General features: G+C 69.3%; 50 protein-coding genes, 3 tRNA genes and 1 pseudogene (1 of these 54 only partly in view). 27 read left to right on the top strand and 27 right to left on the bottom strand.

Going from position 1 to position 48,243, the window contains the following annotated elements:
- Positions 1-64 precede the first annotated feature (64 nt).
- The 10 genes from AB0P29_RS09070 to rpmH all read right to left on the bottom strand — a co-directional run bounded on the left by AB0P29_RS09070 (position 65) and on the right by rpmH (position 6,688).
- Entirely contained in the window at positions 65-1,093 is a 1,029-nt protein-coding gene (locus AB0P29_RS09070; RefSeq protein ID WP_363379450.1) for a hypothetical protein, read from the bottom strand.
- Between the two features lie 23 nt (positions 1,094-1,116).
- Positions 1,117-1,452 (bottom strand): tryptophan synthase subunit alpha, encoded by a 336-nt coding sequence (locus AB0P29_RS09065; protein WP_311286660.1) that lies wholly within the window; start codon positions 1,450-1,452, stop codon positions 1,117-1,119.
- Between the two features lie 39 nt (positions 1,453-1,491).
- Positions 1,492-2,478, bottom strand: a complete 987-nt coding sequence (locus AB0P29_RS09060; protein WP_253035468.1) for a ParB/RepB/Spo0J family partition protein — start codon at positions 2,476-2,478, stop codon at positions 1,492-1,494.
- Positions 2,478-3,407, bottom strand: coding sequence for a ParA family protein (locus AB0P29_RS09055; protein ID WP_363379449.1), 930 nt, complete (start codon positions 3,405-3,407; stop codon positions 2,478-2,480). The genes AB0P29_RS09060 and AB0P29_RS09055 overlap by 1 nt, the downstream gene beginning before the upstream one ends.
- A gap of 180 nt (positions 3,408-3,587) precedes the next feature.
- Positions 3,588-4,232 carry a 16S rRNA (guanine(527)-N(7))-methyltransferase RsmG gene (gene rsmG, locus AB0P29_RS09050; protein WP_363379448.1) on the bottom strand — a complete coding sequence of 215 codons (645 nt, stop codon included), beginning with the start codon at positions 4,230-4,232 and terminating at the stop codon, positions 3,588-3,590.
- A complete protein-coding gene (locus tag AB0P29_RS09045) occupies positions 4,225-4,728 on the bottom strand; it encodes a R3H domain-containing nucleic acid-binding protein (RefSeq protein ID WP_064002805.1) in 504 nt (167 codons plus the stop codon). Before AB0P29_RS09045 ends, rsmG begins: the two co-directional genes overlap by 8 nt.
- Before the next feature lie 20 nt (positions 4,729-4,748).
- Positions 4,749-5,843 (bottom strand): membrane protein insertase YidC, encoded by a 1,095-nt coding sequence (gene yidC, locus AB0P29_RS09040; RefSeq protein ID WP_363379456.1) that lies wholly within the window; start codon positions 5,841-5,843, stop codon positions 4,749-4,751.
- 6 nt (positions 5,844-5,849) lie between these two features.
- Entirely contained in the window at positions 5,850-6,161 is a 312-nt protein-coding gene (gene yidD / locus AB0P29_RS09035; protein WP_064002916.1) for a membrane protein insertion efficiency factor YidD, read from the bottom strand.
- A 41-nt stretch (positions 6,162-6,202) separates the two neighbouring features.
- A complete protein-coding gene (gene rnpA, locus AB0P29_RS09030) occupies positions 6,203-6,541 on the bottom strand; it encodes a ribonuclease P protein component (RefSeq protein ID WP_217528887.1) in 339 nt (112 codons plus the stop codon).
- A 9-nt stretch (positions 6,542-6,550) separates the two neighbouring features.
- Entirely contained in the window at positions 6,551-6,688 is a 138-nt protein-coding gene (gene rpmH / locus AB0P29_RS09025) for a 50S ribosomal protein L34 (RefSeq protein WP_064002918.1), read from the bottom strand.
- Between the two features lie 303 nt (positions 6,689-6,991).
- Here rpmH and dnaA point away from each other — a divergent pair, with 303 nt between their 5' ends.
- The 7 genes from dnaA (at position 6,992) to AB0P29_RS08990 (ending at position 16,872) form a co-directional block, all read left to right on the top strand.
- Positions 6,992-8,416 carry a chromosomal replication initiator protein DnaA gene (gene dnaA / locus AB0P29_RS09020; protein WP_217528890.1) on the top strand — a complete coding sequence of 475 codons (1,425 nt, stop codon included), beginning with the start codon at positions 6,992-6,994 and terminating at the stop codon, positions 8,414-8,416.
- 430 nt (positions 8,417-8,846) lie between these two features.
- Positions 8,847-9,989 (top strand): DNA polymerase III subunit beta, encoded by a 1,143-nt coding sequence (gene dnaN / locus AB0P29_RS09015; protein WP_363379447.1) that lies wholly within the window; start codon positions 8,847-8,849, stop codon positions 9,987-9,989.
- Between the two features lie 55 nt (positions 9,990-10,044).
- Positions 10,045-11,211 carry a DNA replication/repair protein RecF gene (gene recF / locus AB0P29_RS09010; protein ID WP_363379446.1) on the top strand — a complete coding sequence of 389 codons (1,167 nt, stop codon included), beginning with the start codon at positions 10,045-10,047 and terminating at the stop codon, positions 11,209-11,211.
- Positions 11,198-11,692 (top strand): DciA family protein, encoded by a 495-nt coding sequence (locus AB0P29_RS09005; RefSeq protein WP_363379445.1) that lies wholly within the window; start codon positions 11,198-11,200, stop codon positions 11,690-11,692. Before recF ends, AB0P29_RS09005 begins: the two co-directional genes overlap by 14 nt.
- A 123-nt stretch (positions 11,693-11,815) precedes the next feature.
- The gene (gyrB, locus tag AB0P29_RS09000; RefSeq protein ID WP_363379444.1) at positions 11,816-13,858 is read left to right on the top strand and encodes a DNA topoisomerase (ATP-hydrolyzing) subunit B; all 2,043 of its coding nucleotides are present in this window, start codon (positions 11,816-11,818) and stop codon (positions 13,856-13,858) included.
- Positions 13,859-13,909: 51 nt separating this feature from the next.
- Positions 13,910-16,468, top strand: a complete 2,559-nt coding sequence (gene gyrA / locus AB0P29_RS08995) for a DNA gyrase subunit A (RefSeq protein WP_253035462.1) — start codon at positions 13,910-13,912, stop codon at positions 16,466-16,468.
- A complete protein-coding gene (locus tag AB0P29_RS08990) occupies positions 16,465-16,872 on the top strand; it encodes a DUF3566 domain-containing protein (protein ID WP_064002812.1) in 408 nt (135 codons plus the stop codon). Before gyrA ends, AB0P29_RS08990 begins: the two co-directional genes overlap by 4 nt.
- 21 nt (positions 16,873-16,893) lie before the next feature.
- Here AB0P29_RS08990 and AB0P29_RS08985 read toward each other — a convergent pair whose 3' ends face one another.
- Positions 16,894-17,619, bottom strand: a complete 726-nt coding sequence (locus tag AB0P29_RS08985; RefSeq protein ID WP_064002813.1) for a VIT family protein — start codon at positions 17,617-17,619, stop codon at positions 16,894-16,896.
- Between the two features lie 114 nt (positions 17,620-17,733).
- Here AB0P29_RS08985 and AB0P29_RS08980 point away from each other — a divergent pair.
- The 4 genes and pseudogenes from AB0P29_RS08980 to AB0P29_RS08965 all read left to right on the top strand — a co-directional run bounded on the left by AB0P29_RS08980 (position 17,734) and on the right by AB0P29_RS08965 (position 18,920).
- Positions 17,734-17,807, top strand: a tRNA-Ile gene (locus AB0P29_RS08980).
- Between the two features lie 14 nt (positions 17,808-17,821).
- Positions 17,822-17,894, top strand: a tRNA-Ala gene (locus tag AB0P29_RS08975).
- Between the two features lie 140 nt (positions 17,895-18,034).
- Positions 18,035-18,259, top strand: a pseudogene (locus tag AB0P29_RS08970) (dimethyl sulfone monooxygenase SfnG); the annotation flags it as partial.
- Between the two features lie 235 nt (positions 18,260-18,494).
- Positions 18,495-18,920, top strand: coding sequence for an NUDIX hydrolase (locus AB0P29_RS08965; protein ID WP_253035460.1), 426 nt, complete (start codon positions 18,495-18,497; stop codon positions 18,918-18,920).
- Here AB0P29_RS08965 and AB0P29_RS08960 read toward each other — a convergent pair.
- On the bottom strand, positions 18,911-19,408 hold the full coding sequence (locus AB0P29_RS08960) for a YbaK/EbsC family protein (protein ID WP_253035459.1): 498 nt from the start codon (positions 19,406-19,408) through the stop codon (positions 18,911-18,913). The genes AB0P29_RS08965 and AB0P29_RS08960 overlap by 10 nt on opposite strands.
- Positions 19,401-19,970: a DNA helicase gene (locus AB0P29_RS08955; protein ID WP_253035458.1), complete on the bottom strand. Its 570-nt coding sequence runs from the start codon at positions 19,968-19,970 to the stop codon at positions 19,401-19,403. Before AB0P29_RS08955 ends, AB0P29_RS08960 begins: the two co-directional genes overlap by 8 nt.
- 100 nt (positions 19,971-20,070) lie before the next feature.
- On the opposite strand from AB0P29_RS08955, the gene AB0P29_RS08950 reads away from it, so the two are divergent.
- The gene (locus AB0P29_RS08950; protein ID WP_311286641.1) at positions 20,071-20,628 is read left to right on the top strand and encodes a peptidylprolyl isomerase; all 558 of its coding nucleotides are present in this window, start codon (positions 20,071-20,073) and stop codon (positions 20,626-20,628) included.
- Positions 20,629-20,635: 7 nt separating this feature from the next.
- Positions 20,636-21,511 carry a rhomboid family intramembrane serine protease gene (locus AB0P29_RS08945; RefSeq protein ID WP_363379443.1) on the top strand — a complete coding sequence of 292 codons (876 nt, stop codon included), beginning with the start codon at positions 20,636-20,638 and terminating at the stop codon, positions 21,509-21,511.
- 78 nt (positions 21,512-21,589) lie between these two features.
- On the opposite strand, the gene AB0P29_RS08940 is transcribed toward AB0P29_RS08945, so the two are convergent.
- Complete coding sequence (locus AB0P29_RS08940) at positions 21,590-21,826, bottom strand: cell division protein CrgA (protein WP_253035455.1); 237 nt, start codon at positions 21,824-21,826, stop codon at positions 21,590-21,592.
- 55 nt (positions 21,827-21,881) lie between these two features.
- Between AB0P29_RS08940 and AB0P29_RS08935 the strand changes: the two genes are divergently transcribed.
- From AB0P29_RS08935 to AB0P29_RS08925, 3 genes are read left to right on the top strand one after another with little or no spacing between them, the layout of a single operon-like run.
- Positions 21,882-22,679 (top strand): class E sortase, encoded by a 798-nt coding sequence (locus AB0P29_RS08935; protein ID WP_253035454.1) that lies wholly within the window; start codon positions 21,882-21,884, stop codon positions 22,677-22,679.
- Positions 22,679-22,846: a hypothetical protein gene (locus tag AB0P29_RS08930; RefSeq protein ID WP_363379442.1), complete on the top strand. Its 168-nt coding sequence runs from the start codon at positions 22,679-22,681 to the stop codon at positions 22,844-22,846. Before AB0P29_RS08935 ends, AB0P29_RS08930 begins: the two co-directional genes overlap by 1 nt.
- Positions 22,843-23,481, top strand: coding sequence for a gamma-glutamyl-gamma-aminobutyrate hydrolase family protein (locus tag AB0P29_RS08925; RefSeq protein ID WP_363379441.1), 639 nt, complete (start codon positions 22,843-22,845; stop codon positions 23,479-23,481). Before AB0P29_RS08930 ends, AB0P29_RS08925 begins: the two co-directional genes overlap by 4 nt.
- Before the next feature lie 9 nt (positions 23,482-23,490).
- On the opposite strand, the gene pknB is transcribed toward AB0P29_RS08925, so the two are convergent.
- The 7 genes from pknB to AB0P29_RS08890 form a co-directional block, all read right to left on the bottom strand.
- Positions 23,491-25,188, bottom strand: coding sequence for a Stk1 family PASTA domain-containing Ser/Thr kinase (pknB, locus tag AB0P29_RS08920; RefSeq protein WP_363379440.1), 1,698 nt, complete (start codon positions 25,186-25,188; stop codon positions 23,491-23,493).
- Between the two features lie 88 nt (positions 25,189-25,276).
- Entirely contained in the window at positions 25,277-27,097 is a 1,821-nt protein-coding gene (locus tag AB0P29_RS08915; RefSeq protein ID WP_363379439.1) for a protein kinase, read from the bottom strand.
- A complete protein-coding gene (locus AB0P29_RS08910; RefSeq protein ID WP_064002824.1) occupies positions 27,094-28,548 on the bottom strand; it encodes a penicillin-binding transpeptidase domain-containing protein in 1,455 nt (484 codons plus the stop codon). Before AB0P29_RS08910 ends, AB0P29_RS08915 begins: the two co-directional genes overlap by 4 nt.
- On the bottom strand, positions 28,545-29,921 hold the full coding sequence (locus AB0P29_RS08905; RefSeq protein WP_363379438.1) for an FtsW/RodA/SpoVE family cell cycle protein: 1,377 nt from the start codon (positions 29,919-29,921) through the stop codon (positions 28,545-28,547). The genes AB0P29_RS08910 and AB0P29_RS08905 overlap by 4 nt, the downstream gene beginning before the upstream one ends.
- Positions 29,918-31,147, bottom strand: a complete 1,230-nt coding sequence (locus AB0P29_RS08900; RefSeq protein ID WP_217528931.1) for a PP2C family serine/threonine-protein phosphatase — start codon at positions 31,145-31,147, stop codon at positions 29,918-29,920. The genes AB0P29_RS08905 and AB0P29_RS08900 overlap by 4 nt, the downstream gene beginning before the upstream one ends.
- A gap of 12 nt (positions 31,148-31,159) precedes the next feature.
- The gene (locus tag AB0P29_RS08895) at positions 31,160-31,696 is read right to left on the bottom strand and encodes an FHA domain-containing protein (RefSeq protein ID WP_253035718.1); all 537 of its coding nucleotides are present in this window, start codon (positions 31,694-31,696) and stop codon (positions 31,160-31,162) included.
- Complete coding sequence (locus tag AB0P29_RS08890; RefSeq protein WP_363379437.1) at positions 31,693-32,427, bottom strand: DUF3662 and FHA domain-containing protein; 735 nt, start codon at positions 32,425-32,427, stop codon at positions 31,693-31,695. The genes AB0P29_RS08895 and AB0P29_RS08890 overlap by 4 nt, the downstream gene beginning before the upstream one ends.
- Positions 32,428-32,570: 143 nt before the next feature.
- On the opposite strand from AB0P29_RS08890, the gene AB0P29_RS08885 reads away from it, so the two are divergent.
- Positions 32,571-32,654 (top strand) — tRNA-Leu (locus tag AB0P29_RS08885).
- Positions 32,655-32,745: 91 nt separating this feature from the next.
- Positions 32,746-33,777, top strand: a complete 1,032-nt coding sequence (locus tag AB0P29_RS08880; protein ID WP_363379436.1) for an FUSC family protein — start codon at positions 32,746-32,748, stop codon at positions 33,775-33,777.
- 7 nt (positions 33,778-33,784) lie between these two features.
- Here AB0P29_RS08880 and AB0P29_RS08875 read toward each other — a convergent pair whose 3' ends face one another.
- The 3 genes from AB0P29_RS08875 to AB0P29_RS08865 all read right to left on the bottom strand — a co-directional run bounded on the left by AB0P29_RS08875 (position 33,785) and on the right by AB0P29_RS08865 (position 36,169).
- Positions 33,785-34,180 (bottom strand): VOC family protein, encoded by a 396-nt coding sequence (locus tag AB0P29_RS08875; RefSeq protein ID WP_363379435.1) that lies wholly within the window; start codon positions 34,178-34,180, stop codon positions 33,785-33,787.
- 73 nt (positions 34,181-34,253) lie between these two features.
- Positions 34,254-34,520 (bottom strand): metal-sensitive transcriptional regulator, encoded by a 267-nt coding sequence (locus AB0P29_RS08870; RefSeq protein ID WP_253035715.1) that lies wholly within the window; start codon positions 34,518-34,520, stop codon positions 34,254-34,256.
- A 2-nt stretch (positions 34,521-34,522) separates the two neighbouring features.
- Positions 34,523-36,169, bottom strand: a complete 1,647-nt coding sequence (locus tag AB0P29_RS08865; protein WP_363379434.1) for an FAD-dependent oxidoreductase — start codon at positions 36,167-36,169, stop codon at positions 34,523-34,525.
- A gap of 175 nt (positions 36,170-36,344) precedes the next feature.
- Between AB0P29_RS08865 and AB0P29_RS08860 the strand changes: the two genes are divergently transcribed.
- Positions 36,345-36,551 carry a cold-shock protein gene (locus tag AB0P29_RS08860; RefSeq protein ID WP_253035713.1) on the top strand — a complete coding sequence of 69 codons (207 nt, stop codon included), beginning with the start codon at positions 36,345-36,347 and terminating at the stop codon, positions 36,549-36,551.
- A gap of 4 nt (positions 36,552-36,555) precedes the next feature.
- On the opposite strand, the gene AB0P29_RS08855 is transcribed toward AB0P29_RS08860, so the two are convergent.
- Entirely contained in the window at positions 36,556-37,233 is a 678-nt protein-coding gene (locus tag AB0P29_RS08855; protein WP_363379433.1) for an HAD hydrolase-like protein, read from the bottom strand.
- 299 nt (positions 37,234-37,532) lie between these two features.
- On the opposite strand from AB0P29_RS08855, the gene nucS reads away from it, so the two are divergent.
- Positions 37,533-38,219 (top strand): endonuclease NucS, encoded by a 687-nt coding sequence (gene nucS, locus AB0P29_RS08850; protein WP_363379432.1) that lies wholly within the window; start codon positions 37,533-37,535, stop codon positions 38,217-38,219.
- A 6-nt stretch (positions 38,220-38,225) separates the two neighbouring features.
- Here nucS and AB0P29_RS08845 read toward each other — a convergent pair whose 3' ends face one another.
- On the bottom strand, positions 38,226-39,440 hold the full coding sequence (locus AB0P29_RS08845; protein ID WP_253035708.1) for an MFS transporter: 1,215 nt from the start codon (positions 39,438-39,440) through the stop codon (positions 38,226-38,228).
- A gap of 65 nt (positions 39,441-39,505) precedes the next feature.
- Here AB0P29_RS08845 and AB0P29_RS08840 point away from each other — a divergent pair, with 65 nt between their 5' ends.
- The 7 genes from AB0P29_RS08840 to mnhG all read left to right on the top strand — a co-directional run bounded on the left by AB0P29_RS08840 (position 39,506) and on the right by mnhG (position 46,842).
- On the top strand, positions 39,506-40,546 hold the full coding sequence (locus AB0P29_RS08840; RefSeq protein WP_217528949.1) for a LacI family DNA-binding transcriptional regulator: 1,041 nt from the start codon (positions 39,506-39,508) through the stop codon (positions 40,544-40,546).
- 83 nt (positions 40,547-40,629) lie between these two features.
- Positions 40,630-43,545, top strand: a complete 2,916-nt coding sequence (locus AB0P29_RS08835) for a Na+/H+ antiporter subunit A (RefSeq protein WP_363379431.1) — start codon at positions 40,630-40,632, stop codon at positions 43,543-43,545.
- Positions 43,542-44,063, top strand: a complete 522-nt coding sequence (locus tag AB0P29_RS08830; protein WP_064002838.1) for a Na(+)/H(+) antiporter subunit C — start codon at positions 43,542-43,544, stop codon at positions 44,061-44,063. Before AB0P29_RS08835 ends, AB0P29_RS08830 begins: the two co-directional genes overlap by 4 nt.
- Positions 44,060-45,631, top strand: a complete 1,572-nt coding sequence (locus AB0P29_RS08825; protein ID WP_064002839.1) for a Na+/H+ antiporter subunit D — start codon at positions 44,060-44,062, stop codon at positions 45,629-45,631. Before AB0P29_RS08830 ends, AB0P29_RS08825 begins: the two co-directional genes overlap by 4 nt.
- Complete coding sequence (locus AB0P29_RS08820; protein ID WP_217528953.1) at positions 45,621-46,220, top strand: Na+/H+ antiporter subunit E; 600 nt, start codon at positions 45,621-45,623, stop codon at positions 46,218-46,220. The genes AB0P29_RS08825 and AB0P29_RS08820 overlap by 11 nt, the downstream gene beginning before the upstream one ends.
- Positions 46,217-46,489: a monovalent cation/H+ antiporter complex subunit F gene (locus AB0P29_RS08815; protein ID WP_217528955.1), complete on the top strand. Its 273-nt coding sequence runs from the start codon at positions 46,217-46,219 to the stop codon at positions 46,487-46,489. Before AB0P29_RS08820 ends, AB0P29_RS08815 begins: the two co-directional genes overlap by 4 nt.
- Positions 46,486-46,842 (top strand): monovalent cation/H(+) antiporter subunit G, encoded by a 357-nt coding sequence (mnhG, locus tag AB0P29_RS08810; protein ID WP_217528957.1) that lies wholly within the window; start codon positions 46,486-46,488, stop codon positions 46,840-46,842. Before AB0P29_RS08815 ends, mnhG begins: the two co-directional genes overlap by 4 nt.
- A gap of 3 nt (positions 46,843-46,845) precedes the next feature.
- On the opposite strand, the gene AB0P29_RS08805 is transcribed toward mnhG, so the two are convergent.
- A protein-coding gene (locus AB0P29_RS08805; protein WP_363379430.1) for a YhgE/Pip domain-containing protein crosses the window boundary here: on the bottom strand, positions 46,846-48,243 show its 3' portion. Its footprint extends 498 nt past the window's final position; only the last 1,398 of its 1,896 coding nucleotides appear in the window; the start codon falls outside the window, past its right edge — the gene reads right to left on this strand; the stop codon is at positions 46,846-46,848.

Here is a 48,243-nt window from a genome sequence, read left to right as displayed (position 1 = left end):
GGCGCCAAGCCGAAGTTCGCCCTCGAGCAGGACCTCGCCGACTACATCGGCTGAGCACCCCACGTCACGAAGGACCCGCGCGACCCCGGTCGCCGCGTCCTTCGTCGTTTCCGCGCCGCCGCAACAACCGCGACCACCACGACGGACGGGACGCGAGTTCCCACGCGCGTCGACCCTCATCGGTGCGTTCGTTCCGACGCGCACCCGGCAGATCCGCGACGTCGCCACGGTCCCGGACGAGGTCCTCGACGACCGCCGGCAGACGCAGGGCCCGGGTGAGGTGACCGGGGAGGTCGTCATCGTTGTCGCATCGGCGAAGGTGCTCGAACGCCGCCCGCGTCACCCGCAGCTCGTCGAGCACGGGCCGGTCATCGGCGAGTTCCGACATCCGCTCGACGGCGGCCGTGCGCAGCATCCGCTGCACCTCCCCCGTCCACCCCTCCTCCGGCAGCACCGGCACCCACCGTGCCGGCCACGACAGCGTGAGATCCGGGATGCAGCGCCCCCGCATCCGCTCCTTCTCCGGCAGCGCCCCGAGTCCGGCGGCGCTGAACACCTCCACCGTGAGGCCCGTCCGCGTGCGGGTGAGCGCGACCACGGGGCGCTGCGCCGGCGGCCAGGAGTCCCGGACGTGCCCGTGCGCCACGACGATGGCCGCTCCGTCGACCTCGGCGACGGTGACGGATGCCTCGAGCTGCTGGGCGAGCGAGGTGAGACCGGTAACACGCTCGCCTAGCAGCACGTAGACCCGGAGCGGGAGGTCACGCATCGGTGACGTCGACGGCGGCGGGTCCGCGGCATCCCCTCCGCGCCCGACGAGGACGAGACCGTCGGATTCGAGCAGCACGTCGGCCGACCATTCCGCCGCGAGGGCGTCCAGCACCGGCTCCGGGGCGGTGCTCGTGACCGTGCCGTCGGACGCGATGACCAGCTGGCCGTCGGGCGTGAGGGCCACGCGTGCGATCACGGTGCCGTCCTCGTCGCCGACGACGGCGGGGATCATCCGTTCTCGGAGCCCGGCGCGCACCGCGTCGATGGTGAGGACTGTTCGCGACGGGGCGATGTCGAACGTGGCGATCGTCAGCTCGTCCATCGGCGACGTTTCACGTGGAACGGTCAGGAGGCTCGGACCGAGACGTTCCACGTCCGGTGCGGCTCGCTGCCGAGCAGGCGCCAGACCGCCGCGCTCAGCGCGGGGTAGTCCAGGGCGATCTGTCGCAGCACACGGTAGTTCCGCGCCTGAGTCGGACGCTGTCCGCCGTCGGCCGCGATGCTCTCCGCCCGCAGGGTGAGCACGACCAGCTCGTCGACCGAGGGGAGATCCTCCATGAAGGCCCAGGGGTCCTCACCGTCGCGCAGTCGCTCCTCGACCAGCACCGACAACTCGTCGGACGCCTCCGCGCGCAGCACCTCGAGGCTCGCGCGTCGGGGGAGGTTGGGGCGATCGCTCACCCGTCCAGCCTACGCTCGCCTCCCGACGTCCGGCCCCGATCAGGAGCCGCCGAACTCCGTCTCGCCGAGCTCACCGAGGATGCGGTTGAGATCCTGGATCGTCGCGAAATCTATGCTGATCTGGCCTTTCCTTGCCGTCAGCGAGATCTTGACCTTGGTGTTGAGCCGGTCTCCCAGCCGCTCCGCGACGTCGTCGAGGTGCGCACGGCGCGTGCCGGCCTTGGGGAGCGGACGCACCCGATTGCCGATCGTCTTGGCGGCTGCCTCCGCGGCGCGCACGGAGAGATCCTCGTTCACGATCTTGTCGGCCAGGCGCTGCATGTGGTCGGCGTCGTCGACCGAGAGGATGGCGCGGGCGTGGCCGGCGCTGAGCACGCCGGCCGCGACGCGCTGCTGCACGGGCACGGGGAGCTTGAGCAGCCGGATCGTGTTGCTGATCTGCGGACGCGATCGTCCGATGCGCGTCGCCAGCTCCTCCTGGGTGATCCCGAAGTCCTCGAGGAGCTGCTGGTAGGCGGACGCCTCTTCGAGCGGGTTCAGCTGCGAACGGTGGAGGTTCTCGAGCAGCGCGTCGCGCAGCAGGTGCTCGTCCTCGGTCTCCCGCAGGACCGCCGGGATCGCGGTCAGGCCGGCTTCGCGGGCAGCGCGAGTGCGGCGCTCGCCCATGATGAGCTCGTACGCGCCGTCCTCGTTGCGCCGCACGACGACCGGCTGCAGCACACCGAACTCGCGGACGCTGTGCACGAGCTCGGCGAGGTCGTCCGCGTCGAAGTTCGTGCGCGGCTGGCGCGGGTTGGGGACGATCTCGTTCGGGTCGACCTCGATCAGACGCGTTCCGGGAACGGCGACGAGCTCGTCCTCCCCCGCCGGAGTCTCCGCGGGTGCGGCATCCTGGTTCGATCCGTCGGCGTCGGCTGCGGGCAGCGACGCTCCGGGGAAGAACACGTCGACGGGACGTGCCTCCGACGAGTCCTGCGTCGGGATGAGGGCTCCGATGCCCCGGCCCAGTCCGGTTCGCTTGGCCATCAGTGGGCTCCTTCTTCTGAGTTCTGTGCGAGACCGCGCCGCGCGATCTCGACCGCCGCCTCGCGGTAGGCCACGGCGCCCGCGGACTGTCCGTCGTAGGCGATGACCGTCTGCCCGAAGCTCGGCGCCTCGGAGACACGGACCGACCGCGGGATGACGGTGGTCAGCACCCGGTCGGGGAAGTGCGTGCGCACCTCGTCGGCGACCTGCTGTGCGAGTCGGGTCCGCCCGTCGTACATCGTCAGCAGGATGGTCGACAGGTGCAGGGCGGGATTGAGGTGCTTCTGGATCATCGAGACGCTCCCCAGCAGCTGGCTCAGTCCCTCGAGCGCGTAGTACTCGCACTGGATCGGGATGAGGACCTCGGTCGCTGCCGTGAAGGCGTTGATCGTGAGGAGTCCGAGCGAGGGCGGGCAGTCGATGAACACGTAATCGACGTGGTTGTCCGCCAGGTAGGTCTCCAGGGCCGTCCGCAGACGGTGCTCCCGCGCGACCTGTGAGACGAGCTCGATCTCCGCGCCGGCGAGATGGATGGTCGACGGCGCACAGAGCAGATTCGGCGACTCCGGGCTCGTCTGGATCACGTCCGCGAGCGGCTCCTCATCGATGAGGACGTCGTAGATGCTCGCGACGTCGGCGCTGTGCGGGATGCCGAGCGCCGTCGACGAGTTCCCCTGCGGGTCGAGATCGATGACGAGCACGCGCGCACCGACGGAGGCGAGCCCCGCCGCCAGGTTGACGGTCGTCGTGGTCTTCCCCACGCCGCCCTTCTGGTTCGACACCGTGAAGACGCGGGTGGAGCCGTCGAACTCGACCTTCACCTCGGCGAGGACCTTCCTGCGCGACGTCAGATCCGCCAATTCGCGGGCGATCGGACTGTCGTCGAAAGAGAAGGGTGCGGGAGAGGTGGTGTTCTCCGAATCCGGCACCTGTTACTCCTGTCGTGTCGAGGACGTTCCCACTGTAGTCGAGGCCTCCGTCAGCCTCCGGCGCCGATCGTCGTTTCACGTGAAACAGAGCTCTCGCGCTCCCCGCGTTTCACGTGAAACACACATCGCTGGCGATCGTCAGCGCGCTCGATGTTCCACGTGAAACATCGCCGCTTGGTGTCAGCGCACGGTGGCGCGGATGACGCGCGTCGGCTCGGCGACGACACCGTCGCCGACCGGTTCGACCCGGACATCCGACAACCGGAACTTCCGGATCGCCTTCTCCGCAGCGGAGATCTCGTTCGCTGCGTTGGCACCCTTGAGCAGGACCAGCTCCCCGCCGTCCCGCACCAACGGCGCCGTGATCGGGATGAGGGTGCGGAACGCGCTCACGGCGCGGGCGGTCACCGCATCCAACACAGGACCCTCGGTCCAGTCCTCACCGCGTGCGCGGACGATCTCGACGTTGTCGAGCCCGAGCTCGTCCGTCTGCTCCGTCAGCCACGCGATGCGGCGCTCCATCGGCTCGATGAGCACCCAGCGGACGTCAGGACGTGCGATGGCGAGCACGAGTCCCGGCAGGCCGGCGCCGGACCCGATGTCACCGACGCGGGATCCGGCCGTGAACAGCGGCGCAGCGACCGCACTGTTGAGAATGTGTCGGGTCCAGATGCGGGGGAGTTCGAGTGGTCCGATGAGACCGCGCTCCTCGCCCTGGGCGATCAGCGCGTCGGTGAAGCGACGTGCGAGATCGATCCGATCGCCGAAGACGGATGCCGCGGCATCCGGTTCGCGCTCGGGTGTTTCACGTGAAACGTCAGCCACGGCGCAGAACGGTGTGGCGATCGGCGCCTTCGCCGTAGGACTCCGATACCAGGCCGTGCTCCGCGGCGATGTCATGCACGAGCTTGCGCTCGTAGCTGGACATCGGCGGCAGGGATGCCTGCGAGGCACCGTCGTCGAGACGCTCCAGCGCGCGCTCCACGAGCTTCTGCAGCTGCGCGCGTCGCGCGTCGCGGGATCCGCCCACATCCAGGATGAGGCGCGAGAACCGACCGGTCTTGGTCTGCACCGCGATGCGGGTCAACTCCTGCAGCGCCTGCACTGTCTCAGGGTCGGACAGGAGCGAGAGCGCATCCGGCTGCTCGTTCTCGACGGACACGTAAGCGCGGCCGGCGCGCACGTCGAGCGTCAGGTCGCCGTCGATGTCCGCGATGTCGAGGATGCCCTCGACGAAGTCGGCGGCGATGTCGCCTTCCTGCTCGAGCTCGTCGACGGTGGGCACAGCGCGAGCGCCGGGGGTCTGGTCAGTGGTCGTCATGGTCGATCCTTCGGTCCTCGTCAGGACCTGCCGTCCTGCTTGCCTTTCTGAGCCTGCTTCTTCGCGCGCTGCTTGCTCACCGGCTGCTGGCGCTTGGGAGCCTGCGCCTTCGCGCGCTCGGCCTCCTCGAACAGGCGCTGCTGCTCGGCCTCGTACTTGGCGAGGGGGATGACCTTGCCGCTCGCGTCGAGAGCCTTGCCCTTCTTCGCGAGACGCTCTTCGCGCGCCTTGGCCGCCTCCGACCCGGGGGTCGGGAGGTTCCGGATGACGACGAACTGCTGGACCATGGTCCAGATGTTCGAGGTGAACCAGTACATGACGACGCCGAGCGGGAAGAACACACCCGAGAAGATGAAGGCCAGCGGCAGGACGTACAGCATGATCCGCTGCATCTGGTAGGCCTGGCCGGTCTTGGCCTCGGGGGAGAGGTTCTTCGAGATGATCTGCAGCTGCGTGAAGAACTGCGACAGGATCATCAGGATCACGAGGATCACCAGGATCACGACGGTCGCCGTCTGATTGGTGTTGATCGCGTCGATCATGTTGACGTGCAGCGGTGCGACACCGAACAGCTCGGCGTTGTAGAACTCGCGCGTCAGGGTCGCGTTCAGCAGGCCGGTACCACCCACACCCCACTCCGCGTGACGCTTCACCTCGCTGAGCGTGTAGAACATGCCGAGGAGGATCGGCATCTGCACCAGCAGTGGCAGACAGCTCGACAGCGGCGTCGTACCGTGCTTCTTGTACATCGCCATGGTCTCGCGACTCATGGCCTCGCGCGACAGCTGGTCGCGCTTGCCCTTGTACCGCTCCTGGATCTTGCGCATCTCGGGCGCGAGTTCCATCATCTTGCGCTGGCTCTTGATCTGCCGCACGAACAGCGGGATGAGCGCGGCACGCACGACGATCACGAGCCCGATGATGGACAAAACCCAGGTCAGGCCGGCATCCGGTGCCAGTCCGATCGACGTGAAGATCCAGTGCCAGAAGACGAGGATCGCCTCGACGACGAACTTGAACGGCCACAGGATGATGCTGAAGAAGTCAGGATCACCGGGTTCGGGTGTCGTCGGGTTCGGGAGCGGCGGGAGGGTCGCCGAGGCGAAGAGATCCATCACGGATCAATCCTTTCTGAGGGGCACGACGAAGCCGTGCGAAGTCAGGTCGTGCCGGAAGTGCGTGTGAGCGGGGACGTCGTCGATGCCGCCCGCGGCCCACGGGTGGCATCTCGCGAGACGGGCCGCCGCGAGCGCCGAACCCTTGAGGACCCCGTGCTGCTGCACGGCGCCCAGCGCATAGGCCGAACACGAGGGATAGTACTTGCACACGTCGCCGTACAGCTGGGAGACGGTCGCCCGGTAGCCGTGCAGCAGGGCGATCACCGCGTTGCGGGGGAGCAGCGTGATCGTCGCCGGCAGGGTCGCGGCATCCATCACCGCCGTTCCGCGGGTGTACGAGGGAAGAGGCGCCGAGCTCATGCGGCCGCCTTCCGTTCGAGGCAGCGGATGACCTCCGTGCGCAGGGTCGCGAAATCGACGGATGCCGCAGCGGGCAACGCGCGGATGACCACATCGGCCCCGGGCCGGACCTCCGGGAGGGCCTCTGCGCAGATCGCCTTGAGCCGACGACGCACCGTGTTGCGCACGACAGCGCCCCCCACCTGCTTGCTCACGATGAAGCCGAAGCGTGGGGGGCGCTGTTCAGACGTGCTGACCACGTGGGTCACGGTGTGTGCCGCCGGACAGCGGGAACCTCCGCGGACGACGGAACGGTAGTCCGCCCCGCGGGTGATGCGGTTCCCGCGCGCCAGCACCGCGTGGTGTCAGGCCGAGAGCTCGGTGCGCCCCTTGGAGCGGCGAGCCGAGAGGATGGCGCGGCCGGCGCGGGTGCGCATACGGGCGCGGAAGCCGTGCTTCTTGGCGCGGCGGCGGTTGTTGGGCTGGAACGTGCGCTTGCTCATGAAGATCACTCCGGATGGGCGGGGTCACCCGAACGCTCGAGACCGGGGACACAGGTACATGGGGGACTCGCGCCGAGAGGCACAAGTCAACCGACCTAGGATACGTCGAGATCCCTGAGATCCCAAACCGGGACGCCGACCGGCCATTATCCACCGACGCCCGAACGCTGCTGGCGACGACACGCGGGCCGGTTCTACAGTGGGTTTTGCCTTGCGCGGCGCCGATGACTAGCGTGATCCGGATACTTATCCACAGGTTGTGCACAGTACCGTGCACACCATTGTCCACACCCGGGGAGGGTCATGTCCGAGCACGAACTTCCAGATGTCCCCGTCTGGAGCGCCGTGCTCGACGTGCTGGCGAACGACGACCGCGTCACGCCGCAGCTGCACGGCTTCGTGAACCTCGCCGTCGCCCAGGGGGTGATGAGCGGGACGCTCTACCTCGACGTCCCCAACGACCTCACCGCCGGCCAGTTCAACAAGCGCCTGCGCGGACCCATCATGGAGGCCCTCGCGCAGGTCGACGCCGAGCCGTCGGCGAGCACCTTCCGCGTGGTCGTGAACCCCGAGCTCGGTGACACCCACCTCACCGCGCCGGTCCCGGTCCAGTCGGCCCTCGCGCCGACCCCGTCGGCACCGACCCGGCCGAACGCCGAGGACTACAGCGAGCAGGCGGCACCGGCATCCCGCAACGACACCCGCCTCAACCCGAAGTACACGTTCGACAACTTCGTCATCGGCCAGTCCAACCGTTTCGCGCACGCGGCGGCGGTCGCCGTCGCCGAGGCGCCGGCCAAGGCGTACAACCCGCTGTTCATCTACGGGGACTCGGGGCTGGGGAAGACCCACCTCCTGCACGCGATCGGCGATTACGCGATCAACCTCTACACCGGCATCAAGGTCCGGTACGTCTCGAGTGAGGAATTCACGAACGACTTCATCAACTCGATCGTGAACAACCGCGCGTCGGCGTTTCAGGCCCGGTACCGCGACGTCGACATCCTCCTCATCGACGACATCCAGTTCCTGCAGGGTCGCGCCGAGACGCAGGAGGCGTTCTTCCACACCTTCAACCAGCTGCACGACCACGACAAGCAGGTCGTGATCACGAGCGATGTGCCGCCGCGTCACCTCACCGGGTTCGAGGACCGGATGCGGAGCCGCTTCGAGTGGGGTCTCATCACGGACGTGCAGGCGCCCGACCTCGAGACGCGCATCGCGATCCTGCGCAAGAAGGCGCAGTCCGAGCGCCTGCAGGTGCCCGACGACGTGCTGGAGTACATCGCCACCAAGGTGTCGAGCAACATCCGCGAACTCGAGGGCGCCCTCATCCGGGTGTCCGCGTTCGCGAGCCTGAACCGCTCGAACCTCGACATCTCGCTCGCGCAGACGGTGCTCCGCGACATCGTCGACCAGGACGATGCGAACGTCATCTCGCCGACCGACATCATCTCGGCCACGGCCCAGTACTTCCGCCTCACGGTCGACGACCTGTACGGCTCGAGCCGCTCGCAGTCCGTCGCCACGGCTCGGCAGATCGCCATGTATCTGTGCCGCGAGCGCACGAGCCTGTCGCTGCCGAAGATCGGTCAGCTGTTCGGCAACCGCGACCACACGACGGTGATGTACGCGTACAAGAAGATCAGCGAGCTCATGAAGGAGCGTCGCTCGATCTACAACCAGGTGTCCGAGATCACCTCTCAGCTCGGCCGTTCCTCGCGCTGACGGCCCCACACGCCCGGGTGTGCGGCCGTACTTGACACGTCCGCGGCCGGACCACCAAAATGCCGTTTCCACAGTGTGGAAAGCCTGTGGATAACTGTGCGTCACGGGCCGTCGGATGTGAACGAACGGCGACAGCCTGTGGATGAACGGATGACACGCAACGATTCGTCGTCGCCGGACTCACGCGTCTTTCCGCAGTCCGTGCACAAGTTACACGGATGTGGTTCCGGCTCGACGACAGGGACCCACCGACTTATCCACAGTTTCCACAGCTGTTAACAAGAAGACAGAGAACTATCTAATGGAAGCCCGATCCGATCACACCCACGGGGTGCGGGCCGGTCGCGGCGAGCTCGGCAGAGCGGCTTCCGGAGCGTCCTGTCGTGGGCACTAGCATGAGAGGGCCCATCTCGCCGTCAAGGGAGCATCAGTGAAGTTCCACGTCAACCGCGATGTATTCAGCGAAGCCGTGTCGTTCGTCGTGAAACTGCTCCCGCAGCGGAACCCGCAGCCGATCCTCGCCGGTGTCCTCATCGAAGCCGGCGACGACGGTCTGTCGCTCGCCGCGTTCGACTACGAGGCATCCGCCCGTACCCGCATCGAGGCGACAGTCGACGAGCCGGGCACGATCCTCGTCCACGGCCGACTGCTGTCCGAGATCGCGAGCCGCCTGCCGAACGCACCGATCCAGATCACGCAGGATGCCGACGGTGAGATCCTCCTGACGTGCGGTTCGGCGCGGTTCACCCTCGCGGCGATGCCCGTCGCCGAGTACCCCGCGATCCCCGAGGTCTCGGGCGACTCCGGCCTCGTCCCGGGCGACGACTTCTCGACCGCGATCGCGCAGGTCGCGTTCGCGGCCTCCCGCGATGACGTCACCCCGGTCCTGACGGGTGTGCAGCTCGAGGTGACCGGTAACGAGCTCAGCCTCGTCGCCACCGACCGCTACCGCGTCGCGCTGCGCGAGATCAACTTCGACAGCGGTGCCGTCGCCCGCGAAGAGGCGACGACCGCGCTCGTCCCCGCGCGCACGCTGACCGAGGTCGGGAAGACCTTCGCGCACTCCGGCGACATCCAGATCTCGTTCTCCGGCTCGGGCGACCGCGAGATCATCGCGTTCACGGCGGGCAACAAGACCGTCACCTCCCTGCTCATCAAGGGCAACTTCCCCCCGGTCCGGCGGCTTTTCCCCGCGCAGACCGAGCACTATGCGGTCGTCAACACGGCAGAGCTCGCCGAGGCCGTCCGTCGCGTCTCGCTCGTGCTCGACCGGTCGGCGCCGCTGCGTTTCTCGTTCTCGGACGAGGGTGTGTCGATGGATGCCGCGGGCACCGAGCAGGCCCGCGCCACCGAGTCGGTCGACGCGACGCTCGCCGGCGACGAGGTGACCCTCGGACTCAACCCGCAGTACCTGCTCGAGGCGCTCGGCGCCGTGAAGAGCGAGTTCACGCGCATCACGTTCACCTCGAGCGAGAACGCCAACAAGCTGAGCCCGGTCCTCATCACGCCGCAGACCTCGGGCACGCCCGAGAGCTTCAAGTACCTGCTGCAGCCGAACCTCCTGCTGCGCTGACCCCCGGCGTCCGTCCACATCGAGGCGTGTCGGAGCCTCGAGGGAGGGTGATCTGGTGATCGTGGAGCACCTGAGTCTCGTCGACTTCCGCAACTACGCGGCGGCCGACGTGAGTCTGGCCGCCGGTCCGAACGTGTTCGTCGGCCGCAACGGCCAGGGCAAGACCAATCTCGCCGAGGCGATCGGCTATTTCGCGACTCTGGGTTCGCACCGGGTGTCGCAGGATGCGCCGATGGTCCGGTACGGGGCGGATGCCGCCTTCGTGCGCGCCCGGCTCGGGTACGGCGAACGCCGCATCCAACTCGAGGCGCAGCTGAACCGGTCCGGCTCGAACAAGGCGCGCGTCAACGGGTCGCCGGTGCGCACCTCGGAGCTTCCGCGCTACGCGCAGGTCGTGCTCTTCGCCCCCGAGGACCTGCAGATCGTGCGCGGCGACCCGTCCGCGCGACGCCGGTTCGCCGATCAGCTCCTCGTGCAGCGCGCGCCGCGCATGTCGGGCGTGCTCGGCGACTACGACCGCGTGCTCAAGCAGCGCACGGCGCTGCTGAAGTCGGCGCGGGCGCGGGGGCTGAAGGCCGAGCAGCTCACGACGCTCGACGTCTGGGACGACAAACTCATCTCGCTCGGCACCGAGATCATCCTGGCGCGCCTGCGCCTGGCCGAGGATCTCGCACAGCCGATGCGCGACGCGTACGAGGCCATCGCCGGCGCCGACCACGATCCGCAGCTCGAATGGGTGCTCACGGTCGAGGGGTCCGACCCGGAGGACGACGCCGCACCCGTCGCGAAGACGGGTTCCGCCGTCGGGGCCGACGCGGTCGCGGCATCCTTCCGCGCCGGACTGGCGGCGAAGCGGTCCCAGGAGCTCGAGCGCGGGGTGACCCTCGTGGGACCGCACCGCGACGACCTCCTCCTGCGCCTGCGCGGACTCCCCGTGAAGGGGTACGCCTCGCACGGCGAGTCCTGGTCGACGGCGCTGTCGCTGCGGTTGTCGTCGGCGCAGCTGCTGCGCGACCAGTTGCGCCTCGGCGACCCGATCGTCATCCTCGACGACGTCTTCGCCGAGCTCGACGCCGATCGTCGCGCCCGTCTGGCGGGCGTCGTCGCCGATTTCGAGCAGGTCATCGTCACGGCGGCGGTCGAGGGCGACGTCCCGGCGTCGCTCCGGGTCCGGACCGTCCGTGTCGAGGCGGGCACGATCGTGACGGATGCCGATGTCTGACACCACCGGCATCCCCGAAACGGTCGCGACCTACCTTCGGCTGCGCGGACTCGAGCCGTCGGCCGCGAAGAAGCGCCGCCGCAAGCGGCGCAACGACGACGACGAGAACCAGCCGTTCACGCCGGGTCGCGATCCCAAGAGCGTCGGCGACCTGCTGGCCGACCTCACCCGGCAGTCGGGATGGGACGCGCAGCTCGCGAAGGAGGACCTCGTGCTCCAGTGGGCCGAGGTCGCCGGCGAGGAGACCGCGCGTCACGCGGATCCGGTCGCCCTGAGCGACGGCGTGCTCACCGTCCAGTGCGATTCGACGGCGTGGGCGAAGAACCTCCACCTCATGCGCGCGACGATCGTCACCGAGCTCATCCGGCGGTTCCCGGAGGCCGGCGTCGAGTCCGTGCGTTTCGTGGGGCCGGACGTCCCCTCCTGGAAATGGGGCCCCAGAGCCGTTCCAGGGCGGGGTCCACGCGATACCTACGGCTGACCGACGTCCCGGAGGCTTCGGAAAGGTTTCGTGCCGCCACAGCGGCGTTCAGCCGCGTAGCGAGAGCGTGAGGCACTAGACTGGGATCAAGCCCAGACGATGGATGTGGAGCGCGCGAAACCGATGACGTCAGATACCCCCGACAACACTCCCGAGGATCTCGACCCGCCCGCCGCACCCCGGATCCCCGCGGAGTACGGGGCAGACGAGATCCAGGTCCTCGAGGGCCTCGAGGCCGTCCGCAAGCGCCCCGGCATGTACATCGGTTCGACCGGTGAGCGCGGTCTGCACCACCTGGTCTACGAGATCGTCGACAACTCCGTCGACGAGGCCCTCGCCGGTTACTGCGACACGATCCACGTCACGATCCTGGCCGACGGCGGCCTGCGCGTCGTCGACAACGGCCGCGGCATCCCGGTCGACCCGCACTCCTCCGACCCCCGCAAGTCGACGGTCGAGGTCGTCCTGACCGTCCTCCACGCGGGCGGCAAGTTCGGCGGCGGCGGGTACGCGGTCTCGGGTGGTCTGCACGGTGTCGGATCGTCCGTCGTGAACGCGCTGTCGACCCGGTTCGAGGTCGAGATCGCGCGTCAGGGGCACATCTGGCGTCAGACGTTCTCGGGTGGCGGCAAGCCCGAGGGCCCGCTCGCCAAGGGCGAGGAGAGCGACAAGACCGGCACGACCATCACGTTCTGGCCCGACGCGGCGATCTTCGAGACCACCGACTTCGACTACAACACCCTCCGCACGCGCTTCCAGCAGACGGCGTTCCTCAACAAGGGTCTCCGCATCACCCTGACCGACGAGCGCCCCGAGGCCCTCGACGTCGTGGATCTGCCCGAGGGCGGTTCCGAGACCACGCAGCGCCACGACGACTTCCTGTACGAGCGCGGCCTGGTCGACTACGTCGAGTACCTCAACAAGGTCCGCAAGGCCGAGGTCATCAACGAGGAGATCATCGAGATCGAGTCGGAGGACACGGTCCGTCACATCTCGCTCGAGCTCGCGATGCAGTGGACCTCGGGCTACACCGAGAACGTCTTCACCTTCGCGAACACGATCAACACGCACGAGGGCGGCACGCACGAAGAGGGTTTCCGTGCGGCGATGACGATGTACATCAACCGCTACGCCAAGGAGAAGGGCCTCCTCAAGGACAAGGACGAGAACCTCGCCGGCGAGGACATCCGTGAGGGCCTGACCGCCGTCATCTCGGTGAAGCTCTCCGAACCGCAGTTCGAGGGCCAGACGAAGACCAAGCTCGGCAACACCGAGGCGAAGGCCTTCGTGCAGAAGGTCGTCGGCGACCAGCTCATGGACTGGCTCGACCGCAACCCGCAGCAGGCGAAGCTCATCATCACGAAGGCCATCGAAGCGGCGACCGCGCGCATGGCGGCGCGCAAGGCGCGCGAGACGGCGCGTCGCAAGAGCGTCTTCGAGTCGGCATCCATGCCCGAGAAACTCAAGGACTGCACGAGCAAGGACCCGTCGATCAGCGAGATCTTCCTCGTCGAGGGCGACTCGGCCGGCGGCTCGGCCGTGTCCGGCCGCGACCCCGAGCGTCAGGCGATCCTGTCGCTGCGCGGCAAGATCCTCAACGTCGAGAAGGCGCGGCTCGACCGTGCCCTGGGCAACGCCGAGATCCAGGCGATGATCCAGGCGTTCGGCGCCGGCATCGGGCCGGACTTCGACATCGAGAAAGCCCGGTACCACAAGGTCGTCCTGATGGCGGATGCCGACGTCGACGGCCAGCACATCACGACCCTCCTGCTCACCCTGCTGTTCCGCTACATGCGCGGGCTCGTCGAGGCGGGCTACGTCTACCTCGCGCAGCCGCCGCTGTACCGGCTCAAGTGGTCCAACGCGCCGCACGAGTACGTCTACAGCGATGCCGAGCGCGACGCGCTGCTGCGCGAAGGGGCCGCGGCGGGGCGCCGCATCCCGAAGGACAACGGCGTGCAGCGCTACAAGGGTCTCGGCGAGATGAACGCCAAGGAGCTGTGGGAGACGACGATGGACCCCGAGACGCGCACGCTGCGTCAGGTGACCATCGACGACGCGGCCGCGGCCGATGAGATCTTCTCCGTGCTGATGGGCGAGGACGTCGAGGCGCGGCGCGGGTTCATCCAGCGCAACGCCAAGGACGTGCGGTTCCTGGACATCTGAGTCCACCGCATCCGCCCCGGCACTCCGACGACGAACGAAGACTGAGAGAACATGGCTGACGAAGAGCGTCCCGACCCGAACGCCGGCTACCAGCACGGCAACATCGACCAGGTCGACCTCCAGGTCGAGATGCAGCGGAGCTACCTCGACTACGCGATGAGCGTCATCGTGGGTCGCGCGCTGCCGCGCGTCGAAGACGGCCTCAAGCCCGTGCACCGCCGCGTCATCTACGGCATGTACGACGGCGGGTACCGTCCCGACAAGAGCTACTCGAAGTGCGCCCGCGTCGTCGGCGAGGTCATGGGTCAGTACCACCCGCACGGTGACAGCGCGATCTACGACGCACTCGTCCGTCTCGTGCAGCCGTGGTCGTTGCGCTACCCGCTGGCCGACGGTCAGGGGAACTTCGGCTCCCCCGGCAACATGGGCGCCGCGGCCCCCCGGTACACCGAGACCAAGATGGCTCAGCTCGCCCTCGAGATGGTGCGCGACATCGACGAGGACACCGTCGACTTCGAGGACAACTACGACGGCCGCACCCGCGAGCCCGTCGTCCTGCCCTCGCGCTTCCCGAACCTCCTGGTCAACGGCTCGGTCGGTATCGCCGTCGGCATGGCCACCAACATCCCGCCGCACAACCTCCGCGAGGTGGCCGACGGCGTCATGTGGGCCCTGCAGAACCCGGATGCCTCCCGCGAAGAGCTCCTCGATGCGCTGATCGAGCGCATCCCGGGGCCCGACTTCCCCACCGGCGCGCAGATCCTCGGCACGAAGGGCATCCGTGAGGCGTACCGCACGGGTCGCGGCTCGATCACGATGCGCGCCGTCGTGAACGTCGAGGAGATCCAGAACCGCACCTGCCTGGTCATCACCGAACTCCCGTACCAGGTCAACCCCGACAACGTCGCCGCCAAGATCACCTCGCTCGTGCGCGAGGGCAAGCTCAGCGGCATCGCCGACATCCGCGACGAAACGAGCGACCGCACCGGTCAGCGACTCGTCGTCGTCCTGAAGCGCGATGCCGTCGCGAAGGTCGTCCTCAACAACCTGTACAAGCACACGCAGCTGCAGGAGAACTTCGGCGCGAACATGCTCGCCATCGTCGACGGTGTGCCGCGCACGCTGCCGATCGACGGGTTCATCAGCTACTGGCTCGCGCACCAGTTCGAGGTCATCGTCCGCCGCACCCGGTACCGGCTGCGCGAGGCCGAGAAGCGCATGCACATCCTGCGCGGCTACCTCAAGGCGCTCGACGCGCTCGACGAGGTCATCGCCCTCATCCGCCGCTCCCCCACGGTCGACGAGGCGCGCGAAGGGCTGAAGTCGCTCCTCGACGTCGACGACGCGCAGGCCGACGCGATCCTGACGATGCAGCTGCGCCGCCTGGCCGCCCTCGAGCGCCAGAAGATCGTCGACGAGGCCACCGAGCTCGAGCTCAAGATCGCGGACCTGAACGACATCCTCGTCTCGCGCGACCGCCAGAGCGGGATCATCGCCGAGGAGCTCGGCGAGATCGTCGCGAAGTTCGGCGACGAGCGTCGCACGCACATCCTGCACGGCTACGACGGCGACATGTCGATGGAGGACCTGATCCCCGAAGAGGAGATCGTCGTCACCGTCACGCGCAACGGCTACGTCAAGCGCACACGCAGCGACAACTACCGCTCGCAGCACCGCGGCGGCAAGGGTGTGAAGGGTGCGCAGCTGCGCGCCGACGATGTGGTCGAGCACTTCTTCGTCTCGACGACGCACCACTGGCTCCTGTTCTTCACGACCAAGGGGCGCGTCTACCGCGCGAAGGGCTATGAGCTCCCCGAGGGCGGACGGGATGCGAAGGGTCAGCACGTCGCGAACCTGCTCGCCCTGCAGCCCGGCGAGGACGTCGCGCAGATCCTCGACATCCGCGACTACGCCGCGGCCGAGTACCTCGTCCTCGCGACGCGCGACGGCAAGATCAAGAAGACGGCGCTCACCGAGTACGACACGAACCGGCAGGGCGGCATCATCGCGATCCGCCTGCGCGGTCAGGACGAGGAGGACGGCGACGAGCTCGTCAGCGCGATGCTCGTCGACTCGACCGACGACCTCTTGCTCGTCTCGCGCCTGGGCATGTCGCTGCGTTTCACGGCGAACGACGAATCGCTGCGTCCGATGGGCCGTTCGACCGAGGGTGTGAAGGGCATGTCCTTCCGCGACGGCGACAGCCTGCTCTCGGCATCCGTCGTCCGAGACGAGGGATTCGTCTTCGTCGTCACCCAGGGCGGGTACGCCAAGCGCACCTCGGTAGACCAGTACCGCGTGCAGGGCCGCGGTGGTCTCGGCATCAAGGTCGCCAAGCTGCACGACGACCGCGGCGAGCTCGCGGGCGGTCTGATCGTCAGCGCGGACGACGAGGTCCTCGTGGTTCTTGCCAGCGGCAAGGTGGTACGCTCGGCCGTTGCTGAGGTGCCTGCGAAGGGTCGCGACACGATGGGTGTCGTCTTCGCTCGCCCCGATGACGACGACCGGATCCTCGCGATCGCCCGCAACGGCGAGCGGGGTCTGGCTGAGAGTGCGGGGGCCGAGGAGGCCGCCGCAGCTCCCGAGACCACCGAAGAGAGTGACGCATGAGCTCCGTAGCCGACAAGCTGGCCAAGAAGTCCTCGAGCCGGACGACCGCGAAGCAGGTCCGCCTCCGTCTCGTCTACGTCGACTTCTGGTCGGCCGTGAAGCTGTCCTTCCTGGCGGCCGTCGCCCTCGCGATCGTCACGGTCGTCTCGACGCTGCTCGTCTACCTCGTGATCAGCTCGACCGGTCTCGTCGGCCAGGTCGACGCCCTGCTGGGTGCGGTCAACGGCGAGAACACCTTCACGCTCGCCTCGATCCTCAACCTGCCCCAGGTGATGGCGTTCGCCGCGGTCGTCGCGATCCTGAACCTCATCGTCGTGACCGTGCTGGGTGCGGTCCTCGCGGGAATCTACAACCTCATGGTCAAAGTCACCGGCGGCCTGCTCGTCGGCTTCACCTCGAACTGAGTCGGATGCTGCGGCATCCGCTCACGCGACGGATGTCCCCAGCAGCAGACCCAGCGCCCAGGTGACGGCGAGGGCGAGCGCCCCACCGACGACGAGACGCACGACGGCCCGCCGCTTGCCGGCGCCGCCGAGGGTCGCCGAGATCGTACCGGTCAGACCCAGCGCGATGAGGACGGCGACGAACGTCGTCGGCACCCGCCATTCCGCCGGTGGCAGCAGGATCGCCAGGAACGGCAGCAGCGCGCCGAGCGTGAAGGCGATCGCCGACGACACCGCAGCCTGCCACGGGCTGGTCAGCTCGTCGGGGTCGATGCCGAGCTCGATGTCGAGGTGCGCGCGCAGGGCGTCGTGCGCGGTCAGCTCCTCGGCGACCTTCCGCGCGGTCTCCGCACTCAGCCCCTTCGCCTCGTAGAGTTCGGCGAGCTCGCCGAGTTCCTCGTCGGGCATCTCGGCGAGCTCCCGCGTCTCCTTCTCGATGAGCGCGCGCTCGGTGTCGCGCTGGCTGCTCACCGAGACGTACTCGCCGAGCGCCATCGAGATCGCCCCACCCACGAGAGCGGCGGACGATGCCGTGAGGATCGGTCCGAGGTCGCTCGTCGCACCGGCGACGCCGACCGCGACGGCGGCGACGCTGACGATGCCGTCGTTCGCGCCGAGGACACCGGCGCGCAGCCAGTTCAAGCGCTGGCCGAGGCCGGCGCCCTGCGGTTCGCGGTGGCCGGGCTCACGGGGGATGGTCGTGCTCATGAGGCCAGTGAATCAGATCGAACGGATGCCGCGGGCCGCCGCCCCCGCGGATTCGTCAAACGTCGCCCTCTTCGGGTAAAGTCTTGGAGGTTGCAGGCGTGAGCCGGCAACGACGGGGCTATAGCTCAGGCGGTTAGAGCGCTTCACTGATAATGAAGAGGTCCCAGGTTCAAGTCCTGGTAGCCCCACCGTCACCGCACCGGGGGCCTTAGCTCAGTTGGTAGAGCGCCTGCTTTGCAAGCAGGATGTCAGGAGTTCGAATCTCCTAGGCTCCACATTCCAGAAACGCCGGTTCCCCACGGGGTCCGGCGTCTCGCGCATCCCCGGTCGTCACATCCCGTCACGCCGCGACACGGATCGTCGTCTTCTTTGACACCCCTGCGGCCATGGCGGAGATTCGTTCGAACAGTCCTCGGACCTCGTCCAGTACAACGACGGGTTCCGCACGCAGCTCATCGGCACACCCGAGCAGGTCGCCCGACGCATCGTCGAGTACCGCCGGCGCGGGGTCGACCTCCTCCTCCTCGGCTTCCTGCACTTCCAGGAGGAGCTCGAGCAGTTCGGCGAGAAGGTCATCCCTCTGGTGCGCGAACTCGAGGCTCAGACGGGGGTTGCGCAGCGTCACCACGCCGAGGTGTGAGGAATCTTGCGCTGATCTTGAGGTGATGTTGCGCTTCGCTTGCGCCGCACCCGACACCATGAATGGTGTCGCCGTTGGAGACGACCACCCGAAGCTCGGATCCATCGTGAGCAGCAACTCCGCTGGGGGACGCGGAGTTTCTGGGGGCTCTGCGCGACAGGGCCTGGGGTGCGTGGTTGGGGAGCTCGCACCCCAGGCAGTCCCCCCGCGTCGAGGGGGCGCGTAGGGTGAACGCGTGGACATCCGCGTCGCCGCGTACGCCGTCATCACCGACGGGGACCGCATCCTGCTCGCTCACTGGAACAGCCCCACGAGACCCGCGTGGACCATGCCCGGCGGGGGCATCGATCCCGGTGAGGATCCGAAGGATGCCGCGGTGCGCGAGGTCTTCGAGGAGACGGGGTTCCACGTGGAACTCGACGGCATCCTCGGCACCGACTCGCAGGTGATCGCCGCCAAGGACCGGCTGCACGGCGACGGGCCCATCCAGGCGCTCCGCATCCTCTACCGCGCGCACATCGTCGGCGGCGACCTCCGCAATGAGAAGGACGGATCGACCGACGAGGCGGCGTGGTTCCCGCTCAGCGACGTCCCGGCGCTGACCCGGGTCGGTCTCGTGGACACCGCCCTGCGGATGGCGGGGCTGCTGCCTCAGGCCTGACGCTCGCCCATCGCCTGCGAGATGTCGGCGACCGTCGCGCCGTAAGCACGGATGAGGTCGTCGGCGTCGACGAAGAGGCTGAAGCCGTGGGCGCCGGCTCCCATCGCGATCCGTCGACCCGTGATGGTCTCGTCCGCGTAGACGGGCCAGTCCGTCGTGCTGCCGATCGGTGTGATCGTGCCGCGCTCGAACCCCGTCGCCGCGAGCGCGAGCTCCGGTTCGGGCAGCCGCAGTTTGTTCACACCGACCACGGCCCGCAGCTTCGGCCACGAGATGGCGCGATGGCCCGGGATGAGGGCGAACAGGTAGGTGTCGTCGCTGCGCTTGACGACGAGGGTCTTCACGATGTCGGATGCCGCGAGACCCAGCAGCCGTGCGGCTTCCTCGAGACTCCCCGCGGCCGGCCGGGCGACGAACTCCACCGACAAAGACCGGGAGCGCGCCGCTTCAGCGACGCGCTCCGACGGTACGGGCGTGGATTCAGGCATCCGGTGCACGCAGCGGGTCGTCCGCCACCCACAGCTCGTCGTCGGCACGCAGCGTCTGCCACGCGGCGTAGAGCACACCGGCGGCCGCGGCGATGCCGAGGATGAGGGCGAGGACGCCGCCGGCGCTCGGGCCGCTCTTCTTCTCGGGGACGCTGAGCTTCTTCGTCGCCTTCTTGCCGGCCTTCTTCGCCTTCTTGCGGAAGTCGTCGGCGTCGAAGCCGCCGAGCCCCTTGCCCTTCGCCAGACGGAGACGCTTGTCGTTGGCGACGTCCCACACCGACAGGGCGGTACCGACGACGGCTCCCGCGGCGGGGACGAGGGCGCCGTTGAGCACCTTGCGTCCGGTCTCGACACCGCGGTCGACGTAGGGAGCGGCGTACCGCTCGTAGGAGTGCTTGGCGGCGGGCACCACGTGGTCGTGGTTGTACTTGCCGAGCTGGCGACCCGCCTCGCGGGCGACCTCACCGGCCTGGCCGACCAGCACCTGCTGGGACTCCCAGAGGTTCGCAGCCTGCTTCTGCAGCTTGCGGAGTTCCTTCTTGGTCTTGCGGTTGAGGCTCACGGGGCCCTCCCTTTTCGGGGTTCATCCGGGGACGTAGTGGGTCCATACTGCCAGACGCATTCAGGCTGTGAGGGGGGTTGCAAGTGAGAGGATGATGGGTATGCCGATTCACTCCGCTGTCGCAACCCTGCACACCACCCACGGCGACATCGTCGTCAACCTGTTCGGCGACCAGGCGCCGCGCACCGTCAAGAACTTCATCGGCCTCGCCGACGGATCCCAGGCGTGGACGCACCCCGCCACCGGCAAGCCGGGCGAGGGTCCCCTCTACACCGACGTCATCTTCCACCGCATCATCCCGGGCTTCATGATCCAGGGCGGCGACCCGCTCGGTCAGGGCGTCGGCGGACCGGGCTACAACTTCGACGACGAGATCAGCCCCGAGCTGACCTTCAGCAAGCCCTACCTCCTCGCCATGGCGAACGCGGGCCTGCGCCGCAACGCCATCACGGGCAAGGCCGAGGGCACCAACGGGTCGCAGTTCTTCATCACGACCGACCCGACCCCGTGGCTCAACGGCAAGCACACGATCTTCGGCGAGGTCGCCGATGACGCCTCCCGCAAGGTGGTCGACGCCATCAGCGCCGTCCCGACCGGTGCGCAGGACCGTCCGCTCGAGCCCGTCGTCATCTCCTCGATCGACATCGCCGAGGCCTGATCCCTTCGTGACCTCGGCCGACCCCCGGACCGATCCGGACAACTTCTGCTACCGGCATCCCGACCGTCAGAGCTTCGTGCTCTGCCAGCGATGCCTCCGCACCATCTGCCCCGAGTGCCAGACCCCGCTTCCGGTGGGGGTCATCTGCCCGGAGTGCCTGGCGGAGCAGCAGAAGGGCGCGCGGTCGGCCGAGGTGAGGCGGATGCCGGGGCGGTTCGCACGCAAGATGCGCAGCGACCGCCCCATCGTCACCTACGCCATCATGATCGTCACGGTCGCGGTCTACCTGGTGCAGCTGATCCCCGTCGTCGGCGGCGCGGTCACGGGTGCACTCGCCTTCGCCCCGCCGTATGTCGTGCCGGGCACCGGTGCGCCCTTCGAGCCGTGGCGGATGGTGACGGTGGCCCTCGTGCACTCGACACCGCTGCCGTTCCACGTCGCCCTCAACATGCTCGCGCTGTGGGCGCTCGGACGCAGCCTCGAGCCCCTGCTCGGCAAAGCCCGCTTCCTCGCCCTCTATGTTCTGAGTGCGATCGGCGGGTCGGTCCTCGTGGCGCTCATCGCGCCGGGCTCGGCGGTCGTCGGCGCGTCCGGTGCCGTGTGGGGACTGCTGACGGCGATGCTCATCATCGGCCGCCACGTCGGTGCGAACATCCTGCCGATCGCGATCCTGCTCGGGATCAACCTGGTGTTCTCGTTCGTTGGCGCCGGGGTCTCGTGGCAGTCCCACATCGGTGGTGGCCTCGTCGGCCTGCTGGTCGGCTTCGTCTTCGCGCGGACACGCGCGCAGAACCGTCAAAGCCTGCAGGCGCTGCTGCTCGTCGCCGTCGGGCTCGGCCTCGTCGCCGTCGCCGTGACCGTGCCGGGTCTGCTCTACCTCTGAGTTATCCACAGGTTCATCCACAGATGGGGATGAATCACACCGGTGTAATTCCCGCCGGGGCAGAGGGATGCCGCAGGCTCAGCGCCAGCGCGTTGTCATGAGGAACCCGATGAACGCGATGCCGAAGCCGATCGCGAGGTTCCACGGTCCGATCTCGGGGATCGGGAAGGCCTGGCCGCTCAGGTAGAAGACGATGATCCAGATCAGACCGATGAGCATCAGCCCGAGCATGATCGGCTTGAACCAGACGGGGTTGGGGGCGGCTTCGCCCTCGGTCTGGACGAGTCGGTCGTCGTCCTTGTCTCCACGTGCCATGGGGGGAAGTCTACCTGCCAGCCCGGATTCAGCCTTCGCTGGCTAAACTCCGATCGTGACCGACTCCTCGCCCACGGAGCACCCCACCCGACGTTCCCGTCGCCCGCGTCCTCGTCGTCGCGCCACGGTTGCGAGCGTCCTCGGCGAGATCCTCCTCACGTTCGGCGTGCTGACGCTGCTCTACGTCTCCTGGCACACCTGGATCGGTGACGCCATCGTGCAGAGCGAGCAGCACGCGGCGGCGCAGGCGCTCGCCGACGAATGGGCGAACGAGGCGCAGGAGGAGCCGGCACCGTCCGAGACACCCGCGCCCGACGCGACGGCCGAGCCCGGGTCCCCGGCGGCGATTCCCGTCCTCGGCGACCAGTCGCACGGTGACGTGTTCGGGATCATGAAGGTGCCGCGGTTCGGGGCGAACTGGCAGTTCAAGATCGCCTCCGGCATCACGCGGCCCGACATCCTCGATCGCGGGGAGATCGGGCACTACCCCGACACCGCGATGCCCGGCGCGGTCGGGAACACCGCGTACGCCGCGCATCGCTGGACCTCCGGGGCCCCCTTCGACCCCATCGACCGCTTGGTCATCGGCGACGCGATCGTCATTCAGACGAAGGCGGGCTGGTACACCTACCGGTTCCGCTCGCTCGAGTACGTGCAGGAGACGCAGGTGCAGGTGCTGCTCCCCGTCCCCAATCAGCCGGACGTCGAGGCCAACGGCCGATACCTGACGCTCACCAGCTGCGCGCCGAAACTGAACTCCCTGGAGCGCATCATCGCCTACGCCGTGTTCGACGAGTTCACCCCGACCGCCGACGGACCGCCGGCGTCGCTGACCGGCGGGGTGGGCGCCTGATGTACGCGGCTCTCTGGCGTGTGCTGCCCGGTCCGTGGTGGGTGCGGGTGCTGATCCTGATCGTGCTGGCCGCGATCATCCTGTACCTGCTCTTCTACTACGCGTTTCCATGGGTCTTCCAAACGCTGTGGCCGAGCGAGGAGTCCACCGTCGGCGGCGGCGGGTGACCACCGGCATCCGTGTCCTCGTCGTCGACAACCACGACAGTTTCGTCCACACCCTGATCGGGTACCTCGCCGAGTTGGGTGCCGACGTCGAGATGGTCGAATCGGATGCCGCGGATGCGTTCTCTCGCGTGGACGCGGCAGACGGCGTCGTGATCTCTCCCGGCCCCGGCACGCCGGAGGATGCGGGTGCGTCGATTCAGATCGTCCGGCGGTGCGCCGCCACGGCCACCCCCCTGCTCGGCGTGTGCCTCGGGCATCAGGCGATCGCGGTCGCGTTCGGCGGGGTCGTCTCGCACGCTGCCGACCTCATGCACGGACGCACCTCGCCCGTGCACCACGACGGCACCGGGGTGTTCGCGAGACTGCCGTCGCCGTTCACGGCCACGCGCTACCACTCGCTCGCCGTCGAGCGCGACCGCGTTCCGGCCGACCTGCGCGTCACGGCATGGACGGAGTCCGGCACCGTCATGGCGCTCGCGCACCGTTCGCTGCCGCTGGTCGGGGTGCAGTTCCACCCGGAGAGCGTGCTGACCGAGGGCGGTTACCTGCTGCTGGGCACGTGGCTGGAGGGCATCGGAGTGACGGATGCCGCGGCGCGAGGCGCCGGGCTCTCGCCGCACCGGAGCGTGGTGTGATCGACCGGGTCAGCCGCTGCAGGTCGTGAGGACGATCTCCGACCCCACGGGAACCTCGCCGATCGCCGACTGCACCTTCACCATGCGCGGGTCGGTGGCCGTGCAGGAGGGATCCTCCTGCACGACGGGCTCGAGGCCGTACTCGTCCGAGCTGAGGATCTCGGCGGCCTTGTCGACCGTGTAGTTCAGCGCGAAGTCCTCGACGGTGACGGTGCCGGTGGCGACGACGAGGTCGACGGCAGTGTCGAGGGGGACCTCTTCGCCAGCGGTCACGGGCGCGCCGTCCACGGATCCGCTGATCACGACATCGGCCGCCAGGGCGGGGTCGTTGCGTCGCGTGATCGAACCGAGCGTGAGGCCCTCCTGCTCGAGGGCGGTCGTCACCTCGTCGACCGTCAGATTGGCGAGGGTGGGGATGGCGGCCATCTCGACACCCTCCGAGACGTACACGGTGACCTGGTCTCCCGGTGCGACGGTGGTGCCGGCCGCGGGGTCGGTGCGCACCACGGCGCCCTCGGGGACGTCGGCGCTCGTCTCGCCGACCTGCAGCGGCTCGAGCTGGTCCTTGCCGAGGACCTCCTGCGCGCGGTCCCAGGTCATCGTCACGACGTCGGGGACGGTGAGCGCGTTCGGGGTGACGGTCCCCTCCTCCGGGCGGATCGTGTTCACCCAGATGAAGACCGACACGAGCAGCACGGCGAGCATCGCGATGCCGGCCCACACCCACGCGACGGGTGGCCCGGCCTGCGTGCGGCGCATCGTGTCGTCGCTCGTCAGTTGGCGCAGCGACCGCGCCGTCTCGGCCGCCTGCTTCGGGTCGGGTCCGTACAGCTCGTTGCTGAGGTGCTCGACGCGTCGCTTGCTCGGCGCCTTGCGGCCGGTCGCGGCGGCGAGGGCGTCGCGGAAGGCGACGGCGGTCTGCGGCCGCTGGAACGGGTCCTTCGCGAGCGCGCGCAGCACGAGGGCGTCGAGCGACCGCGGCACGGTCTCGACCACCTCGGACGGCGGGACGGGCGCCTCGGACACGTGCTGATAGGCGACCGCGATCGGGTTCTCGCCGCGGAACGGCGGCTGCCCCGTCAGCAGTTCGTAGAGGACGATGCCGGCCGAGTAGATGTCGGCGCGGGCGTCCACAGGGTCGCCCTTGGCCATCTCGGGCGAGAAGTACGACGCGGTTCCGATGATCGCGGTGGTCTCGGCGACCGTCGACGACGAGTCCGACACGGCACGCGCGATGCCGAAGTCCATGACCTTCACCTGACCGGCATCCGTCACCATCACGTTGCCGGGCTTGATGTCGCGGTGGACGACGCCGGCCCGATGGGAGTACTCGAGGGCTTCGAGGATGCCGTCGGTGTAGCGCAGGGCGTCCTCGATCGGGACGAGACCCTCGCTGATGATGTCCTTCAGCAGGCGCCCCGAGACGAGCTCCATGACGATGTACGGTTCGGGATGCGGCTGCCCCGCGGCATCCGTCCTCGTCTCCTCGCCGGCGTCGAAGACACGGACGATCGCAGGGTGCGACATGCGCGACGCGGACTGCGCCTCGAGGCGGAACCGGGTGCGGAACGCCCCGTCGGCGGCGAGATCGGGCTCGAGGATCTTGATGGCGACGTCGCGCCCGAGGGTGAGGTCCTGCCCGCGATACACCGAAGCCATGCCGCCTCGGCCGATGAGATCATCGACGCGGTAGCGGCCCGAAAGCACGCGTTGCTGAACGGACACATCACTCCCCGGAATGGAACCCGGACAGCCTATCCGACCCCGCTCGAAAGCCCGCTGAAAGCGGTCGTGGTCAGCCGTCGCCCTCGCCGTCGGCCGGCGGGGTCTCCTCGGGCGCGGGCACGATCGACGCGGACGCCTCGGGGGAGCTCCCCGACTCGCGCTCGGTGCTCTCGCCCGTGCACGTGACGGTGTAGGTCACCGAGAGGGCCTGGCTGTTCCTGTCCACGACGATCTCCTCGGGCCGATCGTCGATGCTGAAGCTGGCCGTGGTTTCGCCGTTGATCTCGAAGATGCCGCCCGAGAGCGTCATCGTGTAGCTCGACGCCGTGGGAGCGCCCGCGGGGCAGGTGTAGCTGTCCCACATGACCTGGACCGTCGATCCGGCGGTGACGGTGCCGTCGCCGTTGCCACCCTCGATGCGGGGGGCAGCGGGCACTCCGAGCGCCGCGGCGTCGGCGTAGTACAGCAGCGTGATCTCGCGGTCGAAGCGCACGTTGCCGGTCGGGTCGACGCTGTAGACCTGACCGGCCTCCGCGTCGGTGTCCGCCTCGGCACCGCGCTCGCAGACGACGTTGTCGAAACCGTTGTCGTTGAGGATCGCGGTGGCTTCCTCGCACGTCTTCCCCTCGAGCCCCAGGGTCGCGGGGTTCGCGGTCGTCGGCTCGGTCTCGGTGGGGGTCGGTGCGGGTGAGGAGGGCGGAACGCTCGCGCTCGACGGGGGGTTCGAGGGCGTGTTGCTCGGAGCCGCGGTGTTGCCCTGCGGCATGAACAGCGTGATCAAGAAGCCGACGAGGACGATCGTCAGCAGCACGATGAGCGCGACCAGGGGCCAGGTCCACGGGCTGCGCTTCTTCTTGCGCTGCGTCCCCGCGGGCGAGGCCTGGTCGGTCGACAGCGCGGCCGTGCCCGTGCCGACGGCAGCAGCCGCACCGGCCCCGGCCGCAGCGGCGGCGCCGGCGGGCAGGAGCCGGGTCGTGGCATCCGATCCCGTGGTCGGGGTCAGCAGCTGGGTGAACGCGTCTGCGTCGGCGGCGCCGCCGATCGCGGGGACGATGGCCGCGGCACCGGCGACGTCCCCACGACGCAGCGCGCCGGCGGCACGCGCGACGGCGGAGGTCGAGGCGGGACGGTCCTCGGGCTTCTTCGCGATCATGCTCATCACGAAGCGCTGCACGGGCTCGGCGACCGTGTCGGGCAGCGGCGGCGGGGTGTCGTTGATCTGCGCCATCGCGATGGCCACCTGCGACTCACCCGTGAACGGACGACGACCCGCGAGCAGCTCGTAGGCGACGATGCCGAGCGAGTAGATGTCGGTGGAGGGGGATGCCGCGTGCCCCGACGCCTGCTCGGGCGAGAGGTACTGGACGGTTCCCATGACCTGGCCGGTCGCGGTCAGCGGCACCTGGTCGGCGATGCGGGCGATGCCGAAGTCGGTAATCTTGACGCGGCCGTCGGGGGTGATCAGCAGGTTGCCAGGCTTGATGTCGCGGTGGACGAGCCCCGCGGCGTGGGCCGCTTGCAGCGCCGACGCGGTCTGCGCCACGATGTCGAGCGTCTTGTCGGTCGAGAGGGCGCCCTCGCGCTCGAGGATCGTCGACAGCGCCTCGCCGGGGACGAGCTCCATGACGAGGAAGGCGGAGCCGTTCTCCTCGCCGTAGTCGAAGACGCTGGCGATGCCCTCGTGGTTCACGAGCGCGGCGTGACGGGCCTCGGCGCGGAAGCGCTCGAGGAAGCCCGGGTCGCCCATGTACTCGTCTTTGAGGATCTTGATGGCGACCGTGCGGCCGATGACGTGGTCGGTGGCCTCCCAGACCTCGCCCATGCCGCCGATCGCGATCCGCGAGTCCAGTTCGTACCGTCCGCCGAAGCTCACACCCTGCGTCGGTCTCATTCGCTCAGCACCGCCTCAATCACTTTCTTCGCGATCGGGGCCGCGATCCCGTTGCTCGTGCCGTTCTGGCCGAGCCCACCACCGTTCTCCACCATCACCGTGACGACCACTTCCGGGTCCTCTGCGGGCGCGAAACCGGTGAACCAGAGCGTGTACGGGTCCCCCGGATTGTGCTCCGCCGTTCCGGTCTTCCCGGCGACGTCGACGCCGTCTATTCTCGCACCCGACGCCGCACCGTTTTGGACATTGCCGATCATCAGGGTCGTCATCGTCTCGGCCACCTCGGGGGTCAGCGCTTCGCCGAACTGCGTGTTCGCGGGCTCGTCCTGCACCGTCAGATCGGCCGCGACGACGCGGTCGACCATCCGCGGGTTCATGACGACGCCGTCGTTCGCGATGCCGGCGGCGACCATCGCCATCTGCAGCGGGGTGGCGCGCACGTCGGTCTGACCGATGCCGCTGAGCGCGGTCTGCGGCTCGTCGAAGCCCTCGGGGTAGCTCGACGCGGCGACGTCGAGGGGGATCTCGAAGGCCGAGTTGAAGCCGAACTTCTGCGCCTGCTCGCGGATGGCGTCGGTGCCGAGCTCGAGCGCGAGCTCGGCCATGGGGATGTTGCAGCTGAGCCGCAGCGCGGTCTCGAGCGTCGTCTTCTCCCCCGGTCCGCACGTGCCGCGGTCGAAGTTGTGTAGGACGTTGTTGGTTCCCGGGAGCGTGAAGGTCGCCGGGTTGTCGAACTCGGAGTCGGGGGTGTACTTCCCCGAGGCGAGGGCGGCCGACGCGACGACGAGCTTGAAGGTCGATCCGGGGGGCTCCGTCTCGCGGGTCACCCGGTTGGTGAGCGGTCGCAGCGGATCCGCCTGCAGCTCCTGATCGGCGGCGTTGACCGCCGAGCTGTTGTGCGAGGCGAGCTTGTTGGTGTCGAAGCTGGGGCTGGTGGCCATCGCGAGGATGCGGCCCGTGTCGGGCTCCATCGCGACGACCGCGCCCTCGAGTCCGTCCAGCGCGTCGTACGCCACCTTCTGCACCGCGGGGTCGAGCGAGAGGAGCACGTTCGACCCGCGCGGCGGCTGGCCGCTCACGATCTGGTCGAGACGGGTCAGGAACTGCTGGCTGCCGGTGCCGGCGAGGGCCGCGTTCATCGCGTACTCGAGCCCGGTCGAGGAGCGCAAGACGGGGTTGATGAACCCGGTCACGGGCGCCCACATCTCGGCATCCGGGTATGTGCGGATCCAGCTGTAGACGTCGTCGCTCGGCTCGGACGACGCGATCGCCGTACTGCCGGCGAAGATCGTGCCGCGCTGCACCGCGTACGAGTCGTACAGCGTGCGCCGGTTGTCGGGGTTCTCGTTCAGCTGACCGGCGAGGGCCACCTGGATCACGCTCGTCGCCGCGAACAGGCTGAGGAACATGAGGAGCACGACGACGCTCAGTCGACGGAGTTGCTTGGTCATCCGATCACCACCCGGGGCCTGGAGCGGACGGCATCCGAGATCCTCAACAGGATCGCGATGATGAGGAAGTTCGCGATGAGGGAGGAACCGCCGGCCGCGAGGAACGGCATCGTCAGACCCGTCAGCGGGATGAGACGGGTGACGCCGCCGACCATGATGAACACCTGCAGCGCGAGGGTGAACGACAGCCCCGTCGCGAGCAGCTTTCCGAAGTCGTCCTGACCCGCGATGCCGATCCGGATGCCGCGACTGACGAAGACCATGTAAAGGGCCAGGATCGCGAAGACGCCGACCAGGCCGAGTTCCTCACCGAGGCTCGGGAGGATGTAGTCGTTGTGGGCGAGCGGCGTCAGGTCGGGTCGGCCCATGCCCCAGCCGGTGCCGATGAGTCCGCCGTGGGCGAGGCCGAAGATGCCCGAGACGAGCTGGAAGCTGCTGCCGTTGATGTAGTCCGGGTTGAAGGCGTCGAGCCAGTTCGAGAACCGGGAGGCGACGTAGGGCAGGACCTGCGCGGCGGCCAGGGCGCCCGCGACGGCCAGGAGGACGCCGAGGATCGCCCAGCTCGCCTTGCCCGTCGCGACGTAGAGCATCGCGATGAACATGCCGAAGATGAGGATGCCGGTACCCAGGTCGCGCTGAAGGACGATGATCCCGAGCGAGACACCCCACACGATCAGCAGCGGCCCGAGCTGGCGGGCGTGCGGCCAGGTGATCCCGAGGAAGCGCGTGCCGACCGAGGTGAGGGCCTCACGGGTGCGGACGAGGTAGCCGGCAAAGAAGATCGCGAGGCAGATCTTCGCGAGCTCACCGGGCTGGAACGAGAAGACACCGGCGACCGACACCCAGACGTCGGCGCCCGCCTCGATGCCGAGTCCCGGGACGAAGGGGAGCAGCAGCAGCAGGATGCCGCTGAGGCCGAAGACGTACGTGTACCGGAAGAGCACCCGGTAGTTCCGGAGGAAGATGACGATGAGGATGGCGCCGGCGATCGCGATCGCCGCCCAGACGAGCTGGCGGAACCCGAGCGAGGACCAGCCGACGCGGTCCTCGGCGATGTCGAGGCGGTAGATCATCGCGACGCCGATGCCCGTGAGGAGCGTCGCGATCGGCAGGACGAACGGGTCGGCGTCGCGGGCGCAGATGCGCGTCACGATGTGCAGCGCGAGCGACAGCCCCGCCAGCCATCCGCAGTACGAGAGGAACGTCGGGTCGATCTCGTCGCGGGTGCCCAGCTGGACGAGCAGCACGGCGACCGTCGAGACGATGATGGCGAACACGAGCAGGCCGAACTCGCGGTTGCGCTGGGTCGCCGGCATCCGGAGCTTCCGGAGTGCCTTGATGACCGTCGTGTCGGTTTCTACCGCGGCTGTCATGGGGTCCCCTGGCGGAGGTTGTCGACGATCGCCTCGGCGTCGGCGAGGGATCGGGCGGAGATGGTCTGCTCCACGGACAGCCGCTGATAGGCGGGCAGGTCCGCGAGGAGGATGTCGGTGTCCTCGTACGGCGTCGACAGCGAGATCGGACCGATGTCCTGCTGGATGCCGCGGTAGATCACGACGCTGTCGTCGTCGGGGCCGACGAAGTAGCGCGTCTGGGTCCAGGCGTACCCGGCGAAGACCCCCGCGGCGAGCACCGCGACGATCGCGATGAAGCCGACGAACCACCAGACGCGGCGCCGGCGCGCGCGGCGCCGGTCCTCTTCGATGAGCTCCTCGAGGTACTCGGCCGCGGGCTCGAAGTGGCTGGGCTCGTTCGCCGCCTGGCGTCCGGTCTGGAACCAGCCCGTCCGGGCGGGGCGCGCGACGGGGACCTCGATGCCCTTCGGGGTGGCCGCGGACCCGACGATGGTCGCGGTGCCGCTGAACATCGGATGCCGCCCGCCCACGTCGACGAGGACGATCGTGACGTTGTCGGGGGCACCGGCATCCAGCGCCAGCTTCAGGAGCATGTCGGCGGTCCGACCCGGGGCGAGGTCCTGGCGCAGGACCTTCGCGGTCTGCGCGTCGTCGACGACGCCGCACAGTCCGTCGGAGCAGATGAGCCACCGATCGCCCGGCTGGGTCTGCATGATGAACGCGTCGACCTCGGGATCGGTGCCCATGTCGCCGAGCACGCGCATGAGGACGGACCGGCGCGGGTGGTAGCGCGCCTCTTCGGGAGTGATCCGCCCGGAGTCGACGAGGCGCTGGACGAAGGTGTGGTCGGTCGTGATCTGCGTCAGCACGCCGTCGCGGAAGAGGTAGACGCGGGAGTCGCCGATGTGGGCGATGACGGCGTAGTCGTCGACCATGAGCACGGCGCTGACCGTCGTGCCCATCCCGGCCAGCTCGGGGCGCTCGGTGACCGTGTCGACGAGGACGTGGGCGGCGTCGACGATCGCGTCACGGAGTTCGCGCTCGGCTTCGGCCGGCGTCGGGAATGCGTGGTCGAGGCCCTCGAGGTGGTGGACGGCGATGCTCGAGGCGATGTCGCCGCCGGCGTGTCCGCCCATGCCGTCGGCGACGACGAACAGGTTCGAGCCCGAGAAGCCCGAGTCCTGGTTGTTGGAGCGGACCTTCCCGGTATGCGAGATGGCGGCGCTCGAGCCCTCGAAGACCATCGGTGCGGGCCGTTACTTCCGCAGCTCGAACGTCGTGGCGCCGACCTTGATCGGAGCGCCGACGATGACGGGGACGGGGGATGCCACGCGCTCGCCGTCGTGCCAGGTGCCGTTCGTCGAGTCCAGGTCCTGCACCATCCACTGCTCACCCCAGAGGACGAGGCGGGCGTGATGGCTCGAGGTGTAGTCGTCGCGGATGACGAGGCCCGACTCGCTGGAGCGGCCGATCGTGAGGGGCTCGTCACCGAGGGGCAGTTCGAGTCCGGCCTTCGGTCCGCTCGTGATGACGATGCGGGACACGGTGTTGACCGTCGCCTTCTGGGGACCCGAGGGTGCCGCCGGGCGCGTCATGACCGGCGAGACGATGGAGGTCTCGGCGTTGGCCGGGGCGGTCGCGACGGGGCCCGCGGCGGCCGGTGCCGGCTCGGGCATCTTGCGCACCTTGACGCCGAACAGGTCGGCGCGCAGCGAGTAGACCACTGCGAAGACGAAGAACCACAGCAGGATCAGGAATCCGATCTGCAGCAGCAGGAGTGTCAGTTCGCTCATGTCTGGCCTCCGAGGTCGAACAAGCGGGTCGCGGGATCCTGCGGCCGCGGGGGGATGCGGGATGCCGCCTGCGCGACGACGCGGAACGTGATGCGCGTGCGACCGATCGTGACGACGGAGTCCGGCTCGAGGGCGGCCTCCGAGACCTTCTGCCCGTTCAGCTGGGTGCCGTTGGTCGAGCCGAGGTCGCGGACCATCGCACGGCGACCGTCCCACAGGATCTCGACGTGGCGACGGCTGGTGCCGGCGTCGGGGATCGTGATGTCGGCATCCGTCCCTCGGCCGATCACGGTGCGGCTGCCGGTGAGGCGGTGCTGCGTGCCGTCGATCTCGATGACGCCGTGCCACGAGACCTCCTCGGCTGAGGCGGAGCGCGAGTCGACGCGGACGGTGCCGGTCGTCAGGGACTCGTCGGGGTTGATCGCGAGCGAGACGGGGCCTGCGAAGCTGTACTTCTGCGCCTTGGCGTGGCCCTCGACCAGCTGGACGAGTTCGTCGTGCAGTGTGCGGCCGAGGGCGCCCATGCGTTCGTGGTCGGCGGGGGCGAGCCGGACGACGAGCGTGTTCGGCACGAGGATGCGGTCGCGCGAGACGACGGCGGCCTTCGCATCGAGTTCGGCACGCAGTGCGGAGGCGATCTCTACAGGCTGCACACCGCTGCGGAAGGTCTTCGCGAACGCGCCGTTCACGGCGCGCTCGATTCCCTTCTCGAAGCTGTCAAGTAGTCCCACGGGGCTCCTCAGGCAGTCTGGACCGGTGCTCACATGCTAGTTGTCGACCCTGGCAGGGTCTGGGGAACACAGCTGCGGCCGTTTCTCCGGCGGGCCCGCGCCATGATATCCTCGGAAAGTTGATCCCGTGGCGACACGGGTTCGCGCGAGTGGCGGAATAGGCAGACGCGCTGGCTTCAGGTGCCAGTGCCCGAAAGGGCGTGGGGGTTCAACTCCCCCCTCGCGCACAGACACTGCGAAACGAAGCCGGTCGGTGGTGAGAACCCCGACCGGCTTCGTCGTTTCCGGGCGATGCAGCCGGGCTCCTAGGCTCGTACGGTGAGCACGTCGCGCGGCAGGATCTGGACCGGCGTCATCCGTGTCGCACCCTACGATCGCGACCACACCGTCGCTATCCGGGCCGCGATCAGCGTCGGCGTCCCGCTGATCGTGCTGTGGTCGATCGGTCGGCTGGACCTCAGCATCTACGCGAGCTTCGGAGCCTTCGCCTCGCTCTACGGCCGCACCGATCGCATCGGCGACCGCGTCCGGATGCAGGTGGCCGCCGGGGCGGTCGTGGTCGCCGCGATGCTCATCGGCACCGCGCTCTCGGTCGCCGACGTGCCGGCTCCGTTCGCGATCGTGGTCGTGGCTGTGGTCGCCTCCATGGCGACCCTGCTCGCATACGCGACGCAGTGGCACCCGCCCGGCGCGCTGTTCATCGTGTTCGCGGCCGGGGCCACGGCATCCATCCCTGCAGAAGGCGCGCGTTTCGGCCACGTCCTCGTCGTGGGTCTGGCCGCCGTCGTCTTCTCCCTCACGGTGACCCTCGTCTCCGAGACCGTGACCGGCCGCCGGATCCCCCGTCTTACGCGGACGAAGAACCGGATGCCGGTGGGCGCCGTCGCCGCGGAGATGGCCCTCACGGTCGCGGTCGCGACGGTGCTCGCCGGCGCAGCCGGGCTGCTCCTCTTCCACGCCCACTGGTACTGGGCGATGGTGGGCGCGGTCGCCGCGGTGAGCGGCCCGCACGTGAAGGCCCGCGTCATCCGCGGGCTGCAGCGGCTCATCGGCACCCTGCTCGGCGTGCTCGTCGCGGCGGGCATCCTCGCCCTGGGGATGCCACCGCTCGCCGTCATCCTCATCGCCGTCGCCTTGCAGGCGGGCGCCGAGCTCTTCGTCGGGCGCAACTACGCGATCGCGATGGTCTTCATCACGCCGCTCGCCCTCCTCATGGTCCAGCTCGCCGCGCCCACGACGGTCGGCGTTCTGCTGACGGACCGGCTGTGGGAGACCGTCGTGGGGATCGTCGCGGGGACCGCCGTCGCCGTGGGCTCTGCGCTCATCCGCGGGCGCCGCCAGCGGGCCTGAGTCCGGATCAGCCCTGGTAGCCGATGAGCCAGGTGACCCCGAAGCGGTCGGTGACCGTTCCGTCGTGGTCGCCCCAGGCGCGCAGCTGCAGATCGTCGACGATCCGGCCTCCGTCGGCTAGCCGGGCGAACCACGTCTCGAGGACGGCCGGCTCCGCAGCCCCCAGCAGGGCGAACATCACTCCGCGCAGCTGCAGCGCCTCGTCCCCGGGCCCGCCGTCCGAGGCGAAGAGCGCGACCGGGCCGGTCAGCATCCCGTGGGCGGTGAAATCGCCGGGGCCGTCGACGCGCTCGAACTCGGCGAACGTGTTCAGCACGAGGTCGCCGCCGAACACCCCCTGATAGAAGGTCAGTGCGTCGCGCGCCGTGCCGGGGAACATCAGATACGGGGTGAGTCCGGTCATCCGCTCACCGTAGACCGCCGTCACCCGCGTGACCAGAGCGGATGCCGGTGCCCGTCCCTTGATGACGCGCCGATCAGCTCAGCGAGAGGAAGAGCTTCTCGAGGTCCGCCATCTGCAGCTCGGCGTCGTCCTCGCCGAGGCACTGCTGCATCGCGGCGGCGATCACCGCGAACCCGGCCCGATCGATCGCGCTCGACACTGCGGAGAGCTGCGTGACCACCGCGCGGCAGTCGCCGCCCTCCTCGACGGCGGCGATCACGGCGGCGAGCTGGCCCTGCGCGCGCTTCAGGCGGTTCGCGATGCGGCGAACGGCCTCGTCGTCCCGGAGCGCCGTCGACACCGTCAGACCTCCTCGCGCGCCGCGGCCTCGACGCCGTCGGTCCACGTGAGCCAGCCGCCGTCGAGGTTGCGGACATCGTGCCCCAGCTGCTGCAGCAGGCGGCTCGCGGTGTGCCCACGCTGCCCCACCTTGCAGTGCACGATGAGGGGCGCGTCGGGCAGCTCCGCATGACGCTCGCGGATCTCGTCGAGCGGCAGGAGGACGGCGCCGGGGATCGCTCCGGCCCCGTTCTCCTCGGCTGTGCGGACGTCGACCACGACGGCGCCGGCCGCGCGGGCGGCATCCACTTCGTGCCACTGGATCGTGCGGTCGGCTCCCGTCGCGAGGTTCTCGGCGACGTACCCCGCCATGTTGATCGCGTCCTTCGCCGATCCGTACTGCGGTGCGTACGCGAGTTCGAGCTGGGACAGAGCGGATGCCGTGAGCCCGGCCGTCATGGCGACGGCGAGGACGTCGAGCCGCTTGTCGACGCCGGCTCCGCCGACGATCTGCGCCCCCAGGATCAGGTCGGTCTCGGGGTCGACGAGCAGCTTCATGGCCATCTGTTCGGCGCCCGGGTAGTACGTCGCGTGCGAGAAGGGGTGGGTGTGCACGACGCGGTGCGCCCGGCCCGCCGCGACGAGCCGGCGCTCGCTCCAGCCGACGAGCCCGACCGTGAGGCCGAGGATGCCGACGATCGTCGTCCCGAGCGCGGGGGTCGCGGGTGCGGTGGCGACGCCGGCGATGTCGTCGGCCGCCGCTCGGCCGTGCCGGTTGGCGAGGCCCGCCATGGTGACGAGGGTCGCGGCGCTGTCGAGGTGGTCGGTCTTCTCGACCGCATCGCCCACGGCCCACACGCCCGGGATGTTCGTGCGGTGCCGGTCGTCGACGGCGATGCCGCCGGTCGGGCCGAGTGCGATGCCCGCGGCCTCGGCGATCCGGACGTCGGGACGCACGCCGCGCGCGTCGACGACGAGATCGGCGGGCACGCGGCTGCCGTCGGACAGGACGACGGCGCCCGCCTCGAGGCGCTCGATCGTGGTCCGGGTGCGGACGTCCACTCCGGCGGTCGACAGTGCACGGTGGACGGGCGAGGCCATCTCGGGGTCGAGGGCGCTCAGGACCTGCGCCCCGCGCTGCACGAGGGTGACCTGTGCGCCGCGGTGCGCGAGGTTCTCGACGGCTTCCACGCCGATGAACCCGCCACCGGCCACGACCGTCCGCGGCGTCCGCAGCCCCGCGAGGACCTCGGTGATCGCATCGACGTCGTCGACGCTGCGCAGGGTCGCGACCGGAACGCCCTCGCCCGGGATGCCGCTGGTCGCCGCCGCTCCCATGGCGAGCACGAGGTCGTCGAACGGCTCGTCCCGTTCGGTGCCGGCATCGAGGTCGCGCACCGTGACGACCTTGGACGCGGCGTCGATCGCCGTCACCTCGTGCCGCACGTGCACGCGCAGCGCGAAGCGCGCGGCGAGCGATGCGGGGGTTTGCAGCAGCAACGACGACCGGTCGGCGATCACGCCGCCGACGTAATAGGGGAGTCCGCAGTTCGCGAAGGAGACGTGCGCGCCGCGCTCGAAGACGACGATCTCCCGCTGTTCGTCGAGACGGCGCAGGCGGGTGGCCGCCGACATCCCTGCCGCGACACCTCCGATGATGATGGTCCGCATGTCCTCATGATACCCCCGGGGGTATCGCTGCAGTCGCCGGACGGGCAGACGGCGGGTGTACGCCCGGCAACGTTTGTGTCACCTTCGTACGTGGGGGGTGACTGCACAGGCTGCGAGGGCTAGGTTGGGGAACGACCGGCGGACGTGTCGTCGGCACCAATCAGTAAGGCAGTTCATGAGCGTCAGCGGTACCGTCAAGTGGTTCAACTCGGAGAAGGGCTTCGGGTTCATCGCTCCCGATGAAGGCGGCGCCGACGTCTTCGCCCACTACTCGGCCATCGACTCCTCGGGCTACCGCTCGCTGGAGGAGAACCAGCGAGTCGAGTTCGACATCGCACAGGGCCCCAAGGGTCTTCAGGCGGAGAACATCCGTCCCCTCTGAGGTTTCACACCTCTTCAGTGAGGAGCAGGCGGCGGAGTTCGACCATCGAGTCGACCGCCGCCTGCGCTCCTTCTGACTCGTGGGGCCAACTGAAGCCCCACCGCACGAAGATGACGGGCACGTCGTTCGCCGCGCCCCCGTCGATGTCGTGATGGCGATCCCCGATGAGGATCGGTCGGCTCGTGTCGACCCCCATTGAGCGCAGCCGCCGCAGTGACTCGGCCACGATGTCCGCCTTCGAGGCGAGGGTCTTCTCGTCCGGGGTCGCGCCCGCCATCGCCTGCATGTGTTCGGCGAGACCGTAGTGCTCCATCAGCGCGACGACCTGGACCTCCGGCTTCGAGCTCGCCGTCGCCTGCGGGATGCCGGCGGCCGAGATGTCCGCGATGAGCTCCCCGACACCCGGGTAGAGCCGCGTGCGCGCCGTGTACCCGTCCTGCTTGCCGAGTGCGCGGTAGTAGGTGACCGCCTCGGTCGCCTGCTCCGGGGTCATCCCCACGTTCTTCTGGAACGAGTCGTACATGGGCGGTCCGATCCAGTGGACCAGTTCCGCGCGGGTCGGGGCGGGGTACCCGAAATGACTGAGGCAGCGGTCGAGTCGGTTGAGGATGCCGTCCGATGCATCGACGATGGTGCCGTCCACGTCCCAGAGGATGCAGGACCAGGGGGAGCGTGTCGTCATGCGTCCAGCCTACGGGCGGGTCGGAGCGTCCGACGTGGTCCGCGATCGGCCGGGAGCCGCGGAGGTGCCGAGTCGGACCCCGGGTCACCGACACGGCACCACCGCGGTGAGCGGCACGCGAGCCCGAATCCGCGTGCAGCGACGGCGCCCGGTGACGTGGTGATCTCGTTCTCCCCCCGGAGACGGACCGCCACCGGCGCACCTGCTCGCCGTCCACGGTACGAGCCGTCAGCCGCGGACGGGGCGTCGGAGCCCATTCCCGGACGATCCCGAACGGGCCCGCGGGTAGGCTCGTCGCCGTGCGTCTCGTCATCGCCCGCTGCTCCGTCGACTACACCGGTCGCCTCAACACCCACCTGCCGCCCGCCGCCCGCCTCATCATGGTGAAGGCCGACGGCACGGTCGCGTTCCACCGCGACATCCAGCACCAACCGCTCAACTGGATGAGCCCGCCGTGCACGCTGACGGTCATCGAGCCCGGCGAGGACGACGTCGACGTCGTCGAGAAGTGGCGCGTGACGCACGCCAAGTCGGGCGATGAGCTGACCATCCGGATCTACGAGGTGCTGCACGATTCGTCGCACGAGCTCGGCACCGACCCGGGCCTCGTCAAGGACGGCGTCGAGGCCGATCTGCAGCGGCTGCTCGCGGAGCAGGTCGGCGTCATCGGCGAGAACCTGACGCTCGTGCGCCGGGAGTTCCCGACCGCCATCGGACCGGTCGACCTGCTGCTGCGCAACCCCGAGGGCGGCACCGTGGCGGTGGAGGTCAAGCGTCGGGGCGACATCGACGGCGTCGAGCAGCTCACGCGCTACCTCGAACTGCTGGGGCGCGACCCGCACCTCGCGCCGGTCACCGGCGTCTTCGCCGCCCAGGAGATCAAGCCGCAGGCGAAGGTCCTGGCGACCGATCGCGGCATCCGTTGCGTCACCCTGGACTACGACGAGATGAAGGGCATCGAGTCGGGAGCTCCGCGTCTGTTCTGACGCCCCTCAGTGGCTGGTGCCGCGGGTGCCCGGCAGGGGCTTGGCGGCGCCCGAGGCGAACCCCGACGCCGCGACCAGCGCGGCGATGATGAACAGCGTGTTGAGCAGGCCGATGTGCGTGCTGATGACACCCAGGATCGGCGGGCCGCACAGGAATGCGACGTAGCCGATGGTCGCGGCGGCGCTCACCCGCGCAGCTGCGTGCTCGGGGTCGTCGGCGGCGGCCGACATCCCGAGCGGGAAGCCGAGCGAGGCGCCCACGCCCCAGAGGGCCGCGCCGACGAAGACGAGTGGCAGGTTCGGCGCCAGGATGAACAGCAGGATGCCGACCACGGCCGTGACCGCCAGCACCCGCAGCGTCGCGACGCGGCCGAAGCGGTCGACGAGCGGGCCGCCGAAGACCCGCACGACGGTCATCGCCACGGAGAAGACCGTGAGCGCCGCGGCGCCGAGCGCGACCCCGCCCTCGTGGTCCTCGCTCACGCCGAGGGCCATCCAGTCGTTCGCGCCGCCCTCGGCGAATGCCATACCGAGCATGACCACGCCCAGCACGTAGGTGCGCGGTTCGCGCCACGCCGACAGCGCGGCCGCCAGCCGCGAACGCCACCCGCTGGGTGCCGCGTCCGGGGCGCCGAAGTCGCGCTGCGGCACGTACGCGAAGGCGACGACCGCGAGGACGACGATCGCGACGGCGATCACAGCGGTGTGCGGGAAGACGCCGATGCGTGCACCGGCCACCAGCGCGCCGATGCCGGCGCCGATGACGGTGCCCAGGCTGAAGAAGGCGTGGAACAGCGGCAGGATCGTCTTGCCCACCTCGACCTCGATCGCCGCACCGTCGACGTTCATGAGCACGTCGAGCGCGCCGTTTCCGAACCCGAAGAGGGCGAGCCCGATGAGGACGAGCAGGAGCGAGGGCGCGACGTCGGTGCCGAGGCCGATGAGGAACAGCCCCACGGCAAGGACCAGCATGACCGTCAGCATCCCGCGACGCGTCCCCATGCGGGCGGCGATGACGGAGGACACCGAGAGGCCGAGGATCGACGCGACGCCCATGCCGAGAAGGAGCAGGCCGATGGTCGAGTTCTCAATGCCGAGGGCGGCCTTGATCGAGGGCACCCGCGACGCCCACGTCGCGATGCTCAGACCGCTCGCGGTGAAGATCGCGAACACGGCGAGGCGCCAGGTCCACAGGCGGGAGGCGGTGAGCTGCAACGTCATGGCGTCACTCTAGCGGGATCTCCGAATCGATTCGAGAATCGGATCCGTGCGGCTACGATCGAAAGATGAGCAGCCGCCGAGCGACGATCTCCGACGTCGCGCGTGAAGCCGGGGTGTCGGCATCGACGGCATCCGTCGTCTTCAGCGGCAAGGTGTCCGTGTCGGACGCCACCCGCGCCAAAGTGCTGCAAGCGGCCGAGGCCCTCGGGTACAGCGGACCGGATCCGCGGGCGGCATCGCTGCGCACCGGACGTGCCGGCGTCGTCGCCGTGCTCTTCCGCGAGCGCCTCGCGTCCGCGTTCCGCGACCCCGTCACCGCGGCGATGATGGATGGTCTCACCGATGCGCTCGCGCCCATCGGCGCCGGCGTCCTGCTCCTCCACGACGAGGGACCCGTCGAGTCGGCGCCCACGCTCACGACGGCTCCGGTCGACGCCGCGATCCTGCTCGGGTGCAACGAGATCCTGCAGTCCTCGGTCGACGTCCTCGGGCGCCGCGGCATCCCCGTCGTCGTCATCGAGGGCGACGCCGGACCCGACGTGCCGCAGATCCTGCTCGACAACGTCGAAGCCCAGCGCACCGCCGCCGAGCACATGCGCTCGCTCGGACACGAGCGGGTGGCCCTCGTCACGCTGACGAAGGATGCCACGCGCCCCCGCGGCTTCATCGACGACCCCAGCCGAATCGCCGTCGAGGTCACCCGCGACCGCCTGCGCGGCGCGCGGCAGGTCTACCCCGACGCGCCCGCCTACGCCGTCGGGGCGAGCTCGATCGACGAGGGACTCGCCGCCGGTCGCGTCCTGCTGCAGGGGGAGCGGCCCACGGCGATCATCGCGCAGAGCGACCTGCTCGCTGCCGGCGTCATCCGCGCGGCCGAGGAGGCAGGTTTGCGTGTCCCCGAGGACCTCAGCGTGACGGGTTTCGACGGCATCACGGTCGACGGGCTCGCGCCGTACGCCCTGACGACGCTCGTGCAGGACGCGATCGCGAAGGGGCGCGCCGCGGGCGAGGCCGTCGTCGCGATGCTCGAGGGGCGGGACCCGGCATCCCTCACCCTCACCTGCACATTCCGACGAGGGAACACGACCGGTCCGGTACCCGCCTGACCTGGGAACCCGCCGGGCGCCGGCTGGTCGTCAGCCGGTAGACTGGAGTCCTCGACCCCCGCGAATGCACAGAGGAGGCCAGGTTGCTGATCCTCCTCGCCGCGTTCGCGCTCGTGCCCCTCCTCCTTCCGGCACTCGTCGCGCGCCTCGGGTCACGCACCTTCCTCGTCGCGGCCATCGTCCCGATCGCCGCCTTCGTGCACACGGCCTGGCAGACGCCCGCCGTGCTCGCCGGGGATATCCCGTTCGAGACATACACCTGGATCCCGGATCTCGCGGTGCAGGTGTCGATGCGGATGGACGTTCTGTCGTGGGTGATGTCCCTCATCGTCACCGGCGTCGGCGCGCTCGTGATGATCTACTGCCGCTGGTACTTCGCCGGCAAGACCGAGGGCCTCGCGACGTTCTCGGCGGTGCTGCTCGCCTTCGCCGGGGCGATGTACGGGCTGGTGCTGACCGACGACATCGTCGTGCTCATCATGCTCTGGGAGGTCACGAGCGTCCTCTCGTACCTGCTCATCGGCTTCTACCACCGGCGCGGCGCGAGCCGTCGTGCCGCGCTGCAGGCCCTGCTGGTGACGACCCTCGGCGGGCTCGTCATGCTCATCGGCGTCGTCATGCTCGTCGTCCTCTACGGCACGACGAGCATCGCGACGATGCTCGAGACCGGCCCGATCTTCGAGGGCGGCCAGGCCGTCGCCTTGGATGCCGCGACCGTGATGCTGCTCGTGGGTGCGCTCAGCAAGTCGGCCATCTTCCCGTTCCACTTCTGGCTGCCCGGCGCCATGGCCGCGCCGACCCCGGTGAGCGCCTACCTGCACGCCGCCGCCATGGTGAAGGCGGGCATCTACCTCATCGCCCGCTTCGCCCCGGCCTTCGCCGACACCGACCCCTGGCGTCCCATCGTCATCGGACTCGGTGTCTTCACGATGCTGCTCGGCGGCTTCCAGGCGCTGCGGGAGTCCGACCTCAAGCGCATCCTCGCCTTCGGCACCGTCAGCCAGCTCGGCATGCTGACCGTCGTCCTCGGGTACGGCGAACGCAACAGCGCACTCGCCGGTCTCGCCCTGCTCGTCGGGCACGCCCTTTTCAAGTCGGCGCTGTTCCTCGTCGTCGGCGTCATCGACCGCCAGCTCAGCACCCGTGACATCGCGGAGCTCTCGGGCGTCGGTCGGCAGGCGCCCACCCTCGCAACCTTCTCGATCATCGCGATCGCCTCGATGGCGGGGGTCGCCCCGACCGTCGGCTTCGTCGCGAAAGAGGCCGCGCTCACCTCGTTCCTCGAGGGCGGCACCGAGCCGGCGGCCCTCATCCCGCTCGTCGGCATCCTCCTCGGTTCGGCTGTGACGGCGGCGTACGGCATCCGTTTCGTGTGGGGTGCGTTCTGGACGAAGAAGGATGCCGCCGGCGCCCCGCTCGAGCGCACCGAGTGGCCCGACCCGCCGATCGGCTTCCTCATCGCCCCCGTCGTGCTCAGTGGTCTCACCGTGGTGGCCGGTGTGGCTTCGCCCGTGGTCGACTCAGCGATCGCCGGGTATGCCGACGGCATCCCGCTCGAAGAAGGTGGAAAGGCCTACTATCTCGCGCTCTGGCACGGCTGGGAGCCGGCGCTCTTCCTGTCGCTGGGCTCGATCGTCCTCGGCGCCATGCTGTTCTGGGTCACCCAGCGCCGCGCGCTCAAGGCCCGCATCCTCCCGTTCACCGCGAACGACGTCTACAACCTGTCCCTGCGCGGCATCGCCCGCGTCTCGGTCTGGACCACCTCGCTCACCCAGCGCGGCTCGCTGCCGTTCTACGTGGGCACGATCTTCGTCGTGTTCGTCGCGGCGGAGGCCACGGCGCTACTCGCCGGTACGGAATGGCGCATCGCGGTCGACGCGTGGCAGAGCCCGGCCCAGCTGCTGGCGGCACCGGTCATGATCCTCGCCGGTTTCGTCGCGATCCGCGCCCGTAAGCGCTACACCGGGGTCGTGCTCGTCTCGGTGACGGGGCTCGGCATGGTGCTGCTGTTCGCGACGAGCGGTGCCCCCGACCTCGCGCTCACCCAGATCCTGGTCGAGACCGTGACCCTGATCGCCTTCGCCCTGGTGCTGCGCCGCATCCCCGCCCGTCTCGGCGACCACAACGCCTCGGTGCTGCCGGTGGTCCGGGCCGTCATCGGCATCGGTGTCGGCGTCACGATGGCGGCGATCGCCCTCATCGCCACGGGGGCCCGCGTCGCCGACCCCGTCTCGGGCCCGTTCCCCGACCTGGCCTACGAGATCGGACACGGCAAGAACGTGGTCAACGTCACCCTCGTCGACCTCCGCGGCTGGGACACGATGGGGGAGCTCTCGGTGCTCATCCTCGCCGCGACGGGTGTCGCCTCGCTCGTCTTCGTCACGAACCGCTCCGACAGCCGCGTCCTGCCGTCGATGCCGACCAGCACGGGTCGCAGCCGCCGTCCGCTCGTCGAGACGGCCGATGGCCCGCGCCCGCGCTCGACGGCGCCCGGCTCGACCCGGCAGGCCTGGCTCGTCGGCGGGCTGAAGGTCAAGCCCGAGAACCGATCGCTGCTGCTCGAGGTGATCGTCCGCATCCTCTTCCACTCGATCATCGTCGTGTCGGTCTACCTGCTCTTCGCCGGTCACAACCTGCCCGGCGGCGGCTTCGCGGGCGGCCTCGTCGCGGGCATGGCCCTCGTGATGCGCTACGTGGCGGGCGGACGGTGGGAGCTCGGTGCCGCCGCGCCCACCGATGCCGGTCGCCTGCTCGGCGCGGGCATGGTCCTCGCGCTCTCGTGCGCGATCGTGCCCCTGTTCTTCGGCGCCGCACCGCTGACCAGCACCTACTGGAAGGCCGAACTGCCGCTCCTCGGCGAGGTCGAGTTCGTGACCTCGACGATCTTCGACGTCGGCGTCTACCTCGTCGTCATCGGGCTCGTCCTCGACGTGCTGCGGTCGCTCGGCGCCGAGGTCGACCGGCAGACGCAGGCGCAGCGGGAGCGGGTGACCGCATGACCGTTTCGCTCGTCCTCGTCATCATCATGGGGGTGCTGTTCGCCGCCGGGGTGTACGCGATGCTCGAGCGCAGCCTCACGCGCGTCCTCATCGGCTTCCTGCTGCTCGGCAACGCCGCCAACCTCTTCCTGCTCGTCGTCATGGGCGCCCCGGGTGTCGCACCCTTCTACGGCAGCGCCGGCGAGGGGGAGTCCTTCAGCGACCCGCTGCCGCAGGCGCTCTCGTTGACCGCCATCGTCATCACCTTCGCGATCTCGTCCTTCCTGCTCGCCCTCATCTACCGCTCCTGGCAGCTCGGTCAGGCCGACACCGTCACCGACGACGAGGCCGACCGCGAGGTGCGCGAGCGCGGCGCCCGCGACGAGGAGACGATGGACGACGAGATCACGGACGAGGACGACGACGCCACGACCGACTTCATCGGGACGGAGACCTCGCCCATCGTGATCCTCCACGCGCAGGACATCGCCGAACTGCGTGACGACGCCCCGACGGACACCCCGGGAGGCCCGCGATGACCGCGCTCGTCCCGCTCCTGGTCACCCTGCCGCTGCTCGGCGCGGGGATCGCGCTGATTTTCGGCCGCCGCCGCCGCGTGCAGGTGGGCGTCTCGATCGTGACCCTCACGGTCGCCGCCGCCGTCGCGGCCGTGCTGCTGTACTACGTGGATGTGAGCGGGATGCCGCTGGCGGTGTCGGTCGGCGGATGGCCGATCCCGTTCGGCATCGTGCTGTACGTCGACCGCCTCGCGGCGCTGCTCGTGCTCGTCTCGAGCATCGTGCTGCTCGCGGTCCTGCTCTTCTCGGTCGGCCAGGGTGCGGCCGATGGCGACGAGGAGACCCCGGTCTCGATCTTCCACCCGTCGTACCTGATCCTCGCGGCGGGCATCTTCAACGCGTTCATCGCGGGCGACCTCTTCAACCTCTACGTCGGCTTCGAGATCCTGCTAGTCGCGTCGTACGTGCTCATCACGCTCGGGTCCACCGAGTCCCGCATCCGCACCGGCGTCGTCTACATCGTCGTGTCGCTCGTCTCGTCGATCCTCTTCCTCGCCGCGATCGCCGCCATCTACGGCGCGCTCGGCACCGTGAACATGGCCCAGCTGGCGGACCGGATGGGGGAGCTCCCCGACGAGGTGCAGCTCGTCCTTCACCTGATGCTGCTGCTCGCCTTCAGCATCAAGGCGGCGGTCTTCCCGCTGTCGTTCTGGTTGCCCGACTCGTACCCGACCGCGCCGGCGCCGGTCACGGCGGTGTTCGCGGGCCTGCTGACGAAGGTCGGCGTCTACGCGATGATCCGCACCGAGACGCAGATCTTCCGAGAGAACGACGTCAACCAGCTGCTGCTGATCGTGGCGCTCGCGACGATGGTGGTCGGCATCCTCGGCGCCGTCGCGCAGGCCGAGCTCAAACGCATCCTGTCGTTCACACTCGTCAGCCACATCGGTTACATGGTCTTCGGCCTTGCGATCGCGACACCGGAATCCCTCGGCGCCACGATCTACTACATGGTCCACCACATCGTCGTGCAGACCACCCTGTTCCTCGCGGTCGGGCTCGTGGAGCGCCGGGCGGGGTCCACGTCGATCCTCAAGGTGAAGGGGCTCATGAAGGCGGCGCCGGTGCTCGCCGTCCTCTACTTCATCCCCGCCATCAACCTCGGCGGTCTGCCGCCGTTCTCGGGCTTCATCGGCAAGTACGCGCTGTTCAACGCGGCCGCCGAGGTCGGCACGCCGATCATGTACGCCCTCATCGTCGCGGGGATCGTGACCTCGCTCCTGACACTCCTGGCGCTGATGCGCGCGTGGAACCTCGCGTTCTGGCGCGAGGAGGAGGACCACACCGAGGAGTCCGGTGTCGTCGACCGCATCTCGTACCTGGGCGACGCCCCCGCCGCCGGTGTGCAGACCGAGCGCCGCGTCATCCCGCGCATCATGACCGCCTCTACGGCGGGCATGGTGGCCGTCACCGTGGCGCTGACCCTCTTCGCCGGGCCGCTCTACAACCTCTGCGCGAGCATCGGCGCGGCGCTTCCCTACCCCGTGAGCCTCACCCAGTTGCAGGACGAGGTGAACGATGGGAACTGACGTCAAGCGCAGCGCGCTGACCGGCATCTGGCGGCAGCTGCCGTTCTTCCTCTGGCTCATCGCACTCTGGATGCTGCTGTGGGGTCAGTTCACCGTACTCGCCTTCCTGACCGGGACCGTCGTCGCCGTGTTCGTGACGAGCGTCTTCCGTCTGCCTCCGGTCGAGCTCTCCGGACGCCTCAACCCGTGGTGGCTGCTCGTCTTCCTCGTGCAGTTCCTCGGCGCCGTCGTGAAGGGCTCGCTCGTCGTGGCGTGGCAGGTCGTCCGGCCCGGCCGGCAGCCCGGCGCCTCGGTCGTCGCGGTGCCGCTCGTGACCGACGACGACCTGATCATGGCGCACGTCGGGGTCACGGCATCCCTCATCCCCGGTTCGCTCGTCCTCGAGACCGACCGCGACCGCCGCATCCTCTACCTGCACGTCCTCGGCGCCGCGACGGATGCCGAGGTCGACGCGCAGCGGCGGATGGTGCAGCGCTGGGAGGCGCGGATCGTGCGGGCCGTCGGCTCGCCCGTCCAGCTCGAGGCGATCCGCGCGTCGGGCGCCGGCGGCGCCGAGATCCGCACCCGCGTGAAGGAGGAGCGCTCGTGACCACCGCCCTCATCGTCGTCATCTGCGCCGTCTTCGGTGTCGCCGCCCTGCTCACGGTCTGGCGGATCATCGTCGGGCCCTCGATCCTCGACCGCGCCGTCGCCTCCGACGTCCTGCTGACGCTCCTCATCTGCGCGCTCGGCGCCGAGATGGCGATCAACCATCACACGCGGACGCTTCCCGTGCTGCTGATCGTCGCGGCCGTCGGCGTGTTCGGGTCGGTCTCGATCGCGCGGTTCGTCGCCCGCCGGGACGGAGCCGAGCGATGACCGAGATCCTGCACGTCGTGTCGCTCGTCCTCATCCTCGCGGGGGCGCTCCTGTGCCTGACGGCCGCGATCGGACTGCTGCGCCTCCGCGACGTGCCGACCCGCCTGCACGCGGCGACCAAGCCGCAGGTGCTCGGGCTCCTGCTGATCGCCATCGCGGTGGGGATCGAGCTGCAGTCGTGGGCGGTCGTCGCCTTCCTCGTGCCCGTGCTCGTCATCCAGTTCGCGACGGCGCCGCTGTCGGCCCACATGGTCGGGCGCCAGGCGTACCGCAACGGCACCATCGACCGGCGGACCCTGCACGTCGACGAGCTCGCCGACGCGAAGGAGACCCCGCCCGGCGCGGGCGGCTGAGTCTCAGCCGATCAGGCTCGGCTGCAGGTCGCGCATCGTCCGCCGGAACGTCATGCGCGTGACCCCGGCGACGGCGAGCAGCAGGGCGCCGACGAGCCACGTCGCGAGCACCGCGGCATCCGCCCAGGCGCGGCCGGCGACACCGCCGTACATGACCTGCCGCATCGCGTCGACGACGTACCCCATCGGCAGCACGTGGTGCAGGGCCGCCAGCGGCGCCGGCAGCGTCTGCCACGGGAACGTGCCGCCGGCGGTCACGAGCTGCAGCACCATCAGCACGAGGCCCAGGAACTGCCCGACCGACCCCAGCCACACGTTCAGCGCGAGGATGATGGCCGCGAAGGTGGCCGACGCGAGCAGCAGGATGCCGAGGGTCGGCAGCGGATGCGTGAACGAGAAGCCGAGCGCGATCGACAGCACGCCGAACAGCGTCACCATCTGCACCGCGCCGAGGGCGGCCGGCGTCAGCCAACCCGCGATCGCGACGCGGACGGGGGAGCGGAGCGCGGTGACCGCGCGACGGGACACGGGCTTCACGATGAGGAACAGCGCGTAGATGCCGATCCACCCGGCGAGGGCGGCGAAGAACGGGGCGAGTCCGGCGCCGTAGTTCTGCGCCTGGGTGAGCGAGTCCTCGGCGACACCCACCGGGTCGGCGAGGGTCGCCGCCTGCGCGGCGCGGGTCTCGGCACTGTCGTCGGGCAGCTTCTCGGCGCCCGCCTGCAGGGCGTCGCGGAGCGTGCCCGCACCGTCCTCGAGTCGGTGGATGCCGGTGGCCAGCGAGTGCGCGCCGGTGTCGAGTTCGTGGGCCCCGGCATCCGCCGTCGCGATGCCGTCGGCGAGGGTGTGCGCCCCCGTCGCCGCCGTCGCCGCCCCCTTTGCGAGCGTGGAGCTGCCGGCGGCCACCTGGGACGCGCCGTCGTCGAGCGCGTCGATCTGCGAGACGGCCTGCTGCACCCGGGTGTCGAGGTCGTCGACGCGGGTGCCGATGGGGTCGAGGACGTCCAGCACCTTCGCGATCTGCGCGTCGTCGAGTCCCTGGTCGGTCAGCGCGCTCGTGAGGTCGCTGCGGAGGGTGGGGACGGCGGAACTCACCCGGTCGGCGGCCGATCCGACGCGGTCGGCGACGCTGCGGAGTTCCGCGGTGCCGCCCGAGACCTGCGCGGCCCCGGAGGAGAGCGAGCGCAGGCCGTCGGCGAGCGTGTCGACACCCGACGCGAGTTTCGTCGCCCCGCCCTCGAGCTTCGTCGTGCCCGCGGCCAGGGTGCCCGCGCCGTCGGCGAGGGTGTCGGCACCGTCGCCGGCCGTCGTGAGACCGTCGGTCAGGGTGCCGGCGCCGTCGGCGGCGTCGAGGAGCTTCACGCGCACGGTGTTCAGCGCGTCGAGCATCGTCAGGCCGGC

This window comes from Microbacterium sp. NPDC080220, from assembly GCF_040686395.1.
Lineage (GTDB): Bacteria > Actinomycetota > Actinomycetes > Actinomycetales > Microbacteriaceae > Microbacterium > Microbacterium gawkjiense.
The sequence above is the reverse complement of the archived record's forward strand: the minus strand, read 5'-3'. Positions and strand labels throughout refer to the sequence as shown.

Coding starts and splice junctions, on each gene's coding strand:
- AB0P29_RS09070 (WP_363379450.1), bottom strand. CDS start 1,093: ATGGACGAGCTGACGATCGCCACGTTCGACATCGCCCCGTCGCGAACA.
- AB0P29_RS09060 (WP_253035468.1), bottom strand. CDS start 2,478: ATGGCCAAGCGAACCGGACTGGGCCGGGGCATCGGAGCCCTCATCCCG.
- AB0P29_RS09045 (WP_064002805.1), bottom strand. CDS start 4,728: ATGACGACCACTGACCAGACCCCCGGCGCTCGCGCTGTGCCCACCGTC.
- yidC (WP_363379456.1), bottom strand. CDS start 5,843: ATGGATCTCTTCGCCTCGGCGACCCTCCCGCCGCTCCCGAACCCGACG.
- yidD (WP_064002916.1), bottom strand. CDS start 6,161: ATGGATGCCGCGACCCTGCCGGCGACGATCACGCTGCTCCCCCGCAAC.
- rpmH (WP_064002918.1), bottom strand. CDS start 6,688: ATGAGCAAGCGCACGTTCCAGCCCAACAACCGCCGCCGCGCCAAGAAG.
- dnaA (WP_217528890.1), top strand. CDS start 6,992: ATGTCCGAGCACGAACTTCCAGATGTCCCCGTCTGGAGCGCCGTGCTC.
- AB0P29_RS09005 (WP_363379445.1), top strand. CDS start 11,198: ATGCCGATGTCTGACACCACCGGCATCCCCGAAACGGTCGCGACCTAC.
- gyrB (WP_363379444.1), top strand. CDS start 11,816: ATGACGTCAGATACCCCCGACAACACTCCCGAGGATCTCGACCCGCCC.
- gyrA (WP_253035462.1), top strand. CDS start 13,910: ATGGCTGACGAAGAGCGTCCCGACCCGAACGCCGGCTACCAGCACGGC.
- AB0P29_RS08990 (WP_064002812.1), top strand. CDS start 16,465: ATGAGCTCCGTAGCCGACAAGCTGGCCAAGAAGTCCTCGAGCCGGACG.
- AB0P29_RS08985 (WP_064002813.1), bottom strand. CDS start 17,619: ATGAGCACGACCATCCCCCGTGAGCCCGGCCACCGCGAACCGCAGGGC.
- AB0P29_RS08960 (WP_253035459.1), bottom strand. CDS start 19,408: ATGCCTGAATCCACGCCCGTACCGTCGGAGCGCGTCGCTGAAGCGGCG.
- AB0P29_RS08950 (WP_311286641.1), top strand. CDS start 20,071: ATGCCGATTCACTCCGCTGTCGCAACCCTGCACACCACCCACGGCGAC.
- AB0P29_RS08940 (WP_253035455.1), bottom strand. CDS start 21,826: ATGGCACGTGGAGACAAGGACGACGACCGACTCGTCCAGACCGAGGGC.
- AB0P29_RS08930 (WP_363379442.1), top strand. CDS start 22,679: ATGTACGCGGCTCTCTGGCGTGTGCTGCCCGGTCCGTGGTGGGTGCGG.
- AB0P29_RS08915 (WP_363379439.1), bottom strand. CDS start 27,097: ATGAGACCGACGCAGGGTGTGAGCTTCGGCGGACGGTACGAACTGGAC.
- AB0P29_RS08910 (WP_064002824.1), bottom strand. CDS start 28,548: ATGACCAAGCAACTCCGTCGACTGAGCGTCGTCGTGCTCCTCATGTTC.
- AB0P29_RS08905 (WP_363379438.1), bottom strand. CDS start 29,921: ATGACAGCCGCGGTAGAAACCGACACGACGGTCATCAAGGCACTCCGG.
- AB0P29_RS08900 (WP_217528931.1), bottom strand. CDS start 31,147: ATGGTCTTCGAGGGCTCGAGCGCCGCCATCTCGCATACCGGGAAGGTC.
- AB0P29_RS08895 (WP_253035718.1), bottom strand. CDS start 31,696: ATGAGCGAACTGACACTCCTGCTGCTGCAGATCGGATTCCTGATCCTG.
- AB0P29_RS08875 (WP_363379435.1), bottom strand. CDS start 34,180: ATGACCGGACTCACCCCGTATCTGATGTTCCCCGGCACGGCGCGCGAC.
- AB0P29_RS08865 (WP_363379434.1), bottom strand. CDS start 36,169: ATGCGGACCATCATCATCGGAGGTGTCGCGGCAGGGATGTCGGCGGCC.
- AB0P29_RS08860 (WP_253035713.1), top strand. CDS start 36,345: ATGAGCGTCAGCGGTACCGTCAAGTGGTTCAACTCGGAGAAGGGCTTC.
- AB0P29_RS08855 (WP_363379433.1), bottom strand. CDS start 37,233: ATGACGACACGCTCCCCCTGGTCCTGCATCCTCTGGGACGTGGACGGC.
- AB0P29_RS08845 (WP_253035708.1), bottom strand. CDS start 39,440: ATGACGTTGCAGCTCACCGCCTCCCGCCTGTGGACCTGGCGCCTCGCC.
- AB0P29_RS08840 (WP_217528949.1), top strand. CDS start 39,506: ATGAGCAGCCGCCGAGCGACGATCTCCGACGTCGCGCGTGAAGCCGGG.
- AB0P29_RS08830 (WP_064002838.1), top strand. CDS start 43,542: ATGACCGTTTCGCTCGTCCTCGTCATCATCATGGGGGTGCTGTTCGCC.
- AB0P29_RS08825 (WP_064002839.1), top strand. CDS start 44,060: ATGACCGCGCTCGTCCCGCTCCTGGTCACCCTGCCGCTGCTCGGCGCG.
- AB0P29_RS08820 (WP_217528953.1), top strand. CDS start 45,621: ATGGGAACTGACGTCAAGCGCAGCGCGCTGACCGGCATCTGGCGGCAG.
- mnhG (WP_217528957.1), top strand. CDS start 46,486: ATGACCGAGATCCTGCACGTCGTGTCGCTCGTCCTCATCCTCGCGGGG.